At 46.0% G+C, this 45,757-nt stretch carries 41 protein-coding genes and 1 pseudogene; 19 read left to right on the plus strand and 23 right to left on the minus strand.

All coding sequences use genetic code 11. From position 1 onward, the window contains the following. Positions 1–222: 222 nt before the first annotated feature. Positions 223–1,353, minus strand: a complete 1,131-nt coding sequence (locus RID53_RS28190; protein ID WP_446391248.1) for a hypothetical protein — start codon at positions 1,351–1,353, stop codon at positions 223–225. A gap of 158 nt (positions 1,354–1,511) precedes the next feature. Next, entirely contained in the window at positions 1,512–2,444 is a 933-nt protein-coding gene (gene queG, locus RID53_RS28195; protein ID WP_446391249.1) for a tRNA epoxyqueuosine(34) reductase QueG, read from the minus strand. Positions 2,445–2,554: 110 nt separating this feature from the next. Between queG and RID53_RS28200 the strand changes: the two genes are divergently transcribed. Further along, positions 2,555–2,935 (plus strand): YybH family protein, encoded by a 381-nt coding sequence (locus RID53_RS28200; protein WP_446391250.1) that lies wholly within the window; start codon positions 2,555–2,557, stop codon positions 2,933–2,935. 77 nt (positions 2,936–3,012) lie between these two features. Here RID53_RS28200 and RID53_RS28205 read toward each other — a convergent pair whose 3' ends face one another. The 5 genes from RID53_RS28205 to RID53_RS28225 all read right to left on the minus strand — a co-directional run bounded on the left by RID53_RS28205 (position 3,013) and on the right by RID53_RS28225 (position 9,553). After that, on the minus strand, positions 3,013–3,444 hold the full coding sequence (locus RID53_RS28205; protein ID WP_446391251.1) for a hypothetical protein: 432 nt from the start codon (positions 3,442–3,444) through the stop codon (positions 3,013–3,015). A gap of 277 nt (positions 3,445–3,721) precedes the next feature. Next, a complete protein-coding gene (locus RID53_RS28210; protein WP_446391252.1) occupies positions 3,722–4,147 on the minus strand; it encodes an ATP-binding protein in 426 nt (141 codons plus the stop codon). Positions 4,148–4,150: 3 nt separating this feature from the next. Next, complete coding sequence (locus RID53_RS28215; protein WP_446391253.1) at positions 4,151–5,854, minus strand: SpoIIE family protein phosphatase; 1,704 nt, start codon at positions 5,852–5,854, stop codon at positions 4,151–4,153. Between the two features lie 486 nt (positions 5,855–6,340). Then, the gene (locus RID53_RS28220; protein ID WP_446391254.1) at positions 6,341–9,316 is read right to left on the minus strand and encodes a DUF3769 domain-containing protein; all 2,976 of its coding nucleotides are present in this window, start codon (positions 9,314–9,316) and stop codon (positions 6,341–6,343) included. Between the two features lie 120 nt (positions 9,317–9,436). Then, positions 9,437–9,553: a photosystem II reaction center protein I gene (locus tag RID53_RS28225; RefSeq protein WP_006099131.1), complete on the minus strand. Its 117-nt coding sequence runs from the start codon at positions 9,551–9,553 to the stop codon at positions 9,437–9,439. A gap of 457 nt (positions 9,554–10,010) precedes the next feature. Here RID53_RS28225 and glgP point away from each other — a divergent pair, with 457 nt between their 5' ends. The 3 genes from glgP (at position 10,011) to RID53_RS28240 (ending at position 14,262) form a co-directional block, all read left to right on the plus strand. After that, entirely contained in the window at positions 10,011–12,581 is a 2,571-nt protein-coding gene (gene glgP, locus RID53_RS28230) for an alpha-glucan family phosphorylase (protein WP_446391255.1), read from the plus strand. A gap of 218 nt (positions 12,582–12,799) precedes the next feature. After that, positions 12,800–13,219: a secondary thiamine-phosphate synthase enzyme YjbQ gene (locus RID53_RS28235; protein WP_446391256.1), complete on the plus strand. Its 420-nt coding sequence runs from the start codon at positions 12,800–12,802 to the stop codon at positions 13,217–13,219. A gap of 320 nt (positions 13,220–13,539) precedes the next feature. Beyond that, positions 13,540–14,262: a DUF4058 family protein gene (locus tag RID53_RS28240; RefSeq protein ID WP_446391257.1), complete on the plus strand. Its 723-nt coding sequence runs from the start codon at positions 13,540–13,542 to the stop codon at positions 14,260–14,262. 52 nt (positions 14,263–14,314) lie between these two features. On the opposite strand, the gene RID53_RS28245 is transcribed toward RID53_RS28240, so the two are convergent. The 4 genes from RID53_RS28245 to purS all read right to left on the minus strand — a co-directional run bounded on the left by RID53_RS28245 (position 14,315) and on the right by purS (position 17,207). Further along, positions 14,315–15,529, minus strand: a complete 1,215-nt coding sequence (locus tag RID53_RS28245; protein ID WP_446391258.1) for an RNA-guided endonuclease InsQ/TnpB family protein — start codon at positions 15,527–15,529, stop codon at positions 14,315–14,317. 378 nt (positions 15,530–15,907) lie between these two features. Beyond that, entirely contained in the window at positions 15,908–16,159 is a 252-nt protein-coding gene (locus tag RID53_RS28250; RefSeq protein ID WP_446391259.1) for a hypothetical protein, read from the minus strand. A 59-nt stretch (positions 16,160–16,218) separates the two neighbouring features. Continuing rightward, a complete protein-coding gene (purQ, locus tag RID53_RS28255; protein ID WP_446391260.1) occupies positions 16,219–16,929 on the minus strand; it encodes a phosphoribosylformylglycinamidine synthase subunit PurQ in 711 nt (236 codons plus the stop codon). Beyond that, complete coding sequence (gene purS, locus RID53_RS28260; RefSeq protein ID WP_446391261.1) at positions 16,926–17,207, minus strand: phosphoribosylformylglycinamidine synthase subunit PurS; 282 nt, start codon at positions 17,205–17,207, stop codon at positions 16,926–16,928. The genes purQ and purS overlap by 4 nt, the downstream gene beginning before the upstream one ends. Positions 17,208–17,304: 97 nt before the next feature. On the opposite strand from purS, the gene RID53_RS28265 reads away from it, so the two are divergent. Next, on the plus strand, positions 17,305–17,739 hold the full coding sequence (locus RID53_RS28265) for a Fur family transcriptional regulator (protein WP_446391262.1): 435 nt from the start codon (positions 17,305–17,307) through the stop codon (positions 17,737–17,739). 180 nt (positions 17,740–17,919) lie between these two features. On the opposite strand, the gene RID53_RS28270 is transcribed toward RID53_RS28265, so the two are convergent. Further along, entirely contained in the window at positions 17,920–19,509 is a 1,590-nt protein-coding gene (locus RID53_RS28270; RefSeq protein ID WP_446391263.1) for a glycoside hydrolase family 57 protein, read from the minus strand. 389 nt (positions 19,510–19,898) lie between these two features. Here RID53_RS28270 and RID53_RS28275 point away from each other — a divergent pair, with 389 nt between their 5' ends. The 5 genes from RID53_RS28275 to RID53_RS28295 all read left to right on the plus strand — a co-directional run bounded on the left by RID53_RS28275 (position 19,899) and on the right by RID53_RS28295 (position 24,813). Beyond that, entirely contained in the window at positions 19,899–21,089 is a 1,191-nt protein-coding gene (locus tag RID53_RS28275; RefSeq protein WP_446391264.1) for a histidine kinase, read from the plus strand. Then, the gene (locus RID53_RS28280) at positions 21,052–21,228 is read left to right on the plus strand and encodes a hypothetical protein (RefSeq protein WP_446391265.1); all 177 of its coding nucleotides are present in this window, start codon (positions 21,052–21,054) and stop codon (positions 21,226–21,228) included. Before RID53_RS28275 ends, RID53_RS28280 begins: the two co-directional genes overlap by 38 nt. 135 nt (positions 21,229–21,363) lie before the next feature. Continuing rightward, positions 21,364–22,935, plus strand: a complete 1,572-nt coding sequence (gene hisZ, locus RID53_RS28285; RefSeq protein WP_446391266.1) for an ATP phosphoribosyltransferase regulatory subunit — start codon at positions 21,364–21,366, stop codon at positions 22,933–22,935. A 77-nt stretch (positions 22,936–23,012) separates the two neighbouring features. Then, complete coding sequence (hisG, locus tag RID53_RS28290; protein ID WP_446391267.1) at positions 23,013–24,038, plus strand: ATP phosphoribosyltransferase; 1,026 nt, start codon at positions 23,013–23,015, stop codon at positions 24,036–24,038. A gap of 16 nt (positions 24,039–24,054) precedes the next feature. Next, positions 24,055–24,813, plus strand: a complete 759-nt coding sequence (locus RID53_RS28295; protein WP_446391268.1) for a PAP/fibrillin family protein — start codon at positions 24,055–24,057, stop codon at positions 24,811–24,813. A gap of 248 nt (positions 24,814–25,061) precedes the next feature. On the opposite strand, the gene RID53_RS28300 is transcribed toward RID53_RS28295, so the two are convergent. Then, positions 25,062–26,144 carry a fatty acid desaturase gene (locus RID53_RS28300; RefSeq protein ID WP_446391269.1) on the minus strand — a complete coding sequence of 361 codons (1,083 nt, stop codon included), beginning with the start codon at positions 26,142–26,144 and terminating at the stop codon, positions 25,062–25,064. A 652-nt stretch (positions 26,145–26,796) separates the two neighbouring features. On the opposite strand from RID53_RS28300, the pseudogene RID53_RS28305 reads away from it, so the two are divergent. Further along, positions 26,797–27,551: pseudogene (locus RID53_RS28305) on the plus strand (glutathione S-transferase family protein). A 267-nt stretch (positions 27,552–27,818) separates the two neighbouring features. Continuing rightward, positions 27,819–28,424 (plus strand): Uma2 family endonuclease, encoded by a 606-nt coding sequence (locus tag RID53_RS28310; protein WP_446391270.1) that lies wholly within the window; start codon positions 27,819–27,821, stop codon positions 28,422–28,424. A gap of 246 nt (positions 28,425–28,670) precedes the next feature. On the opposite strand, the gene RID53_RS28315 is transcribed toward RID53_RS28310, so the two are convergent. The 3 genes from RID53_RS28315 to ilvA all read right to left on the minus strand — a co-directional run bounded on the left by RID53_RS28315 (position 28,671) and on the right by ilvA (position 31,073). Further along, positions 28,671–29,162 carry a DUF3368 domain-containing protein gene (locus RID53_RS28315; protein WP_446391271.1) on the minus strand — a complete coding sequence of 164 codons (492 nt, stop codon included), beginning with the start codon at positions 29,160–29,162 and terminating at the stop codon, positions 28,671–28,673. Beyond that, complete coding sequence (locus RID53_RS28320) at positions 29,159–29,407, minus strand: UPF0175 family protein (RefSeq protein ID WP_446391272.1); 249 nt, start codon at positions 29,405–29,407, stop codon at positions 29,159–29,161. The genes RID53_RS28315 and RID53_RS28320 overlap by 4 nt, the downstream gene beginning before the upstream one ends. Before the next feature lie 154 nt (positions 29,408–29,561). Further along, positions 29,562–31,073, minus strand: coding sequence for a threonine ammonia-lyase, biosynthetic (ilvA, locus tag RID53_RS28325; RefSeq protein ID WP_446391273.1), 1,512 nt, complete (start codon positions 31,071–31,073; stop codon positions 29,562–29,564). Between the two features lie 589 nt (positions 31,074–31,662). On the opposite strand from ilvA, the gene RID53_RS28330 reads away from it, so the two are divergent. Both RID53_RS28330 and RID53_RS28335 read left to right on the plus strand, forming a co-directional pair. Then, complete coding sequence (locus tag RID53_RS28330) at positions 31,663–32,634, plus strand: MvdC/MvdD family ATP grasp protein (RefSeq protein WP_446391274.1); 972 nt, start codon at positions 31,663–31,665, stop codon at positions 32,632–32,634. Between the two features lie 7 nt (positions 32,635–32,641). Further along, positions 32,642–33,340, plus strand: a complete 699-nt coding sequence (locus RID53_RS28335) for a hypothetical protein (protein ID WP_446391275.1) — start codon at positions 32,642–32,644, stop codon at positions 33,338–33,340. A gap of 78 nt (positions 33,341–33,418) precedes the next feature. Here the strand turns inward: RID53_RS28335 and RID53_RS28340 are convergent, their stop codons facing one another. The 7 genes from RID53_RS28340 to RID53_RS28370 form a co-directional block, all read right to left on the minus strand. Beyond that, a complete protein-coding gene (locus RID53_RS28340; protein ID WP_446391276.1) occupies positions 33,419–33,910 on the minus strand; it encodes a DUF3368 domain-containing protein in 492 nt (163 codons plus the stop codon). Next, positions 33,907–34,155: a UPF0175 family protein gene (locus RID53_RS28345; protein WP_446391277.1), complete on the minus strand. Its 249-nt coding sequence runs from the start codon at positions 34,153–34,155 to the stop codon at positions 33,907–33,909. The genes RID53_RS28340 and RID53_RS28345 overlap by 4 nt, the downstream gene beginning before the upstream one ends. A gap of 192 nt (positions 34,156–34,347) precedes the next feature. Beyond that, positions 34,348–35,463 carry a glutamate 5-kinase gene (proB, locus tag RID53_RS28350; RefSeq protein WP_446391278.1) on the minus strand — a complete coding sequence of 372 codons (1,116 nt, stop codon included), beginning with the start codon at positions 35,461–35,463 and terminating at the stop codon, positions 34,348–34,350. 146 nt (positions 35,464–35,609) lie between these two features. Next, complete coding sequence (locus RID53_RS28355) at positions 35,610–35,747, minus strand: hypothetical protein (RefSeq protein WP_446391279.1); 138 nt, start codon at positions 35,745–35,747, stop codon at positions 35,610–35,612. A 159-nt stretch (positions 35,748–35,906) separates the two neighbouring features. Beyond that, on the minus strand, positions 35,907–36,470 hold the full coding sequence (locus tag RID53_RS28360; protein WP_446391287.1) for a YqeG family HAD IIIA-type phosphatase: 564 nt from the start codon (positions 36,468–36,470) through the stop codon (positions 35,907–35,909). A 198-nt stretch (positions 36,471–36,668) separates the two neighbouring features. Then, the gene (gene mltG / locus RID53_RS28365) at positions 36,669–37,760 is read right to left on the minus strand and encodes an endolytic transglycosylase MltG (protein ID WP_446391280.1); all 1,092 of its coding nucleotides are present in this window, start codon (positions 37,758–37,760) and stop codon (positions 36,669–36,671) included. A gap of 75 nt (positions 37,761–37,835) precedes the next feature. Continuing rightward, positions 37,836–38,423 (minus strand): DUF3727 domain-containing protein, encoded by a 588-nt coding sequence (locus RID53_RS28370; RefSeq protein ID WP_446391281.1) that lies wholly within the window; start codon positions 38,421–38,423, stop codon positions 37,836–37,838. A gap of 720 nt (positions 38,424–39,143) precedes the next feature. Here RID53_RS28370 and RID53_RS28375 point away from each other — a divergent pair. The 5 genes from RID53_RS28375 to RID53_RS28395 all read left to right on the plus strand — a co-directional run bounded on the left by RID53_RS28375 (position 39,144) and on the right by RID53_RS28395 (position 45,570). Then, positions 39,144–42,299: a peptide cleavage/export ABC transporter gene (locus RID53_RS28375; RefSeq protein WP_446391282.1), complete on the plus strand. Its 3,156-nt coding sequence runs from the start codon at positions 39,144–39,146 to the stop codon at positions 42,297–42,299. Between the two features lie 334 nt (positions 42,300–42,633). Beyond that, a complete protein-coding gene (locus tag RID53_RS28380) occupies positions 42,634–42,822 on the plus strand; it encodes a hypothetical protein (RefSeq protein WP_446391283.1) in 189 nt (62 codons plus the stop codon). Between the two features lie 121 nt (positions 42,823–42,943). Beyond that, positions 42,944–44,530, plus strand: a complete 1,587-nt coding sequence (locus RID53_RS28385) for an HlyD family efflux transporter periplasmic adaptor subunit (RefSeq protein WP_446391284.1) — start codon at positions 42,944–42,946, stop codon at positions 44,528–44,530. A gap of 57 nt (positions 44,531–44,587) precedes the next feature. Then, on the plus strand, positions 44,588–45,031 hold the full coding sequence (locus RID53_RS28390) for a HetP family heterocyst commitment protein (RefSeq protein ID WP_446391285.1): 444 nt from the start codon (positions 44,588–44,590) through the stop codon (positions 45,029–45,031). 311 nt (positions 45,032–45,342) lie between these two features. Next, complete coding sequence (locus tag RID53_RS28395; RefSeq protein WP_446391286.1) at positions 45,343–45,570, plus strand: hypothetical protein; 228 nt, start codon at positions 45,343–45,345, stop codon at positions 45,568–45,570. Positions 45,571–45,757: the final 187 nt, after the last annotated feature.

Below are 45,757 nucleotides of genomic sequence, written 5' to 3' on the forward strand. Positions count from 1 at the left end.
GGGGCTGCTGAATAAGTCTTGTGGTGGGGAGAGGCAATAGGGAATAGGCTTTCTTGCAATGGTTTTAACCCTCTGTCGAGGTAAAATTTGGTGCTGTTGTCGGCGAAAATTCCAGGATGCAAGACGGTTATAGTGTAAAAACCTTGCACTTGTTGGGTCGAAAAATGGCTGGAAACCCTTATCTGGTCTAACTTACACGCTTATGCAGCAAGCCCTACTTATTTAGAACGTCTGCCCTGTGTAAACAGAGCGAACTTCTCCATTCCGTCGAATAATCGCTTCTCCGTTGTTCACTTCAACTAACATCCAGCCACTTGTGCCAATGGCTTCGCCAATGTTAATCCGCTGAGTAATCCCATCAATTTCAAATAAGGCAGCAGAAAGTTGGTCTGACTCTAGCACACCCACCAGAGTATGGTTTACAGGAGGCGGGGGTGGCGGTGCTGGTGGCGTTGGCGATGCTGATGCTGTAGGTGAAGTCGGAGCAACCGTTGGGGGTGGTGCTGGCGGTGTTTGAGCCGTGACTTGAGGAGGTGGTGGTGTGGGTGCAGGTGGATTAGCAGCAGGTGAAGGCGCTGGGGCTGGCGGCGGTGCGACTGAGGAATTGGCAGGGGGTACAGGGGGTATCCAGGAACTCTGAGGTGGATAAACTGGATAGTAGATTCGTTCCAAAATTGTACCCGCTGGATTAGCACCCATGACACGATTGATCGCACCGGAAGAGTTGGTCGCACCTGGAGGTAGATTAGGATTACCTGTTCCACCACCTGCAATTCCAGCTTGTTGTCTGGCTTCAGCTTTACGGTCAATGGCTTCTAGCGCCTCCAAGGCATACTCTCCAAACTCGTAATCGGCTTCTGAGGGAAGTTGGGTGTCAGCAGACGGTGAGGCAATAAAATTGGGCAACCAGGGTGCAAACCGTTGTTTCTGAGTAATTAGGAGCAACAGTGCGGTTAGACCTACTGAAATTAGAGCCATTACCCATAAAAATTTATCCACAGACCAACCTGATTTTTTGGCATGGGAATCACTACTCTTTGTTCCTTTCGTTTCTGAAGACTGGGTTTCAGACGATTCTTGGTTCGTCTCAGAGGGCTGTTCCACCAAGTCTTGAGTTGGTATCACAGCAGGTGGCGCGGTGATGGAAGGCATCACAAGTGACTTTAAGGATACATAATCGGGTTTAGCCGGTTCAGTTGGTAATTTGCTACTCCCTTCCAAAATACGGTCAAGATCTGCAAATAAATCATCCATTAACTTATCCGCATCGGCTTCGGCTGACCAAGACTGGATAGCAGTGGAAGTGGTTGATGGCTTGTTTGCCTTGTCGTGAGTATTGATATCCTGAGACATAATGGCTCGCTCTTATGGCTATAGAATTCTCTATATTAAGATGCTCTAAAGCATTTCCTATCGCTTAGATTAGCAATCAAATTACCGATCTGAGAAAAAATTCTCATCTTTTTATCGAAATTCTGTACAATTTTAAGTCCAATGGCGATATTGTGGGTCTACTTCTGTTGATTGGCTTTGGCATTGCGTCGCCACATCTGAGGTTTGATGCGTCGCAACGCTGATGCCGGAAATCGTTGATGCCATTGGTGATCTGAAAGTGTCGCCAGTTCCGCTAACGTGGGAGCGACATTCCCCGGATAGGGTTCAAAGTCGGCTACATCTGTTGGTTGAGCAAAGCGTTGGTTCCAAGGACAAACATCCTGGCAGATATCACACCCAGCCACCCAACCCTCTAAATGGGGGGTGATGGATGAGGGAAGTTCCTCGGCTCGATTTTCAATTGTATGATAAGCAATACAACGATTAGCATCTACGACAAAAGGTTTAACAATTGCTCCGGTCGGACAAGCCTCCAGGCAACGGGTACAGGTTCCGCAATGCTGGGTATGGGGAGTATCGGGTGTGAGTGATAAGTTGGTTAAAATTTCCCCTAAAAACACCCAACTCCCATACTCTCGCGTAATTAGATTACCATTTTTAGCGATCCAACCAATTCCAGCACGTTCTGCCCACACTTTATCCTGCACCGGACCGGTGTCTACGTAGTAACGAGCTTCGATTCCTTCTGCTTGGGCTTGTAGCCAGTGGGTCAAGGCTTTGAGTTTTTTGTGCATCACCTTATGATAATCTCGTCCCCAAGCATAACGGGATATCTTGGCGTACTCGTTTCCTTGAGGACGTTGGTGAGGGGTATAGTAGTTGAGGGCAACGGAAATAACGGATTTAACCCCTGGCATACAGGCATGGATATCTAGACGGCGAGGATTCTGCATCCAGTCCATGTCAGCATGATAGCCCTGAGCTAACCACGTTTTCAGATGTTGAGTGGCTTCCTCGTCAGCATTCCCTTCGACGGCTGCAATACCACAGTGATGAAATCCGAGCGATCGCGCTTTTTGCTTAATTTGATTACTTTGGTCATTGGTCATTGGTCATTGGTCATTGGTCATTGGTCATTTGTCCTTTGTCCTTGGTCATTAGCACATACTTTGACCAGTTTCTCTATTATGAAGGCAATACCGTTACTAACAACCCTGAAATGACTATAGAGGGCATTACCCAGTCCGTTATTTTACGCTACTTTGAAACGATGAATGCTGGGGATTATGACGCAACTGCCGCATTGTTTATAGATAACGGTGTGATGCAGCCACCGTTTGAGGAACCCATCCAAGGACAAGAGGCGATCGCAACCTACCTTAAGGCTGAAGCTATTGACATGCAGCTTTCACCAAAAACGGGAACTGTGGAACCCCAAGAAAACGGGGATACTCAAATTCAAGTCAAGGGCAGAGTACAGACACCACTATTTAGTGTCAATGTGGGCTGGATATTTATTCTCAATTCCGAACAAGAGATTAGTTTCGTCAGAATTAAGCTGTTAGCATCACCTCAAGAACTCCTCAGCTTAAGACGATGACAAATGACGTAGCTTGCTTCTCGATGAAAGCGAGTATGACCAATGACCAATGACAAATGACAAATGACAAATGACAACTAAGCCGCCACTTGCTCCCAGGAACGAGCGAGCAACTGACGCCCCAACTCAATATCTCTAGGCGCACAAAGCCAATCGGGATGAGCGGTCATTAACAAACTCTCTAATGCTTCTTGGTCAAACAAATGCCAGACAGCCGCGCCGTCAATCGTGGTAGCGATCGCGTAGCAATTGGCGCTGATACACTGAATGGTTGAGGTGTTGGCAATTCGCCGCAGTTCCATGCGATCGCCCGCTTGAAGATTTCGGAACCGCCATACTATTTGCTTCCATTCCTTGAGTGATGACACCGTTAATCCTGGAATCGCGACCTGGATATCCGGATCTCCATTGACGGCAATCCAATAGTGGCGTGATGGATCAATTCCTTCCAACCATGGAGAATCGTCATCCAATCGGTAGCGGGGAGACAAGATAAACGGCTGTGTCATAGGAATGATGGGTTGCACTAAACTTAACAGCTAACTCTTGGTTTCAGAGGCTCACCAGTCCTCGAAACAAGGGTATCTTAACAGACAGTCAAGTCGCTCTTTAGGCTTGGGCTTGACTTATTTAAAATCCTATAGATTCAGATATCTATATCAAGTAAATTTAACAAAGCTTATAGATTTAATTAGGAATAGCGGTATTTTCGTAAGATTTTGTAACAATTGCTGTCTTCGCAGGAATTATACCACGGTTTTTCAGTAAATGGGGTAAAATCATCAATTATTCGTCAGCCTTAGGTAAGCTCGTCTCCATCTTCAGACAATTACGACCATTGATCTGCAAGCGATACTCAACTCGATCCATCAGCCTTTGCATAATCAGCCAACCATATCCGCTTTCCTGTTTCGCCTCTGGAGAGGGTTGATTATAGTTGGTGATGTCATACCCTTTGCCGTGATCCCAAATTTCCAAAGCAATGTCTCGCTCTTTGAGTTCCAAGCGAATCAAGATAGGTAAATTGGGTTGATCTCGATGAGCATGACGCACCACATTGGAATAGGCTTCAACTAACGCCAGTCTTAACCGACTCGATTGACGTTGCCAATCCACTGAATCTCCTAACGCTACTTCCAAACTTCCCAGTAACCAGCTTTCGACAATCGTCAAAAACTTCAAGTCACTTGGTACATGCAGCTCCGTTTTCATCAACTATAAAACCTCCATCGAGAGAATTGTTTGGTCATCTTCCTGAACATTATTCGTCTCCTCACGGATGCGAACTAATAAATGGGGCAAATTAAAGGGAGCTGGTTCCTGAAGCAGAAGCTGCCAAAGACCCGATGTTCCCAGCATTGAATTCGTCAGGGATTTACTCTGTTTATTATTTTGAGGATTGCGGCAATGTTTAACCTCCTTAACCGTTGCTTCTGTAATCCCATCGCTGATCAGTAGCACAACATCCCCTGAATGTAACGTCAACGTTCCGGCTTTGGCTTGCCACTCCGGAAGAATACCTAGCGGAATCCCCCGAGTTTTCAGGTAATCCGGTTCTACGGTGACAGAGGATTCCGGTGCAGATTGCTGTTGGACAACTAAATGATGCGCCCAAACCAACGGATAGATGTGACCCGCATTCGCATAGACAAGCTGTCGCGAGGTTGGTGTATATCGCGCTAATACCATCGTGATAAAGCAGTTGGTACTGAACAGATCATCTGACATAATGCTGTTCAGGTTTCGCATCACTACCTCCGGTTCGGGAGAGATTTCTTGAGCCAATTCTCGGCGCAAGATAGAAATCGCACTTGCCATAAATAAAGCCGCAGGCACTCCCTTCCCCGAAACATCACCAACCGCCAGCCAAACATCGCCTTGAGGATGCACGTAGACTTCAAAAAAATCACCGCCAACTTCTCGTGCGGGATAACAGTGGGCTTGAACTCTAACCCCGTCCACTTCGGGTAAACTTTGGCGCAATAAATTATTTTGAATCTGGCGAGCCACCTCCAATTCAGCCCGCATCTGTTCAGCTTGTAACTGGGTGCGTTGGTAGAGTTTTGCCTGAGAAATGGCTAACGCTGCCTGTTCAGCGACAGCTTCGATGAGTTTAATATCCTCTGACATCCAAGGCTGATCACACTGTTGTTTATAAAGGGATAACACTCCCAATAGCTGTTGTTGCCAGATCAGAGGAACAACTAGATGCACCGAATGATTACCATCACTGAGCTGTTGAATAAGCTGGGGTTTCCAGTTTTCCAGCACATTTTGCACAATCGGTTCAACATCAGGTAACGATTCAGAATCTTTTGTGGACTCAGCTTGGTAAGAAAATGAGTCTGAAATCAGGTGATTACCATCGACAGGTTGCAGGATACGATTTGTCGCCTCGAAGGTTTGACCAATCGTGGTGACAACGGTTTGCAACATACTGCCATAGTCTAGCGACTCACGAATGGCTGTTGTCACGACATTAAAGAGTTCTTCGCGGCGTAAAGCGCGGCTCAGTTCATTGGTTCGTTGTTTGAGAACTCGGTACGTATCGGCTGCTTGTTGAACGATGACTTTCAGACTTTCTGGATTCCACGGTTTGGTAATATACTTAAAAACTTTGCCGGAGTTAATGGCTTCGACTAAATCTTCAACATCGGTATAGCCCGTTAACAGAATCCGAATTGTATCGGGGAAGCGATCAACGGTTTTCCCTAATAATTCTGTACCATTCATCACGGGCATTCGTTGATCAGAGATAATGATCGCCATTTCTCCCTGTTCATCCAAAATGCTCAGAGCGCCCATCGCTCCATCAGCTTTATAAACCCGAAACTCTCGTCGGAACGTTCTATATAATAAATCTAAATTGTCAGGCTCATCGTCCACTATCAATAATTTGAGTTTATCTGCCTGACTCATTCTGTGTACTCCGGTCTCTGCTTGAGTTAGAAACAATAAGTTAAGGGGATTGCAATTCGTTGCCTTTTGATCTCAAAGCTGGCTGAGCATTGTTTTCAGCTATCCTTTTTTCTTTCGGTATATTGCCAATTCCCCAATTTCTAAACTTATTTTCGTTAATAAAATTTATTATCATACCATATAGATTTGGTTAGGGGAATTAATCAGCCTTTTATTTTATCAAGATCCGACGATATGCACCCAGTCGGTTATAGAGATTACCTTTTTTCCTCTAGCTTAACCTTCTTTTGGGGCAATGTGGCTTCCACTCAGATTATACTTTCTCGTCCAAGAGCTGGGATGCAGGGGGAGCCATTGGTGTCAACTTAAGGTGAAAAGCAGGGGAAGCAGGGGAAGCAGGGGGAGCAGAGATACTTTTGTTACCATGATTCATTCCAGCGTTCAATGACCAATGACCAATGACCAATGACTAATGACTAATAACCTTTACCGAGTTACTCCCTGCACAACTGGACGAATAGCAGAACCATCAAACAGTCCTGGGTTTCCAGTCCAATTAAAATCATTAATTCGTAAGCTAATCGACCCTAACTCCTGAACTGGATTGTAGCGTAGGAGAATACTATACGTGCGACGGCTGTACTCTACAAACAAATCCGTACTGATTTCCTCACCCGTGTCCAAATTGAAAGAGGTCTGAAAACCAGCCAGAAACGGACCGTAGATTTGTTGGGTGATGCCAGCAGAAAGAACGATTCTATCAGCCACTCGGTCAAACCGAAATGGGGATAAGTTCCCGCGTGCAACCTGGGTGTAGCTGAGGTTAAATCGAGTGTAGTCGAGATAGGGTTGGGAAAAATGCCCAAGCTGACCGACAAGCCCAATCGTACCACTAAGGGATTCCTGGGTATCGCCGCTACTATAGGCACTAGCCACCCCTGTGGCAACTCCCCGCAGTGCCAAGAAAGGAACTACAGGTCTTGGTGTATATCGTAATCCTTCGGTGGGGGTTAAGGGCAAAGCCTCACCTCGCCAGAGTGTGAAACTGCGGCTCAACGATGCACTGGCTTGATAGCGCGTCAAGTCGATGCGGTTATTCTCTCGTGGAGGGGGAGGTAGCAAGTCTTGTCTGTCTGTCGTGGCGTTAATCGCCTGAATCCCTGCTTGATAAGTGAGATTGATACCCGTGTCCCCTAAACGAATCACTGGGGATGTGATTACCGCTCCCAGACTCTGCTGCACCGTTTGAAAGCCCAAGGAACCGTTAAACAGGCGATCGCGAAAACTATATTCCAGATTCAAGTTATGGGGTAAACCGGTACCGATAACCTGTTGGAGTCGTACACTGGCTCTGAGTTCTTCCTCAAAATCATTGGGATCAAGGCTGGTGAAAATGGCTGAAGCCCGTAGGGTGGTTCGGGGAGTAAACGTGGCATCCAGTCGGGCTTTGAGACCGAAGGACGAGGGGTCTAAAAGACCACCATCATCTTTTTCTGGAGCATTAGGATTATTTTCACCAAAGACGGCTCTCTGGACAAAGTATTGGGGAGTCACTTTAAATCGTACCCCTGGAGTATTGACAATATTAAACGATCGCTCAATAAATAAACCGCCCCGATCATCATCATCGAAGCCAAACTGAAGTAAACCCGGTTCCCGTTCTCGACGATCAATTACTACCCGATTCCGAAATGTGGGTACAGATAACCCTTGGTCAAATACCAGTCGTGGGCGAGTGGCAACGATTTCATCCACTAAGGGCGAAATCCGGCGAAATCGAGCCGTTTCTGCTCGTAATTCTAGTTCAGGTGGGGAAAAGGGGTCATTGGTGATCCGCACATTTTGAGCGATCGCTTCTGATCCTTCAAAGTCAATGCGCTCGGCTTCGTAGCGGAATCGGTTGATGGTTCCTGTCGCCTGGGGCGCACCGGAAACGACATTTGAGAGATTTCCGGTAGTCGTTGTGCCAAAGCCTCCTCCGATAAAGAAGGAGTAAAAGCCTGGATTGGTTATGTCTTGCAGGGGTTGATTGCTGAGAACGCGATCGCTAATGGGCCGTTGTTCTTCGGGAGCATTTGGATCAGCCGGAGAGGGTAAGATGGTCAGATCAGTACCGGATGTGGGGACGTATAATTCTCCACTGGCATCAAAAATCACGCCGCTATCCTGGACAAAGGAATACTCAAAGCGTTCACCTCGTAACACTTGTTCCCCTCGTGTCAAGGCGACGTTATCCTCCGCCACTAAAATCCGATTCGGTAGGTTAACTTGGACGCGATCCGCTTCCAGCAAAGCGCCACGAAACCGCAACAGGACATCGCCTTGAGCAGTAATTACCTGTCGTTGTTGATCATATTCCTGTTGATCGGCGGTGAGTTCCAGCACCCCTGTGATCGGACCGGGAGCCGCAGGTTCAGTATCTTCTGAGGTTGACGGCTCAGGGGTTGGCTCGGAGGTTTGCGATCGCGGCTGTCGCTGATGAAGATCCGGTGCAGGAACTATCGCTGGGTTCGGTAATACTAGGCGATCGGATGGGGGAGGTGTAAATTCAAACTCTCTGATCTCACCTCCCCGCTCTTGAGTGATGATACGTTCAACGTTTGAGAGTTCCAGGGTTACGGCGGAGAAACCTACTGGGTTCGCATTCGTTGTCTCAGAGGTTAAGTTCGTGCTGAAAGTATCGGAATCAATCCCTTCTGCCTTATAACTCTCTTCTGCCTTTCTTTGGTCATTAGTCCTTGGTTGTTGACCTATAGTCAATGACGGATCTAGTGTAGTTGAGATTGGGTCAGACTGGGCATTTGCCGTTTGACTCGTGCAGCATGGTAGCAAATCCTTAGCTGTTCCCATCTCCTCTGCTAGCCTGCTCTCAGACTCGCCATGGCACGTCTCTACATTGCTCCTCTGCTCACCTGCTTGTCCGCAGGTGGTTACAAACGTTTGCTGAGGTGAATTAGCTGCATTGATTGAACGGTGAGCAGGTATCTTATCCTGTGCGTCTAAAAAGTCCTCATGTCCTTTTACCTCATTTCCTTGAAGCCTTTGACTGGGAGCCTCTGCATTGTTTCCAGCCAAGGGTAAGGATTCCACAGGACTGGATATCGAGGATTGCGGCGTGCGATCGCGGGAGTCTCCGGTGCGGTTTGACGGCAAATCATGACCCGCTACACTCGTCTTGGCATCTCTGCTCTGTGACACCTCGGTTCCTTGGTTCTCTGTCGGTGAATAACGGGCAGAAATCGACCGTCCTAGCAGAGCAGCCTGTGAAGATGTTATGTCTGATGAAAACTCTGGGGCTAACGTTTCGGGTGGGGTTGGTGTCGCCAGTCCCTTTGGAGTTGGCTGGCGAAGGCGAGTCGGTACTGAACTCACAGGTGAGGACGAAAGGGGAGCAACAGCCTCCTCAGTCGTTAACGATTGAATAATGGCAGGAGTTTCAGGCGGCTGAACGGGTTGGGGCATTTTTCAACAATAACGGTCGAAGGAACAAATCCGAAGCGTACCGCCTTACCGCGCCTAATCACAGCGGGGCGAGATACGCCTCGCCCCTTTGAAAAACTCAGGGATGAAGCAAAGTATAATTTACTCCAAATCCCGTCGCTTGGGGTTACGAGCCGGATCGTTTGACAGGAAGCCAAACACGAATAAGGCAACGAAAATACTAACAACGATATAGACCACAATCTTGAGTGTCAGCATCTTGAATATCTCCCAGAGGTATGAATCATCGAATTGGCGATTATGTTGCGTTTTGCAACAACTTTTCTAATCATACCCAATCGTGGTCTCCATGTTGATAGGCAAAGTCTACTGGCGCTCAGGATGAAGGTACAATACCCAACCGGGTTTGATCCGATGTCCTCATACACATCAGACTTTTTTCGTCAAGAGCGAGTTCCATGACTTATAGGTTTCCTCTTGCTCCCCCACCTCCCTCATCTTCCCCTGCTCCTGATAACTGATAACTGATAACTGATCACTGATAACTCCCCCAGCTTAAATAGACCCTGAAAAAACCCTGTACCGATGGGATTTTAGCCTGAAGCTGACATCGATAAACCCAAGTCTGTTACGAAAACAGTATTAAAAGTCTCATCCTTTGTGTAAAAGTATGTACACAATGTTATCCGTGTAAGATTTAGAATTTTGTCGCTCTATGCAGCCTATTCGCACTTTTAACGTTTCTCCCGCTTTGCCAGCAGCCCTGGAACCCTTACGCAAGCTGGCATACAACCTGCATTGGGACTGGAATGTGGAAACAAAAGACTTGTTCCGACGCCTAGACCGTCAACTCTGGGAATCCACTCGCCATAATCCCGTTTTGATGTTGGGGATGATTAGCCAAGCCCGTCTGGAAGAAGTGGCTGAAGATGATGGGTTTCTAGCGCAAATGGAACGGGCATCTCGACAGTTAGACGACTACCTCAAGGAACGGACATGGTATCGTAAACATCGTGGCAACAGCGATGAAAAGGAATGCTATGCCTACTTCTGTGCCGAGTATGGGTTAGTCGATTGTCTGCCCATATATTCCGGTGGTTTGGGTGTTCTGGCGGGCGATCATCTCAAATCTGCCTCTGACCTGGGTTTGCCTTTAGTGGCAGTCGGTTTACTCTATCAAGAAGGATACTGCGCCCAATACCTGAATGCGGATGGTTGGCAACAAGAGCGCTATCCGATTAATGATTTTTACAATATGCCGCTGCACTTAGAGCGCCATGAGGATGGTTCAGAAGTGCGGGTTGCCGTCGAATATCCAGGTCGTACTGTTTATGCTCGCGTCTGGCGCGTGCAAGTGGGAACGGTTTCCTTGTATCTGCTTGATACCAACATTGAACCCAATAATCCCTACGACCAAGATATCACCGATAGACTTTATGGGGGTGATCTGGATATGCGGATTCACCAAGAGATGATGTTAGGGATTGGTGGGATTAGAGCCTTAAAAGCCTTGGGATACAAGGTCAACGTTTATCACCTCAACGAAGGTCACTCCGCGTTTTTAATTCTGGAACGCATCCGTCGATATATCGAGGAAGAAGGGTTAAGCTTTACCGAAGCCAAACAATTGGCTCAGTCAACCCAACTCTTCACCACCCATACGCCTGTCTCGGCGGGATTTGACCTATTTCCTCCCGATAAGGCAATGTACTATGTGGGTCATTATGCGAATATCTTTGGCTTGTCGCGGGAAGAATTTCTGGGGTTGGGACGAGAAGATACAGGAAATTTGGAATCCCCCTTTAGCATGGCAGCATTAGCCATTAAAACCTCTAGCTTTATTAATGGTGTCAGCCGATTGCATGGGGACGTGTCGCGGAAGATGTTCCATGGACTGTGGTCTGATCTGCCTCTCGATGAAGTCCCGATTACCTCGATTACTAATGGTGTCCATGCTCGCAGCGTCGTGGCAAAGGCAAACCAAGAACTGTATGATCGCTACCTGGGTCCAAACTGGTCAAGCCGCAAGGCAGACGATCCGCTGTGGGATCGGGTGGCTTCGATTCCGGATGAGGAGTTGTGGCGCAATCACCAAGCTTGTCGGTCTCAAATGGTTATGTCTGTACGGGAACGCTTACAGTACCATTTGCGCGATCGCGGCGCTACCCCTGCCGAAATTGATCGGGCGCGTGAGGTTTTAGATCCCAGCATTTTGACGATTGGCTTTGCCCGTCGGTTTGCCACTTATAAGCGGGCAAACTTATTCCTACGAGATCTGGATCGAATTAAAAAAATTATCCAAGGTGATAAAGAACGAAAACGAAAAGTTCAGTTTGTCATTTCGGGTAAAGCCCATCCCAAAGACATGCCAGGGAAAGATTTCATCCGCAAGATTATTCATACGATTCGCGAAGCGGGATTGGATAACTCTATTGTCTTTGTTCCCAACTATGACATTCACATCGCCCGACTGATGGTATCAGGGTGTGATATCTGGTTAAATACCCCCCGTCGCCCCCGTGAGGCATCGGGAACCTCTGGGATGAAGGGTTCAATGAATGGTCTGATGAATGTCAGTATCCTGGATGGATGGTGGGACGAAGCCGATTACGTGCGAACCGGTTGGCCCATCGGTCATGGGGAAGAATACGATAATCCTGAGTACGAAGATGAGGTAGAAGCCAACGCCCTTTATGACCTACTCGAACAGGAAATAGTCCCTCTGTTCTACGATCGCGACGATGAAGGATTACCCCGTGGGTGGATTGCCAAGATGAAAGATACAATCCGACTCAACTGTCCTACCTTTAATACCGCTCGTATGCTCAGAGACTATGCGATGCGTGGGTATTTCCCCGCTAGCGAACGGTACAAGGCGATGACTAGCGAGGGCTACCAACCCGTGAAGGAACTCGCTCAGTGGAAGCAACACTTATTTGAACAGTGGTACAGCATTAAAATTGAAGACATTGACATTGCTGCTCCCAGCGATCTCATGGTCAATCAATCGGTTGCTGTGAAAAGCCGCATCAATCTAGCTGGACTAACGGATAATGATGTACAGGTCGAACTCTACCAAGGTTCAGTTAATGCCGATGGACAAATTGTGAATGGCGTACCCGTGGTGATGGATTACCAGGGAACTGACGAACACAATATCAGTATCTACACGGCAGATATCAGTTATGATGCCAGTGGCTTACAAGGTTTGTCTCTCCGGGTATTTCCCAAACACAAACATCTTTCTAGTCTCTATGAACCTGGTTTAGTTCTCTGGGCTTCTTAGTATGTCATTTGTAAGGGTTTGAGGCTGATTAACATCACTTCATCCTAATCCACCTCTGTAGGGGCGCCCAACCTGCGCCCCGACAAACAACGGATAGAAACCGTGATTAATCCCGATCATCGGGGTACATTGAACATACATAATGGATGTGCGATCGCATTGGCGATAATCCACCAGCCAAACGGCACAATCACAAAAGAGTTATCCCCATCAGCATAATGGCTGTTCATCAAGATTACATTCAACTTGACACCGACAAAAATGGTGATATGCATGACTTGACCGATAAAGTCAATGCCATTGTCAAAAACTCTGGTATCCAAACGGGAATGGTTCATGTCTTTAATATTGGCAGTACCGCCTCCATTGGCACAATCGAGTTTGAACCGGGATTGGAACGGGATTTACCGGAACTGTTAAATAAGCTGATTCCACCTAGTCGGGATTACGGACATGAGCAAACCTGGCATGATGGGAACGGACATTCTCACCTGCAAGCTACTTGGTTAGGACCCTCTCTCACTGTACCCCTTAAAAATGGCAGGTTAGAATTAGGCACTTGGCAGCAAATTTTTCACCTAGAATGCGATGTGAAACCGCGTCGCCGTCAAATTATTGTAACGATTTATGGCGAATAAGTAGTCGGACAAAAGAAAACAACACTGTATTAAGTTTAATGGCACGCTCAATAAGCATTAGGGAATCGCCGAAACCTTTGATATACCGTAGGGTGGGTTTCGACTTCGCTCAACCCACCGACTTCGCTCAACCCACCAGGTTTAAGTCGAATGACACTGACTTTAGAGTTTGTAGTAAGCGCTTAAGCGCTTCTGGCACGCTTCGTGCCTACTACGAACCCAGCTTAAGTCAGCAACATTCAGGTTTAAGTCAGTGACATTTGTATTAAGTTTTGTAAATACCCCTTAAACCCTTACCAATGACAAATGACGAATGACAAATGACGATTATGACACCAATTTTTCCAGGTATGAACCCTTATTTGGAAAATCCAGCTTTGTGGTCAGAGGTTCACTCCTGGCTGATTTTTCAACTGGCACGTTATCTCAATCCCTCATTAGTACCAAAATATCGAGCAGCGATTGAGAAACGGGTTTATTTGGATGCTTTACTCGTCGGTATTCCCGATGTAACGGTTTTCCAAAAGACCCCTGAAACAGCACCCAACGCCGCTGTAACAGCAACTGAGGTTGTAACTAAACCCATTCGGGTGACGATACCCTTAACCGAAGAAATCACTGAACGTTATTTGGAAATTCGGGAAGTCAAAACAGGACGGGTGATAACGGTTGTAGAAATCCTCTCACCTAAAAATAAACGAGGTGGTGAAGGGAGAGAGAAGTATTTGCAGAAACGACAAAAAGTATTAAATAGTGCTACTCACTTGGTTGAAATTGATCTGTTGAGGACGGGAAAATTTATGCCAATGGCAGAGGCAGTTCCATCAGATTACCGCATTTTGGTCAGTCGCACGAATCTCCGTCCCGAAGCTGAACTCTACCCGTTTAATCTGCGTGAATCCATTCCCCAATTTTTGCTTCCATTGCAGCCACCAGACCCAGAACCTGTTGTCAATTTAGCTGAGGTCTTGAAACAAGTGTACCAGGAAGCTGCTTTAGACCTAGCGATTGATTCTTTTTACAGCAGACTGTTCCACCTCTGAGGGAGAGGGATTTTCAGTGGGTGCAGTCGTTGATAATTGACACTCACCCGGCTTAAAGCGCGGGTGATTCTTCCGTCGTAGGGATTCCAATGAATTTACCCTCAGAAAGCATCTTGACCGTGTGTCCCACGGCTGCAAGTCCACGAATGCAGACTACTTGAGCGGCGGCAACGTCTCTATCAGTTGTGTAGCCGCAATGACCACATGAATGAATGCGCTGGGATAGCAGCTTTTTACCCGTTTCTGTTAGGCAGTTGGGGCATATCTGACTCGTTTTCCTAGCATCAGTTTTGAGGAAAAACACACCACGCTTAAAGCAACACTGCTCTAGTATCTGGAGGAACTGCCCCCACCCAGCATCCAGGCAGTGTTTACCTAACATTCCTTTGGCTAATGCTTTGAGGTTGAGCGATTCGGCGAATATCATACCCGCCCAATCACAAAGGTTATGGGCTAGCTCCCAGTGGTAATTCTTCCTGATGTTGGCTATCCGTTCATGCAATCGACTTACTTTGAAGAGTGCTTTTTGGCGGTTGTTACTCCCTAAGCGCTTCCTACTTACCCTTTGTTGCAGCAATTTAAGCTTGCGTTCGAGTTTCCGGAAGGGCTTGGGGTTAGGGAATAACCTACCGTTTGACACAGCGACAAAATGACTGATTCCTACATCTATGCCTATGGCTTCACCGTGGGGCATTGGCTGAGGTACATCTAGATTCCACTGTAGGGTTAACATGATGTACCATCCTGATGCACGTTTAACCACACGGGCTTGTTTGATGGTTGCTCCCTCTGGTATTGGGCGTGATTGGTTGAATTTAACCAACCCAATCATGGGTAGTTTAACCGCGTTCCCTTGGATTGGTTCAACTCCCAACTGAGGGAACACAAATGACCGCATTGTCCCAACTTTCTTGAACCGTGGGAACCCGTGTCCACCTTCCCACATGCTGACAAACGCTTTTTCTAAACGCTTGAGTGTCTGTTGGAGTACCTGTGAGTGTACCCGCTTTAGGTTGGGACTTGTTTTCCGGTATGCGGTTAGTCTCTTGCATTGGTTGGCATACGTGGGTCTAGGTGCATCAGCCGAAATGATGTATTCAGACCGGAGCGAACAGGCGTTAATCTGACAACTACGGGACTTAAACCAATCTTTGCGTTCACCTAATGCGTAGTTATACACATGACGGTTTTGGTCTAACCAATCATCAAAGATGGCTACCTGATTTTTTGTGGGCTTAAGTTTGAATTCGTAGGTCAGATTAAACACATTGATCACCTCCTTACCCTATTGTACACTATTAGTTAGTTATCGTCCGGACGTTTAATAAGAATCCCAGCTAAAGCGGCTATGCTGGACGCCTCGCTCGGTTTCATCCCTCGGTTAAAACACGAGGGAACCTGCACCATCGCTATCATGTAACTGGACACAATAAAAGCTAAGGGAGGAGATTGTCGTCATTTGTCCTTTGTCTTTGGTAAGGGTTTGAGGACTATTTACAAAACAAGTGTCTTTGGTAAGGGTTTGAGGACTATTTACAAAACAAGCGTGAGCGTGCCGTTTTCTTTTGTCCGACTACTTAGAATTTGTGATGCTGTTGGGTTGAGCGAAGTCGAAACCCAACCTACTGGCGTAGCTCCCCCGCTTTTACTCTCGCGATGAAGCGGCTTTTGACTCCGCCTCTTCTAACTCGATAATCAAATCAATTAGGTGTCTAGCATAACGAATAGAATCTGTCAACCCTCGCTCCGTCACTGGATAGCTATAGCGAGCAAAATTTTCATGAGGGTGTTGCCAACGTAACCACAACCGTCTGTCAATCATCTTCGTGCTAATTAACCAATCTCGGTAGCGGATTGGTTTGATGGGCAAGCCGGTGTTGGGATTGTCTGAAGTCACTGGCTTTCTTAGGAGTATTGAATTTAATTTACGATTTCACAGAGCATAAAGAAACGTGGTTAGACGGGTTGGAGTCGCTGTTCACTCATGAACGCTAATAATCCGTGAAATAATTTGATGCCATCAGCACTGCCCAACAAGGGGTCAGATGCCCGTTCTGGATGAGGCATCATGCCCAATATTTTACCCGTGCGATCGCATATTCCGGCTATGTTGTTGACGGAACCGTTGGGATTGCTGGTTTCGTTGATTTCACCCTGAGAATTGGCGTAACGAAAGATTACCTGATTTCCATCTTCTAGGGCTTTCAGGGTATCTGTATGGGCGTAGTAACGTCCTTCGCCGTGAGCAACGGGCAACGTGATAATATCTCCCGTAGCGTAGGCAGATGTCCAGGGCAAATCCGTGCGTTCGACTTTCAAGGGAGTGCGATCGCAAATAAAATGGAGATCTCGATTCCGGATTAATGCTCCCGGTAATAATCCAGATTCAGTTAAGACTTGAAAGCCGTTGCAGATACCCAGAACAAACTTGCCCTGTTTCGCATGGGCAATAACATGGGACATAATCGGCGAAAATTGAGCGATCGCGCCGCAGCGCAGGTAGTCGCCATAACTAAAGCCACCGGGTAAGACAACCACATCCAGATCAGAAATATCCGTTTCTTCATGCCAAACCATCCGAGTCGGACAGTCGAGCAAATCCTGGGCGACATAAGCAACATCGCGATCGCAGTTTGAGCCAGGAAAAACCACAATACCAAATTTCATGTTGATACCCCTAACTGTACCTGTACTTCATCCAAATCAAATCGATAATTTTCAATCACCGGATTCGCCAAAAGTTGGTCACAGATGCGATCCAGTTGCTCACTGGCTTGGTTTTCATCAGCCGCCGTCAGCATTAACTCAATATACTTGCCGATGCGTACTTGCTTAACATTCGCGATGCCAAGCTGCTCAATCCCGGACTCGACTGCCACGCCAGCCGGATCTAGTACAGAAGGTCGCAGTGTAACATAAATTCGAGCCTTATACTGATGATTCACAAGCACCCCCTAGTGGTTTGAGATTACCTTAATTTAAAGTTTGAACTACTAATCCCCAATAGTCCACATCCTTTTTCCTCGATTAACCCCTAAATCTATGAAAGCCCAACGCACCCGTTCTCAAGAGCGAATTTTAAAGTTGCTCAAAACCTTAAATCGTGCTGTCTCTGCCCAGGATATTCATATCGAGTTACGCAAGCGGCAGCAAGGTATGGGTCTAGCCACAGTTTACCGCTCTCTCGATGCCTTGAAACTTGAAGGAGTGGTACAAATGCGGACTCTAGCGACTGGCGAATCCCTCTACAGTTTATTGCAGGATCAACACCATCTCACCTGTCTCAATTGCGGGCGATCAATTCCCATCGAGGAATGTCCTGTCCACAATTTAGAGACCCAGTTACAAGATAACCACCGCTTTCAGATTTACTATCATACCCTAGAATTTTTTGGACTCTGTGAGGATTGTCAAATAGTTGAAGCTGATCAAAACCGTCGTTATAGTGCCAAGAGGATGCACAGGGGAGAGTTTTGAGTTTTGGATCAAGGGCATAAGCGTGTGACCCTTCGCAACCCTTGATCAAGGGAACCTGGTTGGTGTGTAGGGGCGGGTTTCACTATTATCGTTTATTCTCTGCGACTAAACCCGCCCCGATGTTCCAGACGTATCATGCTACGTCTGGAACTCTCTCCCCCTCAACCTTGTCCCCAATCTTTACAATGGACGATAAACCCGATAGTTAATTTTGGGGAAGATGTTATCGATTTCCTCGACTTTTTCCAACCAGCCGCTGTCGATTTTACCAATCTTGATATCCTCGTAAAGCTTATTAAACCGCATCAAGTGCGATCGCGTCCGCCGGACGGCATACGGTACCATGGTTCCCGTCCGCATAATAAACGCCCAGTCCGATGACTGCGCCAGGAGTACCTCTCGCGCCGCCTGGTTTAGGGCTTTCCATTCCAGTTCATCGGCGGGTTCGCGACGCCCCAACTCAATCATCCGTTCTGCTGCTTTGTGCAGGTGAGGATAAATCCAAGCATTGGTTTCATTAAGCCAATATTCATGAAATCCCTTATACCCCCAACTTGACTGAGAAGGCTTACAAACTTGCTGGGTGGGATTATCCTGCAAATAGTCCGCCAGGTGGGTCATATCATAAGTCCCCTGGTCATACCAAGACTTGCGGAACAGATAATCGATAAACCATGGTCCCTCGTACCACCAATGACCAAACAGTTCCGCATCATAGGGGGACACCACAATCGGCGGACGCTGCATAATTCCCGCCAAATGACCCACCTGTTGTTCCCGGTTAAACATAAAGTTAGCCGCATGTTCAGCCACTTTTTCTCGCGCCCAATAGGGGTCATACAACGCCTTATCCCCTAACCCCAATCCGCGACCTGTGATTCGGTGATATTTAATTCCTGTATTTTTGCGCTGCCCATTGGGCATAATATAGGGCTTAATGTATTCGTATTCGGCTTCCCAGCCTAAATCCTTGTAAAATTCCCGATATTCGGGTGAACCGGGATACCCTACTTCCGAAGACCACACCTGCTGAGAGGATTCGTGATCTCGCCCAAATGCAGCGACTCCTGTCTCCGTATAAATTGGAGCATAAGTGCCAAACCGGGGACGAGGACGGGCATACAAGATTCCGTGACCATCGGTGAGGAAATAGCGTAAGCCTGCATCCGCGAGTAATCGTTCCACCCCTTCGTAATAGGCGCATTCGGGTAACCAAATCCCTTTCGGGGGACGCCCAAAGGTTTGCTCATAATGCTCACAAGCCACCTGAATTTGCGCCCAAACAGCTTGGGGATACATCTTCATCAGCGGAAAATAGCCGTGAGTCGCGCCGCAAGTGATGATTTCCAGGTTATTGCTGTCGAGAAATTGTTTAAATGCGCTGATCAAGTCACCCTGGTACTGTTCCCAGGTTTGGCGAATTCGACTGAACTCATTAACGTAATGTTCAGCGAGGTAGCGAATGTGACCATAATGTTCATTATGCTCGACTTCCTTTTGCGCCAACTCTTCAAGTAGAGCTAAATGTTTGTCGTAGCGCTCTTGTAACAGAGGATCTTTTAGCATCGACACCAAAGGGGGTGTCATGCTCATGGTGATTTTAAAGTCCACCCCATCCCGCTTTAACCCTTCAAAGACATGCAGGAGGGGGACATAAGTTTCGGTGATGGCTTCAAAAAGCCATTCTTCTTCCAGAACATAGTCACTTTCTGGATGCCGCACAAAAGGTAGATGGGCATGAAGGACGAGCGCAACGTAGCCGATAGCCATAGTGAATAGAAGTCGTGAATTGCTAATAAAAAGTTTAGGATAGCCCGGGAGGTTTACACACAGCCATATTTAGCTGCTTGATACTTTGACCCTGAGCGAAGCCGAAGGGTCTACGTCCTAACCGCCTTGACGGTTGCCATACCACACGCCCGAAAGAGAATTCCGGAAAATATCTCGAAATTGCCTGTCAATCAGGCTTTAGTTAGCAACAGTCATTTAAGATTTTAGGACGAAAAGGATAGATAAACCTCACAAACCATTCAGTTTTGCAGAAAATCTAAAATAGAGATTAAATTATAAGGAAGCAAAGACCCCCCAGCCCCTAGGCAGTCAAGTCCAATGTTCTCCTATAATAATTGCCCCAGTTAAGAGTGCTAACACCCAATTTCATGTCAGTCGCTCATGAGAACTCTCCGGATGGGGAAGCCACCCTACAGCTTGTGCTGTTTGTCGATGAGCGCCCCAGTTCCCGGAAACATATCCATCGCATCCGCAACTATCTGGAGTCCTTGAAACAGGACTATCCGTTTGAACTGATGATAGTGGAGGTGGGAGAACAGCCCTATTTAGCCGAACATTTTAAAATTGTCGCGACTCCAGCCCTGCTGAAAATTCATCCCCAACCCCGACAAACCTTGGCGGGAACGGATTTAGTAGGACAATTGAAGAACTGTTGGTCACGGTGGCAACGCTGTATAGAAGACTATCAAGCCGAGTTAACCCAGGAGGTTATGTCATCGGCTAATGGAGATACTTCCAGTGAGAATGGCTCATCCGCCAAACGATCCATGGCATCTGCCATCGAAGTGATTCAACTCACGGACGAAATTTTTCGCCTCAATCAAGACAACGCGGCACTGAAGGAAAATATCCATTTTAAAGACCAAATCTTGTCCATGTTAGCCCATGACATCCGCAACCCTTTAACCGCCGCATCCATTGCCTTAGATACCCTGGAATTAGGTCAAAACAACCCGAATCAATCTCCTCGCCCTGAACTAACCCCCCGGCTAAAAGCCCGGTTATTGGAACAAGCGCGTATCCAACTCCGTACCATTGATCGCATGATTACGGAAATCCTGCAAGCCGCCAAAGGCAGCAACGCCGACTTTTACGTTAAACCCCGCAAACTGGCTTTAGGACCCTTGTGTCAAGATATTCTCAATCAAATGCAGGAGTCGTTCCAACTCAAATCCCAGATTGTGGAAACAGATATTCCCCAGGATTTACCCTCTGTCCATGCCGATAGTGAGTTGGTGCGTCAAGTTATCGTCAATCTGCTAGACAATGCCAACAAATACACCCCAAAAGGGGGTAAAATTCAGGTTTCTATGCTGCACCGCACCACCCAAAAAGTTCAAGTCTCGGTCTATGATACAGGTCCGGGTATCCCCGAAGAAAATCGCGATCGCATTTTTGAGAATCATTTCCGACTCAAACGCGATCAAGGCGAGGACGGGTACGGGATTGGTTTATCCTTGTGCCAACGCATAATCCGCGCCCATTATGGTCGCATCTGGGTCGATTCCTCGCCCAAAGGTGGTGGCTGTTTCCACTTTACCCTACCCATTTATCGGTAAGCAGGCGTCGGGGAGATGGGGAGCTGGGGGAGATGAGGGAGATGGGGAAGATGGGGAAGATGGGGGAGATGGGGAAGATGGGGGAGATGGGGAAGATGGGGGAGATGGGGGAGATGGGGAAGCAGAGACGTTCCGATGAAATATCTTTTGTAGGGGCGGGTTTTACCGTTAACCTTTGGTGTTACCCTGATATAACTAAACCCGCCCCGACCTAACCATTCAATTATCACAAAGAACGAATGACGAATGACAAATGACAAATGACAAATGACAAATGACCAAAATGCGAACGACCAAAATTGAACGAGTACGCGGCGTCAACGATGTTTTGCCCGACGATTACGCCATTACTAAACAACTGGAAGATACCCTGCGTCAATGCTTCCAATCCTTCGGCTATCGTCCAATTGACGTGCCACTGATTGAATATACAGAACTGTATTTAAGGAAATCCGGTGAAGAAATCGCCCCCCGTCTCTATGACTTCATCTACCGCAACCGCCGCCTTTGCTTGCGCCCCGAATTTACCGCCTCTGTTGTCCGCGCTTATGTAGACAACCTGCAAGGCGTTCCCCAACCCATTCGCCTCTACTATGCGGGTTCCGCCTTCCGCTACGAACGTCCCCAGAAGGAACGCTACCGCCAGTTTAACCAAATGGGGATTGAACTGATTGGCGCGACTGGGGCGATGGCAGATGCCGAAATTATTGCGATCGCATCCCAAGGGTTAAATCGTTTAGGATTAAGCGGGTATCGCATCGTCTTGGGTCATATTGGTGTAATCTCTAAATTTCTGGATAATCTCCAGATCGAAAGTCGCCTGCGTAGCTTCCTACTCACCAACATGGAAATTTTACGCAAGGACGGCAAATCCGCCGTCGAACAGCGTTTGTGTGATATTTATCCCGCCTTTGCCCTCTATACCTCTAACCCCCAACTGAGTCCAGAACAAACGAACCCGGAAACAGTCCACAGCCAACGGTTGAGTCAACTCTTTCAGGGAATGGCAGAATCCGACGCCCAAACTACGATTCTGGATCTCCTAGACAGCATGAACATTGAATTGGCGGGTAATCGCGACGCCCAGGAAATTGTTGATCGCCTGCTGACTAAAATAAAACGCCAAGATCAAACCGAGAGGGTCAGTAAAGCGCTAGAGTTTATGAGTCAACTGGGACAACTTGTAGGAGAACCCACGGAAGTCTTAAAAGAAGCCCAAACTCTTCTCTCTGCCCATGGCATCGATGATGCTGGACTTGAACAACTGCGTGAGATTATTAACACATTGGAATTCTATGACCTAGACTCCAGTCAAATTAGTTTAGACTTAGGACTCAGCCGAGGATTACAATACTATACAGGCATGATTTTTGAAATCTATCATGGCGCTGGCAAGCAGGAGCGACAAATCTGCGGCGGCGGTCGATATGATGATTTAGTGGGAACCTTTGGCGGACGCCAAGATACCCCAGCCACGGGCTTTTCCTACGGGATGGAACGGCTGAGATTAGCCCTAGAAGCCGAGGGCAAAGTTTGGCAAGTACAGCGACAGGTGGATGCTTTGGTTGTTCCTGTCAGTCAAGATGATGCAGGTTATGCCATTAGCGTTGCCCAAAAATTGCGACAGATGGGATTAGCTGTAGCCATGGATCTTAGAGGTAAAAGCGTTTCGAGTAACTTCCAATACGCCAACAAACAAGGCATTCCCTACACTATTCTCGTGGGTTCAGAGGAACGACAAGCGTCAAAAGTCGTACTGAAGCAGATGGATTCCGGAGAACAGCAGCAGCTAACCGTAAGCGACGCCGCCAAACATATTCATGATGAATTAAAACATAAGACATAAGACAATAGAATTCACTGTTTACTGTTCACTGTTCACTGTTTACTGTTCCCTGTTCCCTGTTCCCTGTTCCCTGACCAATGACAAATTACCAATCACCTGTTCGCCTCGCTCTCCCCAGTAAAGGAGCGCTGGAACGCTCGACAAGCAGCCTCCTGTCAGCCTGTGGGATGAGCGTCTTTAGACCCAGCGATCGCCAATATTTCGGCTCGATTCCTTCACTCCCTCAAATTAATGTACTTTTCCAACGGGCTGCTGATATTTTCACCAAAGTTGAAGAAGGTAGCGTTGACCTAGGAATTACGGGCTATGATGTCGTCTGTGAAGAAGGCGTGGGTCATGATAATGTTGTAGTGATTCATGACCGTTTGGGTTACGGTAAATGTGAACTGGTATTAGCCGTTCCCGAAAGTTGGGTGGATGTCTCCTCGATTGAAGATTTAGCCGAACTCACCCTGCTATTTAAAGAAAAAGGTAAAACCCTGAGAATTGCCACGAAATACCCCAATTTAACTAGAGATTGGTTGTATGAAAAACTAATTGTCAACTTTTCCCTCGTCTCCGTCCAAGGCGCGATGGAAGCCGCACCCAGTATGGGGTATGCGGACATGATTGCCGATGTCACCAGTACGGGAACCACCCTGCGAGAAAACCGCTTGAAGCGGATTACTGGTGGGACACTGTTAAAGTCCCAAGCCTGTCTGATTGGCAATAAACGCCTCATCCAAGACGATCCCACGAAACTGGAAACGACGAAAACCATCTTAGAATTAATTGAGGCAAATCTGAATGCCAAAAAATATGTCTCAATCACGGCGAATGTTCGGGGTAAATCAGCCGATGAGATTGGCACTTATTTGGTCAATCATAGCGAATTGAGCGGTTTAACTGGGTTACGAGGACCCACGATTGCCAAGGTTTATTCTAAGGAAGACAAGGATTGGTATGCGGTAACGATTGTCGTTGAGCAAAACATGTTACTTGCGGCGGTTAATCATCTGAGAAAGGCGGGGGGAAGTGATATGACGATTACATCACCCGACTATGTATTTGGTTCCCAGTCTCAGAATTATCAGGTATTCTTGGAACGGTTAAAAGAAGATTAATAAACAGGGACATCCGATGAATACGATTGAAACGCAAGATAGAAAAGTTGCCAAAAGTAAGCTGAGAGACGTCCTGCAAACTTATGGAGGGGATACTAAACATGAGGCGGTAGCCGCAGCAATTGAACAACTAATATCCCTCAACCCAACAGCCGCACCTACTCGCCAGGAAACACTCATCAATGGAAATTGGGTATTAATTAATGCGCCTAACTTTCCTGATGGAGAACGGCGACAGGATGGCAAGTATGCTTACACATTGGGGCGGCTTGCCTTTAATATGTTTGAACCCAAACAACTCAAATTGGTTATTGATCGAGTTAGCCAACCTGTCATTCCTACAGGAAAAGGGCAACAGCGAACTCATGACATTATTGTGGAGTTTACGACTATAGACGAAAATATGACAACCTTACAAGGTATTGTTCAAAATTTAGGAACTTGCGAACCGATTCAGGATACGATGCTGCAAGTGCAGTTTACGGGTGGAATTTTGAAGCCAAAGCAGTCTGATGATTTAGAAGCATGGATCAACCAATTTGGCGATCAGTCTCATCGTTCAAAACCGAGTCTCAAAGACAGGTTAATGTCGAATATCTTTAAAATAATGTTGGGACTTGTTCCTCCTCAAAGCATGGATCATAAAACAGGAGAAGTCTCATTCAAAATGAAGCGATCTCCCAAGGGTAAGCTGGAACTGCTTTATCTAGATGAAGAATTACGGATTACACGAGGGGAAAAGGGTACTGTTTTAGTCTGCGAACGGCAAAACTGATTTTATTTCCCCATAGATTGTAGAGACGTTGCATGCAACGTCTCTACGGTTTAAAAGAGGCTAGTCAAACATAGTAATACCAAGTTGCAGCCTAATACCAAATCCCGGTTAGCCACCCCCTTTATAATCTAGTCCGCGCAGGCGGACTTTGTTTATGTAGCTGCGACTTCCAGTCGCCAAGACAAAAGCAAAAATGGGGTTTCAACGGCGGATTTGGTATCATCAATTCTCTGGTATCAATCCGCGTTCTAGGCTTTACTTTTAGCGCGAATTTTGGCAGGTTCATAGTAAACCGGAGATCCGTGATCAGCGACAAAATGGCAAGCCCAGTAAGAACGAATAAAACTCTTCCAAATTGACTCATTTGAGCAGCGATAATACTCGCCTAACACGGGCTTAATTGCTTCAGTTGCTGTCTTCAAGTGATAGTGGGGCATATTCAAGAAAATATGATGCGCCACATGAGTCCCGATATGATGATGAATGGGATTAATAAAGCCGTAATCCCGATCAATCGTTGATAATGCCCCTTTCAGGAAATACCAATCATCTCCCCGATACCAGGGAATATCCGGTTCGGTATGATGCATGAACGTGACCAAATCTAGCCAGATGACAAACACAACATAAGGAACCAGGTAGTATTTCACCAGAAATAGCCAACCGAACTGAAACGTCAGTCCCCCTAAAAAGGCAATCATTAGCACCCAGAGAACCGAACTGGTGACAATATCCCATTTTTCCGAGGGGCGGAATAACGGACTATTGGGCGTAAAATGGGAACCTTCGCGATCAGGCGATCGCTTAAATAGATAGAGGGGATAAGCTAGCAATGGTAAATTATAGCGGAATAGCTTTTCATACCACGGCATCTGCTTATACTTAGTCTGAGATACCGGATACCAACTTTCATCGGTTTCCAGGCTACCCGTATTGGCATGGTGAGTTCTGTGACTGATGCGCCACCCGTGGAAGGGAACCAGGATGGGAATATGACACAGATGTCCAATCAGATTATTCAGCCATTTAATCTTAGAGAAAGAGCCATGACCACAGTCATGACCCACCACAAACAACGCCCAAAACATGGTTCCTTGCAGTACCCAAAAGATGGGGAAAAATAACCAAGAATCAAGCTTATAGGCGATGGCATAAAATCCTGCGATGATACCAATATCTAGAAAGAAATAACTGAGAGACTTCCAGACAGAGGGTTCAAAACAATAGGCGGGAATTGCCGTTTTCAAGTCTTGGAGAGTAAAGGGTAACTCTTCTTTTTTTGTGGATGGGGCTGTAATTGTTGCCGCCTTGAGAACTGTGTTTGATTGCACGAAACTTCTAATTTAATTGAAAAACCTACATTTAATCAACGACCTACCACACACAATATGCCAGGTAAACCGGGTAAATATAGGCTTGAATTACACAAGTTTGATTGTAACCTTTTATGACCTTAGTTGTTCAAATAAATCTGAAATTAGTGGATCAGATGTTTGTCAGCCAATGACTACGCTATCGCTTCGCGGCTCATCCCATTAGCACCAAAATAGCGTTTATGCCAGATGTTGCTTTTGATCCCCATAGCGATAACTTATAGTATCAGTCAATGTAAAACATAGTTGACACAATACTATAAATATGTATTCAGTAGTCAATCAGACGTAGCTCTAACACTATAACTAGATGTGTTGGTTTAGGCAACCTCAACCCAACCTACCATAAGAAAAGGGCGATCGCGTTCATCTTCATCCGGTGAAGCCGATCTAGCTTCTCACTATGAAAAAACTGATAGCACCCTTTTTCTAGCCATTTCAGTCAAATCGTTTTCGGTATCAATGATTACCTCAACGCACCATCATTCTGGGGACTGCCAAGGATTAGCCCACCTTGTATGAAGCTGGAAACATAGATGCTTGAGTCAGAGGAACTACAGCAACTTAACTTATAAGGTATAATTTTTGACAATTAAAACCATTCCCTCTAATGCTAAAGTTCTACTATAATCCAATTTCTGCTAATGCTCGCCGAGTCTGGGTGACATTGCTAGAAAAACAAATTCTATTTGAGCCAATTTTGGTGAATTTAGATGGAGATCACCTAAGTGATGATTTCACCGCCATTAACCCGCTTCAGCGAATTCCTGTCGTCATCGATAACGGATTTCGGATCGTTGAGTCGTTAGCAATTTTGGACTATAGCAATCCTATTTAGGTCGTGGCAATTTTCAAAAATGAAACCCTTGCTATACCTGGGTTTCGAGCATTTCGCTTGTTGCATCCTATTTAGGATTGCTATATTTAGAGGCGAAGTATCCAACGCCATCATTGATGCCTAATGAAATTGACGCGATCGCAACGGTTCGCATGGTAGAAATGATAGCAGTTAATGAACTTCAGCCGCTGATGATTCCGTTAACGAAACAATTAGTTGGACTAGAAGTCAATCCTGATCAAATTGACAAGGCTCGGCAACGCATAACGACGATCATCAAATTTTATGAAAATCTTTTAGCGGGACAGACTTACTTTGTAAACAATCAAATTACCCTAGCGGATATTGTAGCTGGAACATTGGTTCCCTCCTTACCTCAATTCGGTTTATCTCTAGACAATTACCCATCCATAAAAACATGGTCACAGCAGCTTGAGCAGCGAGAAACTTGGCAACAGACATCTGTGAAACCGGAAATGATTGAAGCCGCTATCCCAAATATGCGAGCCATTTTAGAGAAGCGATAATCTAGAGGATCTAGACATCCGCCCGGAGCCCGGAGTTCAAACTCCGGGCTAAAAGCTAAAGTCCATTAAAATGGACTAAAATTCTTATCCAGTCAGCTTTAGCTGACTTGAGCTTTGAGCCAGGGATTTGAATCCTTGGCTGATTGTTGCCACTGGTATAAGATGTGAATAAAAAAGGTGGATTGGATATGAGACAATCATAGAGATAAGGCTTCCCGTTCTACAAGCTAGAATAAACAATAAAACTGCCTAAGAGAGAAAAACGCCATGACTTACACCCCATCTAAACTTCTAACGTTCGATCAATTTATAGCAGAATACGGAGATAATCCCAGGTACGAACTTATTGATGAAGAACTACGAGACATGGAACCAACAGGTTCTCATGAAGAAGTTGCTGGGACTATTGCGGGTCGAATCTATGCCGAAATTATTGGTAATCAGTTAAACTGGCTAATTCCCAAAAGTTGTTTAATTAAACCCCTAGCGGCTGAAGCGACAGCACTACGCCCTGATGTCATTGTTTTAGACAAAGCCGAACTCAGCAACGAACCACTTTGGCAAAAAGAGCCAATTATTTGTAATGCCAAAACCATCAAACTCCTTGCTGAAGTTGTTAGCACCAACTGGCAAGATGACTATGCCAGAAAAGTAGAAGAGTATGCAGTTATAGGCATTCCCGAATTCTGGATTGTAGACTTTCGGGGATTAGGCGGTTGGCAATTCATTGGCAACCCAAAACAACCCACTTTTACAGTATGCCAACTCATTCAGGGGACGTATCAGCAGCAAAAATATCGCTTGGGAGATACAATTACATCTTACCTCTTGCCAAATTTACAACTAAAACTCGATGATGTTATGCCCAATTAATGGTTTTTGTTTTCCTTATGGTAATCAGTACACAGACAGATCCCCGACTTCTTGAAGAAGTCGGGGATCTTGCGGAAGAAGACTGTACCTCATCAACCAGCCAATCTGCTGTAACTATCCCAAAAACAGTTTATATGCCGGATTCTGGTTTTCATCCCAATAGCGATAACCCAGAGTATCCAAAAACCCTTGCAATTCCTCCATCTAATGGGGTGGAACCTGCATTCCCAGGAAAGTTTTTAGGGCTTATAATTCTCCTACTATTGCCAAAATTTGGTTATACAGAACTGGAGACACTTTAAACTGGTATGTAGCAATGAGTTCATCCATTAAAGGTTGAACCGCAGGAATAAACGATCGCTGTTTGGCTTCCACCAATACACCCAGTAAGCCAGTAATCCGGATACCTAGACGGTTCGCTGCTGTTCTACCACGACGCTCATCAATGAGTAACAAGTCAGCATTGATTTCCAGGGCTAAAGCAATCGCTTCAGATTCGCCTGGATCGAGTTGCACTGTAATTTGCAATTGCTCAACCATTGCGCGATCGCGAACAGATCGAACCTCAATCCATTGAAGAGTCTGTATTTCAACCGTTCCAGGAACAGGCGGATCGACCATTAATTCTTGGTAGACGGCTAGTGGAATGAAAATACAATCATAAAGCTGTTTAAGCAAGTGAAGATGTCCGATCGCCGCCAGGTTTGTTAAGACGGAAGTATCACTAATGACTATCACAGCCGCCCCAATTCCCGCAGGTTTTTTAGATCTATCTCAAAGTCTTCAACATCGTAGTTATAGAGGGGTATTTGGCGCTGTTTTAGCAATTCCCGGAAGGCACCATCTGACATCTGGGCTAAGTGACTGGCGTGACCAATCGTTAGCCGACCCGCTTGAAATAGCAATAGTGCTATTTCTTGTTTAAATTCGGCAGCTTCCATTTGACAGGCGCGAAGGGTTTCGTCAGAGATAATCACACTCATAGATAGTTGAAATATAGAAACCACTGCTCTTTTAGTATAACTTCTTCTTTATGGTGTCATCGGCTTTAATATTCACCCCTCTTAACCCCTTAGTAGAATCGCCTATCCCGATAGGTTGGGTTGACGCGCCGAAACCCAACATCTCTAGTCATAACTATCCCAAAAACAGTTTATACGCCGGATTCTGGTTTTCATCCCAATAGCGATAACCCAAAGTATCCAGAAACCCTTGCCATTCCTCCATCTCGTGCGGCGGAACCTGCATTCCCACGACAATGCGCCCATAATCTGCCCCATTATTCCGGTAGTGAAATAAGCTAATATTCCAATTAGGACTCATGGAACCAACAAACTTCATTAAAGCACCCGGACGTTCAGGAAACTCAAAGCGATAAAGTAATTCATTATCCGCTAAGGAAGAATGTCCGCCTACCATGTGCCGTAGGTGCATTTTTGTCAGTTCATCATCGGTTAAATCTAAGGTTTTGAATCCACACCCTTCAAACGCTTCTATCATCTTGGCGGCGTCACTGCGGTTGGCAATTTGAACACCGACAAAAATATGTGCCTCGTTTTCAGCAGAAATGCGATAATTAAACTCAGTTAGATTCCGTTTACCCAAGCATTCACAAAACTGACGCAAACTCCCCGGTTTTTCGGGAATTGTCACAGCAAAAATAGCTTCGCGACGTTCACCAAACTCTGCCCGTTCTGCCACAAAGCGGAGACGGTCAAAGTTCATATTAGCACCGCAGGCAACGGCAACTAAGGTTTGTCCCTGAATTTGCTCGCGTTCAACATAAGTTTTAGCGGCTGCGATCGCTAATGCCCCAGCGGGTTCTAAAATAGAACGTGTATCCTCGAAAACATCTTTAATCGCGGCACAGGTGGCATCAGTATCCACCAGAATAATCTCATCCACATATTGTTGACACAGGCGAAAGGTTTCTTCCCCCACTTCTCGCACTGCCACCCCATCAGCAAATAAGCCCACCTGGGGTAATCGCACCCGTTTCCCAGCTTTTAGGGATTGATACATAGCATCCGCATCCACGGGTTCAACGCCAATTATCTTAATGTGGGGATACAACCGTTTTACATACGCGGCAATCCCAGAGATTAATCCACCGCCACCAATTGCCACAAAAATAGCATGGATAGGTTGCTGATATTGGCGGAGAATTTCCATGCCAATCGTACCTTGTCCGGCAATCACATCCGGATCATCAAAGGGATGAATAAAGGTTAACCCTTTTTCGGCTTCCAGTTTCCGGGCAAAGGCGTAGGCTTCATCGTAGGTTTCTCCCTGCAAAACCACCTCTCCGCCACGGGCTTTAACCGCATTTACCTTAACTTGGGGCGTGGTTACGGGCATAACGATAATCGCTTGGGTGCCTAGCTGACGCGCAGCTAGGGCGACGCCTTGGGCATGGTTTCCGGCAGATGCGGCAATTACGCCCTGTGCCAGCATATCGGGGGGGAGTTGTGCCATTTTGTTATACGCCCCGCGCAGTTTGAAGGAAAAGACGGATTGCATATCCTCCCGTTTGAGTAGGAGTTGGTTATTCAAGCGGGCGGATAGGTTGGGGGCGTATTCTAGCGGGGTTTCTTGGGCAACATCGTAGACGCGGGCGGTGAGGATTTGTACTAGGTAGTCACAAAGCATGGGTAAACCGGGTGGCAGATGCAGGATGTAACGAAAATTTTACTTTATTGGCGTCGCTAGTTGTGGGGGGGAGGGTGCGATTATGCTTGATGATAGGTCAACGAGTTACGACGAGAGCAAAATTTAGAAGTCAACTAGCCCAAACTACAACGCTAAGGTTCATTGTGGGGCAGTTTGACTTAAGCCCCATGGCAGTAAAATAAGCATTTTTGGAGCACCGAAACCTTTGATATACCGTAGGATGGACAATGCCAACCAGCCTTAATTCAGTACCATTCGACTTAAGTCGTTGTTAGATCACGTTAGCTATAATAATGCATGTAATTTCTTCTTTAGTAGAACATCTCAAGTAAGCAAAGCCATGAAATGTAGTTTCATCTCTCTGTATCAAGAAACAATATCTCAGAAAAAGGTAAGTTCTAAACCTACAGATATATTGCTTGGTACTCAAACTAGAACAGATTCTCGTGAGGGAGTTGACCAAGATCCCTGGAATCGGAACACTCAGACTTTTACAACAGTACGAGGTAATTCTGATTCTGATGACTCACCTATACAATTCGTCATAATTCCGCAATAAAAAAGTTAGATGATAATAGTTCTCTCGAATTCCTTAGATGTAACATCAGATTATGTTTGTTCTAGATTAGAACACGAAGGATTGGATTACATCAGATTAAATACTGATCACTTGATTGAAAAAACGGAGTTACTCTATAAATTTAATTACCTTTTACTTTCTATAGACAATCAAACGTTGACACCAGATAAGGTTAATTCAGTATGGTACAGGAGACCACAACCCCTGAGATTACCAGAAGGTAAAAAGTTTGAGAAAGGCGAACAAGCACATGCCCTTAGTGAGTGGAGTGCAGCAATTGAAGGTTTTTTATCTCATATTCCTACTCATTATTGGATTAATCATCCAAGGAACAATGCTTCAGCATCATCCAAGCTAGAACAACTGAGTCGTGCCAAAAAGTTCGAGCTTACGATTCCACGAACCTTAGTTACTCAATCTTTTGAAGAAGTTATCCAGTTTTGGACAGAATGCAATGGGAAAATAGTAATTAAGCCAATTTCCCATGGATATATTGAAAGAGATAATCCTCAAGAAGATACAGTAATTTTTACGAATGAATTTACGCTGGATAAACTAAAAGAAAATCGTGATATTTTGTGTCTATGTCCCACTCTATTTCAGGAGAAGGTAAAAAAAATATGCGATGTTAGAGTCAATGTTATAGACAAAGAAGTAATTGCTACTGCAATTTACGCCTCTGAACGAGATAAATTGCAAACTATTGATATCCGCAGAAACAATATGCAATACGTGAGATATGAATCCATAAAATTACCCTATTCATTAAAAATAAATCTCTTAGATATTTGCCGTTCTTATCAACTAAGATTTGCAGCTATTGATATGGCAATTAATACAGATTATGAATGGTTATTTTTTGAAATAAATCCAAATGGTCAGTGGGCTTGGCTGGACTTGGAAGGCGTAACAGATATTGGGAGTATATTGTTAAACTCAATGCAAAGCCCTTCTCTATAATTTAGATATGAATTTCTCTGCTTACATTACATGGATATTGATGCGCTGCGCTATAGTCGAATGTACTTTATCAGAAGTTCAGCATAGACAATATGAGCCTGAGATAAAGGTTGATACGATTCCTGAAAAATTGCAAGTCACTGACGATAAAATTAATTTTCTCAAAAATAAAAATGATGAAATAAAAGATCGTAGAGATAGGGTAGATACCAAAGCGCGTACTTTGTTGACCTTAACTTCTATATTACTTGGTTTAATTTCTAGCGTCACTAGCATTGCATCGGCAAAATATGTCGGCATTTGGGCAATTATTCCTCTTATTTTGCTATTTGTCACTATATTTTTACTTACTGTATATTTGGGAGTTGATAGGAGTCAAACAGTTGATTATAGCTATATTTTTGCGGAATCAGAATCAGCTAATAGGATGCTATGTAATGATAGGCTTATGTCGCAAAATTACAATGGGCGTGTGACGGATTTCATGCTTGATCTATATCGAGCTGCTTTACGATATTTTTCTCTGGCGATACTATGTATTATGATTCTGGGAATTTGGAACATTTTATCTAATGATAGTAACTGGTTCACCAAAGAGGTTAGAGACTATAAAACACAATCTGCCTTAAAAGACAATACCCTTACTTGCCAAAAATTTATGAATGAAAGTAAAACTAATAAGGCGACGGTTTCAAAGCCGGATTAAGTATCCTCTGTTCATATAATAACAAATTATCCCTCTTTAGCTATCTCAGACGTAACCAAATCTATCAGAATAGATCTCTCAGAATTCTCCCACTATTGCCAAAATTTGGTTATACAGAGCTGGAGAAACTCTAAACTGGTATGTAGCAATGAGTTCATCCATTAAAGGTTGAACTGCAGGAATCAACGATCGCTGTTTGGCTTCCACTAATATCCCTAGTAAGCCAGTAATTCTGATACCTAGACGGTTCGCTGCTGTTCTACCACGACGCTCATCAATGAGTAACAAGTCAGCATTGATTTCCAGTGCTAAAGCGATCGCTTCAGATTCACCTGGATCGAGTTGCACTGTATTTTGCAATTGCTCAACCATTGCGCGATCGCGAACCGATCGAACCTCAATCCATGGAAGAGTCTGTACTTCCACTGTTCCAGGAACAGGCGGCTCGACCGTTAATTCTTGGTAAACTGCTGTTGGAATGAAAATGCAATCATAAAGCTGTTGAAGCAAGTGAAGATGTCCGATCGCCGCCAGGTTTGTAAAGACGGAAGTATCACTAATAACTATCACAGCCGACCCAATTCCCGGAGGTTTTTGAGATCTAGCTCGAAGTCTTCAACATTGTAGTGATAGAGTGGTATTTGACGCTGTTTGAGCAATTCCCGGAAGGCACCATCTGACATCTGGGCTAAGTGACTGGCGTGACCAATCGTTAGCCGACCTGCTTGAAATAGCAGTAGTGCAATTTCTTGTTTAAATTCGGCAGCTTCCATTTGACAGGCGCGAAGGGTTTCGTCAGAGATGATAACACTCATAGTTTAAATATAGAAACCACTACTCTTTTAGGATAACTGCTCCACTCCAGCCAGAAAAGAGAGTGATGCTCCAGCAAAGGCAACTATTAATTGAGTGTTTAATAGTTGGTTCATAATTATTTTTCCCAATTCAACAGGTATAAAAGGGTGATTAGTGGGGTGAGCATTGAACTCATTTTATGATCGGTGATCTCAGACATTACTCAAAACCAGGTTATCTCGATGCACAACTGTTTCCGCCCCACCATAGCCCAAAATTTCGGGAATGTCGGCTGATTTATGTCCCCGAATTTTCTGTAATTCCAGACTGCTGTAGTTGACCAATCCTCTAGCCATTTCTACGCCATGACTATCACAGAGTTGTACCGCATCCGAGGCGTTAAAATTCCCCTCAATTGCGGTAATTCCGGCGGCTAATAGAGACTTACCCCCTTGACAAATTGCCCTGACTGCACCCTGATCTAAATACAACTTACCCGCCGGAACTAAACTGTGAGCAATCCAACGCTTACGGGCGTTTTCGGTTCGTGGTTGGGGGGCAAATTGCGTTCCTAATGGTTCTCCCTGTAAGATTTTTTCGATCGCTTCGGGGTGTCGCCCTTGGGTAATCACGGTTCTCACTCCCGCACTTGTGGCAATTCTGGCGGCGGTAATTTTGGTTACCATTCCTCCTGTTCCCCACTGAGAACCTGCTTTCCCAGTTTGTATCTGAAGTTCGGCTAACTCTTCCATGCTGTTCACCAGGGTAATCGGTTCAGCATCAGGGACTTGACGCGGATCAGCCGAATAGAGTCGATCAACATCGGTTAATAAGAATAACCAATCGGCTTCGATTAAACTCGCCACCATAGCCGAGAGGGTATCGTTATCGCCAAATTTGAGTTCCTCGACAGCGACGGTATCATTTTCATTCACTACGGGAATGACACCAAGCTGCAATAGTTCTCGAAATGTCGCGTAAGCATTAACATAGCAACTGCGCTGTACCAAGTCTTGGCGGCTTAACAAAATTTGCGCGATCGCTTGCTGAAGACTGGAAAATAAATCATCATAGACTCGCATTAACCGTCCCTGACCCACAGCCGCGACAGCTTGCTTGAGTGCGAGGGTTTGAGGACGAGTCTTTAATCCCAATCGTCCACACCCAACTCCCACTGCACCAGAGGTGACTAAGACTACACCATACCCAGAGGAACGCAACCTAGTCAGCGTTTCCACTAGCATCGCAATCGTTGACAGCGCTAGCTGACCCGTTTCTGGATGAGTCAGACTGGATGTACCCACTTTGACAACAATTGTTTCGGTCATTTGTCATTTGTCATTTGTCATTTGTCATTTGTCATTCGTCATTCGTCATTCGTCATTCGTCATTTGTTGAAGATGACTTGCACTCTAATCGGGGCGGGTTTAGTGATATCAAGGTGACAACCCAACGTTAGTGGTAAAACCCGCCCCTACAATTCCCCAGCTCCCCCAGCTCCCCCAGCTCCCCCAGCTCCCCCAGCTCCCCCAGCTCCCCCAGCTCCCCCAGCTCCCCCAGCTCCCCCAGCTCCCTCTGCTTCCCCAGCTCCCTCTGCTTCCCCTCTCAACACAATAGAGCGCTACGTCCTCAACTAAGGGATATAGCGCTCGCTATGGAATTATAACAGGTGTTTTTATTATGGTTAGGGTCTTTATAATGGCTGACCCCATTTGAACTATTATCAGAATCTCATGATTTTCTGACTGCCTGCTTTTTCATAATCTTTTCTTTATATTTCAGTTTGTCTTGATTTATCTTTTTTTGTAAAGTTATGTTGCTTACTGGGCAATGATACGCCAAGAATTTGAGTGACCCAGACTTCAAAATCGCGAATGGGAGAAGAATAGGCAGTTTGAGTGGGGTCTATCATGGGTTCGACGAGAATGGTAAACATGCCGAGTCGGTTTCCGGCTAAGACATCTGTAAATAAGCGATCGCCTACCATGGCTACTTGTTCTACGGGCAAATTCATAGCGGCGGCGGCTTGTTTTAATTTGCGTCGGGATGGTTTACCCGCACCGTGTAGATAAGGCAGATTCAGGGAGTTGGCAATCCCACCAATCCGTGTCTCACTCAGATTATTACTCACCAGCCACAGGGAGGCGATGGGTCTAATGTCTTCCACCCACGCCCTGAGTTCTTCTGAAGCTTGGGAGGCTTTCAGGGGAACCAAGGTTTCATCCACATCCAGTACTAATCCTTTAAGTTGATAGTGTTGCAGGATATCTCGAGTCAAACTCAAGATTGGACCTCCCAGAACTAAGTCGGGTTCTAAATTTGATACCCACGCCATCTTTTCTAAGTTTGATACCCAAGACATAAGCCGTGATTTGTCCTCAGCCAATAACTTTATTCCCACCGAATGGTTGTAGCAGCGTTCCTGCTTCATCTAGCGTAGCAGTCTTCGCGATCGCAGCCTAGAACTAAAGTTCTGGCTTAAAGCTCAAACCCGTTTAAACGGGTTCAAAAATTTACCCAATAAGCTTCATTCTTAAGGTTGTTGAATTTGCTGCGCTTCCCGTTGTTTACGAATGGCGTCTCTTGCCGCTTCATGGGCTTCTAATGTTTTACTAAATAAGTGAGTGCCATCATAGCGGGCGACAAAAAAGAGATAGTCGGTTTGTTCGGGATTGAGTGTGGCTTTTAAACTGTCTAATCGGGGACTGCCAATCGGGGTAGGTGGTAATCCTTGATTGAGATAGGTGTTATAAGGCGACGGTGTTCCCACTTGGGCGTAAGTTAGGGGTTGATCTGCTGTTTGACGAAAGCCTAATCCATATTCAACCGTCGGATCAGATTCTAGTTTCATCCCTCGGCGGAGACGGGCAGTAAATACCCCGGCAATCAGGGGGCGTTCATCGGCAACCACTGCCTCTTTTTCTACGATACTGGCTAAGGTTACCCACTCATGTAAACTGAGTTGAGTTTGTTCTTGTTCCTGTTGATATACGGGTAAAGCCACCTGCTCAAATTGATTGAGCATTTGGTTAATAATTTGTTGGGGGGTGACGCGATCGCTCGGCAGTTGATAGGTGTCAGGATATAGGTAGCCCTCTAGGTGCGGTAAGTTACTGGGTAACCAGGGAAACTGATCGTCAGGAATCTGACTCGCCGCCGCCAGAAAGTCTTGGGCTTTAAAATATCCCAGGGATTCAAAATAGGTTGCCATCTGCTGGAGGGACCACCCTTCGGGAATCGTGAAGGAGAGTTGCATCACTTCACCCGTCCAAATTTTTTGGGCAACGTCGGGTAAGGGTTGACTGGGGGATAGTTTATAGGTTCCAGCTTTAAATCCACCGTCGGGATCTTGCAGTTTTAACCAATACCCCCAGAGTCTCCAGGCATTGGCTGAACGAATTAAACCCGCTTCTTCTAAATCAAAACCGATTTGTTGGGCGGCTGTTCCGGTGGGAATCTGGATTTGTAAGGTATTGGTTGATGCGTCTAAGGATTGATCGACAGGGGGAGACTGTACCCAACTCCACCATGCCCATCCCTGCCATAAACCGATTACCATGGTTACCGGGAGTAAGGCAAGATAATAAGACCATTTAGAGAATTGTTGAATTGTTTTATTTGTCATTTGTCATTTGTTATTTGTCATTCGTCATTTGTCATACTCGCTTGCGCGAGAAGCAAGCTACGCCATTCGTCATTTTTAATCTAAGTCTTCAAATAATAACTCTTCTAGCATGGGTTGGACTTTTTGAAATTCTTCGGGCGATAAGAGTTCTAATTGACCTTTGGAGTTGCGTTTAGCGAAAAAGAGTAGGGGATCGAGGGGGGTGTAAATTCCATACTCTTGTTCTTCATGGTAAAAATTCGCCAACAGTTGCAATTGTTCGGGTTCGAGTTCCACATCTTCTTCGGCGAGTTCAATACTGAGAATCTCCTCCTCATCCACGGGCGGAAGTTCACCCGCGACGGTTAGCGTAAATGCGGTGCGTTTCAGGATGAGATTTTGTTCGGCGAGAACGGCTTGAGCATCGGAAAAGATTTCATCGATTTCTGTCTCGTCTTCTACGAGGGTAGCATCCGCAAGATCGTCAGCCTGATCATCCTCATCCCAGGCGACAATTTCGACGGGGGAATCGATAGGGAGGAGGAGTAAATAGTCGATTCCTTCCACATTCAGAGAATGCTCGATTGAACAATTTAGCGATCGCCCCGCCTCATCGGTGAGCGTTACATTACTACTACTGTGACCAGATTGTCCATTTTCTTGGGGAAAGTCAGATGAGAACATGCCGTTTTTGTCAAGGCTTATGGAATATCAAAAACTTGCCGTACTCTGGGGATCAGGTGGCAAAGTCTTAGAATATCACGGCGCATGAACTCAAAATCATAATCTTCGATTATAGGTAGGGGCTGCTGAATAAGTGTTGTGGTGGGGAGAGGGAACAGGCAACAGGCAACAGGCAACAGTTTTATTGCCCCGTCTTCGGCAGATTCTGCATCGCATCTTCCCAAAATGCTCTTGATGTAGAACTTCCTTGGAGCCAAAACCTTGCACTTTCTTCAGCTTTAATAGCCTTCTAACCCTTGATGGCTAAGGGTTTCCGGCTTGTGCAGCAAATCCTCAGTAGATCCTCATCGATAGCACTACGGGGACACGATAGGATATCAGTTAATTTCAGAACAGGGAACAGTAACGAATGTTCTAACCCGCCCTAGTACCGCTGTATAGCACTATTTACTAAGGTTAGGACAAATTAAGAAAACTTAAAATCGCTCAATCCCTTGTCAGGTAAGCTTTTTTCTTCACTATTGCCTATTGCCTATTCCCTATTCCCTAGGGCGTAGCGCTATACAAACTCCACCTGACCCCGACACCCGAAGAGATGGCTTATATGTATAAAATAAAACCTGTTTTTTGTCAACGACCTAAAGGTACTCGAAAAGCATTACCTAATTTGGTAGAGTGGCGGCTGATGCTTTTGAACATGCCCAGGCTGAGGAGTTAGGAATGAATCAGACACTCAAAAATCGGGGGCAATTGCACGATCAGGCATCACCAACTGAGACTCAGAACTTGGCTGTGATCCACTCGTTCCTGAACCAATGGGACGTTGATGCTGATTTGGTATCGGAGTTTTGTCAAGGTTTAGAATGGTATGAATTTGAACTCGGTGATGACCTATTGAGCGATCGCGCCTCCAGCCAATCCCAGAATTCGGCTCAGTCTCAACTGAACCCGAATGACCTTTATTTAGTATGTCAAGGTCGGGTGCGGCTACTGGGTTACAATCCCAGCCAAAAACGTTATGTATCGGCGGGGGTACTCGAATCCGGTGAGAGTTTTGGCGCGGATACTCTAGTTGGCGATCGCACTTTACCCTATCAAGTCCGGGCGGTTAGTTCTGGTCTCGTGGCGCGGATGGCTAAAACCCAACTGCTGCAATGGGTTGAGCGGCTGCCTCTGCTGCAAGACTCCCTCACCTCAACCATTAGTTACCGCCAACGCCTCCTCTTTCTCAAAACCAATACCGAGTTAGCAGACATTCCCAGCCAGGATCTCCAGCAACTCCTTCCTTATTTAGATACCGAACAGATTCGGGCCGGAGAACCCCTCATCCAATCCACCCCACCCGACGCAGGTCGTTTCTGGTTGCGTCACGGTGACATTGCTAGTCAAGGGGATGACAGTTCACCCCCAGATATTGGCGACAGTTGGGGATATCCCCAAACCATCCCAGAGGATTGGATAGCCCAGACGGATTTATCGGTCTATCGACTCAGTACCGATCATTGGCAAACCGCTCAATCTATCGCCCCCATCCTCTCTCCAGACACCGAGGATGCAGAAAAATCTGAAAACGGACATATCCCACCCGCCGCCAAGAAAAAGGCGGTATTACCCGTCCAGAAAACCCGCAAGGTTACGCCGACTAAATCCCCTAAATCCGAACCCCAAGACCAATCAGAATCCGAATCCATCACCTTTCCCAAACCCAAACGTCGGATACGGCGGGCATTTTGGCGCGGGTATCCCTTTATCCAACAGCAGAGTAGTTCCGATTGCGGCGCGGCTTGTCTGGCGATGGTGGGACGCTATTGGGGGAAGCGATTTAGCCTCACCTCCCTGCGGAATCTGGCGGGTGTCGGGCGGACGGGTGCATCTCTATCCGCTTTAGCCAAAGCTGCTGATAATCTGGGATTTCAAGCCCGACCCGTACGGGCGTCTTTGAGTCGTTTAGCGGAAATCAAACAGCCCTGGATTGCTCACTGGGGCGGAAATCACTATGTTGTCGTTTACTGGTGTAAAGGCGATCGCATGCTGGTGGCTGATCCGGCGGTGGGAAAGCGCCAACTCTCTCGCCAAGCGTTTATTGAAGGTTGGACGGGTTATGCGTTACTCATCGAACCAACCGAACGCCTCAAAGAGGTGGAAAGTCAAAAAATCTCCTTCGGTAAATTTATCAGCGCCCTGTCCCCCTACCGGATGCTGATTGGGCAAATTATCTTAGCCTCTCTATTAATCCAGCTTTTTGGACTCATTACACCCCTATTTACCCAAATTATTCTCGACCGGGTGGTAATCCACAAAAGCTTTATCACGCTGCATGTTTTTGCCATTGGTTTACTCTTATTTGGCATTTGGCGTATCGGTATTAGAGCCACCCGACAGTATCTTTTAGATTATTTTGGCAATCGTATTGATCTAACCCTGATTGGTGGCTTTATTAGCCATACCCTAACCTTACCCCTCTCCTTCTTTGAATCCCGCCATGTCGGGGATATTATCACCCGTGTGCAGGAAAACCAGAAGTTGCAGCGTTTCCTCACCCGCAAAGCGATTACCGCTTGGTTAGATGCGCTGATGGCGGTGGTTTATATCGGGTTGATGGCGTATTACAACTGGAAGTTAACCTTAGTCGTCCTAGCAATTATTCCGCCCATTGCCCTATTAACCCTATTCGCCAGTCCCTTCCTGCGCCGGGTGTCGCGCGAAATCTTTAAGGAAGACGCCGGACAAAACTCGTCACTGGTGGAAATGATGAACGGCGTAGCAACAGTGAAAGCCAACGCCGCCGAACGGGAGTTACGTTGGCGCTGGGAAGACCGCCTGACCAAGATGCTGAATGCTCGATTTCGCGGTCAGAAACTGGCGAATGGGTTGCAATCCACCGGGGGTTTATTTCAAACCTTGGGAAATACGGCATTACTGTGGTATGGTGCAACCTTGGTGATCCAAGACCAACTCACCATTGGTCAGTTTGTAGCATTTAATATGCTGATTGGGAATGTAATCAGTCCAGTTTTGGCATTAGTGGGACTTTGGGATGAGTTGCAAGAAGTCACCGTATCCGTGGAACGCCTGAATGATGTCTTTGAGGCGGAACCGGAAGAAAGTCCCCAACATCCCTTATTAGTGCTTCCCCGACTACAGGGAGAGATTAAGTTTGATAATGTGACGTTCCGTTATTCCGACCAGCAAGAACGTAATACCTTACAGAATATTTCCTTTGAGGTAGAATCGGGGCAAACTGTGGCGCTTGTGGGTCGCAGTGGTTCGGGAAAGACGACGCTAGTCAATCTCCTACAAGGACTTTATCATCCCACCAGTGGGAGAATTTGGTTGGATGGGCATGATTTACGCCATGCGTCGCCCCAGTCGTTACGGGCGCAGCTAGGGGTGGTTCCCCAAGAGTGTTTCTTGTTTTCGGGAACGATTATGGAAAACATCACCCTTTATGCCGAGGATGTGACCTTAGATCAAGTGGTGGAGGTGGCGAAACTCGCCGAAGCCCATGCGTTTATTGAGGATATGCCCTTGGGATACCATACCCAAGTGGGAGAACGGGGGGCGAGTCTGTCGGGAGGACAACGCCAACGGATTGCGATCGCCCGGGCGCTTTTGGGTGATCCGAGGATTCTGGTGTTGGATGAAGCCACCAGTTCTCTAGATACGGATTCGGAACGGCGTTTCCAGCAAAATCTGACTCGGATTAGCCGCGATCGCACCACGTTAATTATTGCTCACCGTCTATCCACAGTCCGCCATGCCGACTGCATTTTGGTTTTAGATAAAGGCATTTTGGTTGAACAGGGGAATCACGACCAACTGATCGACCAAGGAGGACTTTATTATCACCTAGCGCAGCAGCAGCTTGATTTGTAAGTGGGTGGATACCTTTTGTAGAGACGTTCCGCTGGAACGTCTGGAAGCTGGGGGAGATGGGGGAGATGGGGGAGGTTAACTCAAAACTCTACCTTACCTATTGCCCATTGCCCATTGCCCATTGCCCATTGCCTATTCCCTGTTCCCTGTTCCCTAACAGATGACAAATGACCAAAAAATATATCCCCCTAAAGGTGAATTCATTTCGACTTCATAGTCACCTAGTATAAAAAGTGACAGAATGCCAGTGTTTCCCAGTTCGGACTAGGCAACTTGAGTAAAGCCAACTCTTTTCTAGAGGAGCAGCCTAGATCGAACCGTTCAATCAATTTTTTTGCCGAATAAGCATCACGTCTTAGTTGGCGCGTGGGCGACGTTTGGCAAAATTGATCAAGTGGGAAATGCTAGAGGAAAGTTAATTAAAACTAAATGCACAGCCTTTCATTTTACTTTGTTTTGGGTGAAATGGCAAGAGGAAAATGAAGTTTGTATATTTTTATTACAAAAACGACTGTTTGCGTAAAAAGGCACGTTGAAAACAGAGAAAGGATCAGTAGTTCAAAGCTAGAAAGTTATACCTTTATGGCTGGGACTAATGAAACATCTCAATCAAAAGTTCTGAGACTCTATAAGGGTGGTTGACAATGAAGAAAGATATCATACCAATTCGCTCATTGGGCTTTTCTAAGCCGTTTGCCCCTGTCCCCGATTCGGTTTTTGACTCAAACAGCAATGACATTCAGAATCTCAGTGGAACTGAATCAGCCTGGATCTGGGGGGGTGTAGCTATCCAGGAAAGAGATGCCAAATCCCAGACCCCGGCTCATAGCCCAGATACCTCTGACTCAGGAACCTCACCGACAGCTTCTGCCCATCAGGATCATTGGTCTACATCCTTACAGGCTGTGCTGGATCAGCCCCCCTCTGCACTTCCCCGTTACCTGATATTAGGTGGAGTAATGTTTTCCTTGGCGTTTGTAGCTTGGGCAACATTCGGAAAAATAGATCAAGTCGGTTACGCCAGAGGGCAGTTAGTCCCTAAAGGCGATGTCTATAAAATTCATCCGGTTGCTGCGGGGAAAATTGAGGCAATTCACATTGAAGAAGGTGAGATAGTTAAAACCGATCAGGTATTAGTGGAACTGGATCACCAAATTGCTCTGGCTGAAGTTAAGCGCCTGGAACAAGAGCAAGCATCCTACCAAACGGAATTGAGTCAAATCCAAGCCCTGATTGAAAAAACTCATCTGGAAACGCAAACTCGTGCCGCGATTGCCCAAGCTCAAATAAAGGCTCAAGAAGCCGCGATCACTCAAGCCAAGGCGCAAGCAAAGGCTCAGGAGGTAATGATCGCTCAGAACCAGGTGAATGCAGCCAACCAACAACAGCTACTGAGTGAATTGGAGGATGATGCCACTGCCCAAAAAATTAGACTCCAACGGTTAGAACCCTTGCTGGAAGATGGTGCGATCGCGGCTGAAGTGGTGTTTCAACGGGAGCAAGCTTTGCGCGATCGCCAGCGCACGATTACCCAAACCGAAGGTGAACTCCAGCAAACCTTAGCTGAATCTCAGCGACTCCAAGCCGAGCAACAGCAAGCTTTAGCCCAAGCTGAGCAACTCCAAGCGGAATTAACCCAGAAGCAAGCCGAAAAGAATACAGCGCTGCTAACCGTTGAGCACAAAATTAAGGAACTTGAGGTTCAAAAAACCCAGCTACAAGCCAAAATTGATCAGACAACCAATCTGCTCAATAAAGCTAAAACCCAGTTAAAACAACTCTCCCTCACGACTCCCGTCGAGGGAGTTGTCTTATCCCTTCACGTCTCCAATGCTGGTGAAGTCGTCCAATCGGGACAAACCATTGCTGAAATTGCTCCCCAAGGGATGCCCCTAGTACTTTCAGCCAGCTTACCTAACCAAGAAGCCGGTGGGATTAAGACAGGAATGCCCGTGAAAATCAAATTCGATGCTTATCCCTATCAAGATTATGGGGTGATCGGGGGCAAAGTTACTTTTATCTCCCCAGATACCAAGCCAGATGAGCAACTTGGGGAAGTTTATAAAATCGAAGTGACCCTTGATCGCTCCTCGGTCAGCGCTAACGGTGAAACTATCCGGTTGAAAGCGGGTCAGACGGGTACGGCTGAAATTATTGTCCGTCACCGCCGCATTGCAGACATCTTGCTCGACCCGATCCGGCAGTTGCAAGAAGATGGCATTAACTTATAGAGCTTCACTGAATGAGACCTGCCTTTGCACTCAAAAGATACTCTGATAGTAAGCATCATGGCACAGCCAATTTATTCTTCCAAGACCAGTGGTAACAAAGCGATTGAACCCGATCAACTTAACCCTATCATCGATGCAATCCTTGATGGTAAGTATTCTTGGGCTTGTTATTTGCTTCTTCGTTATGCGGGTTACAATCCTGTACATTACCTGCCATACCGGACTTACCGCCGATTGGTCAAAGAAAACGAGCAAGCTTCTCAAGAGGAGAACGATGCAACCCATGCAAGTCACCCAAATCGCCAGTCTTCTGGAATCAAGTTAAATAGTAAATACTCAGGAAAATCCTTGAGCCAGATTAGTGATCTGCCTTATCTAGAGGATGTCAGCGAAAAACAAGCGCAGATACGAGGTAGCGGGGCAAACCCAGGATTACTATCCAATTCACTCCAGATGGAATGGGTTCGGTCTAAAATCCAAGGTTTTCTGAGCTTGAACTGAATCATTAGCATTCCCGTCAAAGCAATACCTGTCTAATTCTTGAAGGCAACTCCTTATCCTCGGGAGTTGCCTTCGTCCATAGTACTGTTACTTTCTCTGTTTGCCTTCTCTTCCTTTGCCTGATACGCCGTAACTGGCTATCAGTCTCAGTCTGAGCTACCTCGATAAAACTTCATAAAACTTTACACAACTCTGCCAAAATGGCAGCCGCTCACCAGGGATTAACATTACTATTAAATTCACAACCAAAAAAAAGACAGAAAGCTGGTTGTAAAAATACCATCACTTAGATACTTAAGGAGATCCATCTCATGATTATTTCGGATTTAGAACACTTGGAATTTGTTGGTGAAGCCAACAAGATTGAAGGTGGAGATGCCTTTAGTGAATCGGATGCTTTTGCTTCGGCATCAGCCTTCGGTCAGTTCTTCTCCGCTACCGACACCTTCACGTCTACATTTACAAGAGCTAGCTCTTCCTTCTTTGGCTCTACTTCCTCTTCTTCTGCCAGTTATAGCTCAGACAAGGCAGCGTTTTAATTTCAGCATCTCATCCAAAAGCTAGACTTGAAAAAGTTCAAAAATATTTGTTCTGAATTGACACAGGGAGTTCCCATGATTATTGCTGATTTAGATTATTTGGCAGACGTTTGTGAAGCCAACAAGATTGAAGGTGGAGATGCCTTTAGTGAATCGGATGCTTTTGCTTCGGCATTTGCGAACGGTC

The organism is Coleofasciculus sp. B1-GNL1-01 (assembly GCF_040220235.1).
Lineage (GTDB): Bacteria > Cyanobacteriota > Cyanobacteriia > Cyanobacteriales > Coleofasciculaceae > Coleofasciculus.

Coding starts and splice junctions, on each gene's coding strand:
- RID53_RS28310 (WP_446391270.1), top strand. CDS start 27,819: ATGACTTACACCCCATCTAAACTTCTAACGTTCGATCAATTTATAGCA.
- hisZ (WP_446391266.1), top strand. CDS start 21,364: ATGACCAAAATGCGAACGACCAAAATTGAACGAGTACGCGGCGTCAAC.
- purQ (WP_446391260.1), bottom strand. CDS start 16,929: ATGAAATTTGGTATTGTGGTTTTTCCTGGCTCAAACTGCGATCGCGAT.
- RID53_RS28360 (WP_446391287.1), bottom strand. CDS start 36,470: ATGGCGTGGGTATCAAATTTAGAACCCGACTTAGTTCTGGGAGGTCCA.
- RID53_RS28275 (WP_446391264.1), top strand. CDS start 19,899: ATGTCAGTCGCTCATGAGAACTCTCCGGATGGGGAAGCCACCCTACAG.
- RID53_RS28200 (WP_446391250.1), top strand. CDS start 2,555: ATGACTATAGAGGGCATTACCCAGTCCGTTATTTTACGCTACTTTGAA.
- RID53_RS28375 (WP_446391282.1), top strand. CDS start 39,144: ATGAATCAGACACTCAAAAATCGGGGGCAATTGCACGATCAGGCATCA.
- RID53_RS28395 (WP_446391286.1), top strand. CDS start 45,343: ATGATTATTTCGGATTTAGAACACTTGGAATTTGTTGGTGAAGCCAAC.
- queG (WP_446391249.1), bottom strand. CDS start 2,444: ATGACCAATGACCAAAGTAATCAAATTAAGCAAAAAGCGCGATCGCTC.
- RID53_RS28235 (WP_446391256.1), top strand. CDS start 12,800: ATGGCTGTTCATCAAGATTACATTCAACTTGACACCGACAAAAATGGT.
- RID53_RS28210 (WP_446391252.1), bottom strand. CDS start 4,147: ATGAAAACGGAGCTGCATGTACCAAGTGACTTGAAGTTTTTGACGATT.
- RID53_RS28390 (WP_446391285.1), top strand. CDS start 44,588: ATGGCACAGCCAATTTATTCTTCCAAGACCAGTGGTAACAAAGCGATT.
- glgP (WP_446391255.1), top strand. CDS start 10,011: ATGCAGCCTATTCGCACTTTTAACGTTTCTCCCGCTTTGCCAGCAGCC.
- RID53_RS28385 (WP_446391284.1), top strand. CDS start 42,944: ATGAAGAAAGATATCATACCAATTCGCTCATTGGGCTTTTCTAAGCCG.
- RID53_RS28370 (WP_446391281.1), bottom strand. CDS start 38,423: ATGTTCTCATCTGACTTTCCCCAAGAAAATGGACAATCTGGTCACAGT.
- RID53_RS28215 (WP_446391253.1), bottom strand. CDS start 5,854: ATGAGTCAGGCAGATAAACTCAAATTATTGATAGTGGACGATGAGCCT.
- RID53_RS28345 (WP_446391277.1), bottom strand. CDS start 34,155: ATGAGTGTTATCATCTCTGACGAAACCCTTCGCGCCTGTCAAATGGAA.
- RID53_RS28270 (WP_446391263.1), bottom strand. CDS start 19,509: ATGGCTATCGGCTACGTTGCGCTCGTCCTTCATGCCCATCTACCTTTT.
- RID53_RS28320 (WP_446391272.1), bottom strand. CDS start 29,407: ATGAGTGTGATTATCTCTGACGAAACCCTTCGCGCCTGTCAAATGGAA.
- RID53_RS28265 (WP_446391262.1), top strand. CDS start 17,305: ATGAAAGCCCAACGCACCCGTTCTCAAGAGCGAATTTTAAAGTTGCTC.
- RID53_RS28220 (WP_446391254.1), bottom strand. CDS start 9,316: ATGCCCCAACCCGTTCAGCCGCCTGAAACTCCTGCCATTATTCAATCG.
- RID53_RS28330 (WP_446391274.1), top strand. CDS start 31,663: ATGATAATAGTTCTCTCGAATTCCTTAGATGTAACATCAGATTATGTT.
- RID53_RS28190 (WP_446391248.1), bottom strand. CDS start 1,353: ATGTCTCAGGATATCAATACTCACGACAAGGCAAACAAGCCATCAACC.
- hisG (WP_446391267.1), top strand. CDS start 23,013: ATGACAAATTACCAATCACCTGTTCGCCTCGCTCTCCCCAGTAAAGGA.
- RID53_RS28225 (WP_006099131.1), bottom strand. CDS start 9,553: ATGCTGACACTCAAGATTGTGGTCTATATCGTTGTTAGTATTTTCGTT.
- RID53_RS28205 (WP_446391251.1), bottom strand. CDS start 3,444: ATGACACAGCCGTTTATCTTGTCTCCCCGCTACCGATTGGATGACGAT.
- mltG (WP_446391280.1), bottom strand. CDS start 37,760: ATGACAAATAAAACAATTCAACAATTCTCTAAATGGTCTTATTATCTT.
- proB (WP_446391278.1), bottom strand. CDS start 35,463: ATGACCGAAACAATTGTTGTCAAAGTGGGTACATCCAGTCTGACTCAT.
- RID53_RS28335 (WP_446391275.1), top strand. CDS start 32,642: ATGAATTTCTCTGCTTACATTACATGGATATTGATGCGCTGCGCTATA.
- ilvA (WP_446391273.1), bottom strand. CDS start 31,073: ATGCTTTGTGACTACCTAGTACAAATCCTCACCGCCCGCGTCTACGAT.
- RID53_RS28240 (WP_446391257.1), top strand. CDS start 13,540: ATGACGATTATGACACCAATTTTTCCAGGTATGAACCCTTATTTGGAA.
- RID53_RS28295 (WP_446391268.1), top strand. CDS start 24,055: ATGAATACGATTGAAACGCAAGATAGAAAAGTTGCCAAAAGTAAGCTG.